General features: G+C 58.9%; 40 protein-coding genes. 26 read left to right on the top strand and 14 right to left on the bottom strand.

What is annotated here, in order from left to right:
* The 10 genes from ACIOWA_RS16795 to ACIOWA_RS16750 all read left to right on the top strand — a co-directional run.
* Window positions 1–304: electron transfer flavoprotein subunit beta/FixA family protein (locus tag ACIOWA_RS16795; protein ID WP_401160809.1), on the top strand; the 304-nt coding region annotated here is incomplete at its 5' end.
* A gap of 2 nt (window positions 305–306) precedes the next feature.
* Window positions 307–1,236, top strand: a complete 930-nt coding sequence (locus ACIOWA_RS16790; protein ID WP_311997938.1) for an FAD-binding protein — start codon at window positions 307–309, stop codon at window positions 1,234–1,236.
* 80 nt (window positions 1,237–1,316) lie between these two features.
* Window positions 1,317–2,150, top strand: a complete 834-nt coding sequence (locus tag ACIOWA_RS16785; RefSeq protein ID WP_339431116.1) for a transporter substrate-binding domain-containing protein — start codon at window positions 1,317–1,319, stop codon at window positions 2,148–2,150.
* Window positions 2,151–2,159: 9 nt separating this feature from the next.
* On the top strand, window positions 2,160–2,516 hold the full coding sequence (locus ACIOWA_RS16780) for a DUF4398 domain-containing protein (protein ID WP_339431117.1): 357 nt from the start codon (window positions 2,160–2,162) through the stop codon (window positions 2,514–2,516).
* Entirely contained in the window at window positions 2,513–3,325 is an 813-nt protein-coding gene (locus tag ACIOWA_RS16775; RefSeq protein ID WP_339464914.1) for an OmpA family protein, read from the top strand. The genes ACIOWA_RS16780 and ACIOWA_RS16775 overlap by 4 nt, the downstream gene beginning before the upstream one ends.
* Before the next feature lie 201 nt (window positions 3,326–3,526).
* Complete coding sequence (locus ACIOWA_RS16770; protein WP_221729294.1) at window positions 3,527–4,966, top strand: PLP-dependent aminotransferase family protein; 1,440 nt, start codon at window positions 3,527–3,529, stop codon at window positions 4,964–4,966.
* A gap of 78 nt (window positions 4,967–5,044) precedes the next feature.
* Window positions 5,045–5,515: a translation initiation factor 2 gene (locus ACIOWA_RS16765; RefSeq protein WP_401160806.1), complete on the top strand. Its 471-nt coding sequence runs from the start codon at window positions 5,045–5,047 to the stop codon at window positions 5,513–5,515.
* Window positions 5,516–5,680: 165 nt separating this feature from the next.
* The gene (locus ACIOWA_RS16760; RefSeq protein ID WP_339431120.1) at window positions 5,681–5,935 is read left to right on the top strand and encodes a YkgJ family cysteine cluster protein; all 255 of its coding nucleotides are present in this window, start codon (window positions 5,681–5,683) and stop codon (window positions 5,933–5,935) included.
* A gap of 41 nt (window positions 5,936–5,976) precedes the next feature.
* Window positions 5,977–6,582 (top strand): START domain-containing protein, encoded by a 606-nt coding sequence (locus ACIOWA_RS16755; protein ID WP_401160804.1) that lies wholly within the window; start codon window positions 5,977–5,979, stop codon window positions 6,580–6,582.
* 314 nt (window positions 6,583–6,896) lie between these two features.
* Window positions 6,897–8,990: an LTA synthase family protein gene (locus ACIOWA_RS16750; RefSeq protein WP_339431121.1), complete on the top strand. Its 2,094-nt coding sequence runs from the start codon at window positions 6,897–6,899 to the stop codon at window positions 8,988–8,990.
* 73 nt (window positions 8,991–9,063) lie between these two features.
* Here ACIOWA_RS16750 and ACIOWA_RS16745 read toward each other — a convergent pair whose 3' ends face one another.
* Complete coding sequence (locus tag ACIOWA_RS16745) at window positions 9,064–9,222, bottom strand: DUF3309 family protein (protein ID WP_339431268.1); 159 nt, start codon at window positions 9,220–9,222, stop codon at window positions 9,064–9,066.
* Window positions 9,223–9,521: 299 nt separating this feature from the next.
* On the opposite strand from ACIOWA_RS16745, the gene ACIOWA_RS16740 reads away from it, so the two are divergent.
* The 3 genes from ACIOWA_RS16740 (at window position 9,522) to csrA (ending at window position 11,059) form a co-directional block, all read left to right on the top strand.
* A complete protein-coding gene (locus ACIOWA_RS16740; protein ID WP_401160802.1) occupies window positions 9,522–10,337 on the top strand; it encodes an SDR family oxidoreductase in 816 nt (271 codons plus the stop codon).
* A 65-nt stretch (window positions 10,338–10,402) separates the two neighbouring features.
* A complete protein-coding gene (locus tag ACIOWA_RS16735; protein ID WP_339431123.1) occupies window positions 10,403–10,735 on the top strand; it encodes a YnfA family protein in 333 nt (110 codons plus the stop codon).
* A gap of 138 nt (window positions 10,736–10,873) precedes the next feature.
* Window positions 10,874–11,059, top strand: a complete 186-nt coding sequence (gene csrA / locus ACIOWA_RS16730; protein ID WP_221729287.1) for a carbon storage regulator CsrA — start codon at window positions 10,874–10,876, stop codon at window positions 11,057–11,059.
* A gap of 5 nt (window positions 11,060–11,064) precedes the next feature.
* On the opposite strand, the gene ACIOWA_RS16725 is transcribed toward csrA, so the two are convergent.
* The 5 genes from ACIOWA_RS16725 to ACIOWA_RS16705 all read right to left on the bottom strand — a co-directional run bounded on the left by ACIOWA_RS16725 (window position 11,065) and on the right by ACIOWA_RS16705 (window position 17,930).
* Window positions 11,065–11,292, bottom strand: coding sequence for a YheU family protein (locus ACIOWA_RS16725; RefSeq protein ID WP_401160800.1), 228 nt, complete (start codon window positions 11,290–11,292; stop codon window positions 11,065–11,067).
* A 148-nt stretch (window positions 11,293–11,440) separates the two neighbouring features.
* Window positions 11,441–12,631, bottom strand: a complete 1,191-nt coding sequence (locus ACIOWA_RS16720) for an osmoprotectant NAGGN system M42 family peptidase (RefSeq protein WP_339431124.1) — start codon at window positions 12,629–12,631, stop codon at window positions 11,441–11,443.
* A 165-nt stretch (window positions 12,632–12,796) separates the two neighbouring features.
* A complete protein-coding gene (ngg, locus tag ACIOWA_RS16715) occupies window positions 12,797–14,545 on the bottom strand; it encodes an N-acetylglutaminylglutamine synthetase (RefSeq protein ID WP_339464835.1) in 1,749 nt (582 codons plus the stop codon).
* Window positions 14,546–14,548: 3 nt separating this feature from the next.
* Window positions 14,549–16,321: an N-acetylglutaminylglutamine amidotransferase gene (locus ACIOWA_RS16710; RefSeq protein WP_339431126.1), complete on the bottom strand. Its 1,773-nt coding sequence runs from the start codon at window positions 16,319–16,321 to the stop codon at window positions 14,549–14,551.
* A 217-nt stretch (window positions 16,322–16,538) separates the two neighbouring features.
* On the bottom strand, window positions 16,539–17,930 hold the full coding sequence (locus tag ACIOWA_RS16705) for a dermonecrotic toxin domain-containing protein (protein ID WP_401160798.1): 1,392 nt from the start codon (window positions 17,928–17,930) through the stop codon (window positions 16,539–16,541).
* Window positions 17,931–18,181: 251 nt separating this feature from the next.
* Here ACIOWA_RS16705 and ACIOWA_RS16700 point away from each other — a divergent pair, with 251 nt between their 5' ends.
* Window positions 18,182–23,017 carry an NEL-type E3 ubiquitin ligase domain-containing protein gene (locus tag ACIOWA_RS16700; protein ID WP_401160796.1) on the top strand — a complete coding sequence of 1,612 codons (4,836 nt, stop codon included), beginning with the start codon at window positions 18,182–18,184 and terminating at the stop codon, window positions 23,015–23,017.
* Between the two features lie 3 nt (window positions 23,018–23,020).
* On the opposite strand, the gene mnmC is transcribed toward ACIOWA_RS16700, so the two are convergent.
* Complete coding sequence (gene mnmC, locus ACIOWA_RS16695; RefSeq protein ID WP_401160794.1) at window positions 23,021–25,000, bottom strand: bifunctional tRNA (5-methylaminomethyl-2-thiouridine)(34)-methyltransferase MnmD/FAD-dependent 5-carboxymethylaminomethyl-2-thiouridine(34) oxidoreductase MnmC; 1,980 nt, start codon at window positions 24,998–25,000, stop codon at window positions 23,021–23,023.
* Window positions 25,001–25,172: 172 nt separating this feature from the next.
* Here mnmC and pap point away from each other — a divergent pair, with 172 nt between their 5' ends.
* Both pap and ACIOWA_RS16685 read left to right on the top strand, forming a co-directional pair.
* The gene (pap, locus tag ACIOWA_RS16690; RefSeq protein WP_339431130.1) at window positions 25,173–26,687 is read left to right on the top strand and encodes a polyphosphate:AMP phosphotransferase; all 1,515 of its coding nucleotides are present in this window, start codon (window positions 25,173–25,175) and stop codon (window positions 26,685–26,687) included.
* Window positions 26,688–26,790: 103 nt separating this feature from the next.
* Window positions 26,791–27,975 (top strand): thiolase family protein, encoded by a 1,185-nt coding sequence (locus tag ACIOWA_RS16685; RefSeq protein WP_339431131.1) that lies wholly within the window; start codon window positions 26,791–26,793, stop codon window positions 27,973–27,975.
* 65 nt (window positions 27,976–28,040) lie between these two features.
* Here the strand turns inward: ACIOWA_RS16685 and ACIOWA_RS16680 are convergent, their stop codons facing one another.
* Window positions 28,041–28,235 (bottom strand): DUF6316 family protein, encoded by a 195-nt coding sequence (locus ACIOWA_RS16680; RefSeq protein WP_339464831.1) that lies wholly within the window; start codon window positions 28,233–28,235, stop codon window positions 28,041–28,043.
* 213 nt (window positions 28,236–28,448) lie between these two features.
* Here ACIOWA_RS16680 and ACIOWA_RS16675 point away from each other — a divergent pair, with 213 nt between their 5' ends.
* The gene (locus ACIOWA_RS16675) at window positions 28,449–29,408 is read left to right on the top strand and encodes a DMT family transporter (protein ID WP_339538261.1); all 960 of its coding nucleotides are present in this window, start codon (window positions 28,449–28,451) and stop codon (window positions 29,406–29,408) included.
* Between the two features lie 104 nt (window positions 29,409–29,512).
* On the opposite strand, the gene ACIOWA_RS16670 is transcribed toward ACIOWA_RS16675, so the two are convergent.
* On the bottom strand, window positions 29,513–30,907 hold the full coding sequence (locus ACIOWA_RS16670) for a class II fumarate hydratase (RefSeq protein ID WP_339431134.1): 1,395 nt from the start codon (window positions 30,905–30,907) through the stop codon (window positions 29,513–29,515).
* Window positions 30,908–31,101: 194 nt separating this feature from the next.
* On the opposite strand from ACIOWA_RS16670, the gene ACIOWA_RS16665 reads away from it, so the two are divergent.
* From ACIOWA_RS16665 to ACIOWA_RS16635, 7 genes are all read left to right on the top strand, one after another.
* The gene (locus tag ACIOWA_RS16665) at window positions 31,102–31,623 is read left to right on the top strand and encodes a DUF2059 domain-containing protein (RefSeq protein ID WP_339431135.1); all 522 of its coding nucleotides are present in this window, start codon (window positions 31,102–31,104) and stop codon (window positions 31,621–31,623) included.
* Window positions 31,624–31,635: 12 nt separating this feature from the next.
* Complete coding sequence (locus ACIOWA_RS16660) at window positions 31,636–31,929, top strand: BolA family protein (RefSeq protein ID WP_339431136.1); 294 nt, start codon at window positions 31,636–31,638, stop codon at window positions 31,927–31,929.
* Between the two features lie 176 nt (window positions 31,930–32,105).
* Window positions 32,106–33,047, top strand: coding sequence for a rhodanese-related sulfurtransferase (locus tag ACIOWA_RS16655; protein ID WP_339464827.1), 942 nt, complete (start codon window positions 32,106–32,108; stop codon window positions 33,045–33,047).
* Between the two features lie 35 nt (window positions 33,048–33,082).
* A complete protein-coding gene (locus tag ACIOWA_RS16650) occupies window positions 33,083–33,685 on the top strand; it encodes a DsbA family protein (protein WP_221729421.1) in 603 nt (200 codons plus the stop codon).
* Window positions 33,678–35,495: an ABC transporter ATP-binding protein gene (locus ACIOWA_RS16645; protein ID WP_401160790.1), complete on the top strand. Its 1,818-nt coding sequence runs from the start codon at window positions 33,678–33,680 to the stop codon at window positions 35,493–35,495. Before ACIOWA_RS16650 ends, ACIOWA_RS16645 begins: the two co-directional genes overlap by 8 nt.
* A gap of 209 nt (window positions 35,496–35,704) precedes the next feature.
* On the top strand, window positions 35,705–38,164 hold the full coding sequence (locus ACIOWA_RS16640; protein ID WP_401160788.1) for an EAL domain-containing protein: 2,460 nt from the start codon (window positions 35,705–35,707) through the stop codon (window positions 38,162–38,164).
* Window positions 38,165–38,243: 79 nt separating this feature from the next.
* Entirely contained in the window at window positions 38,244–39,002 is a 759-nt protein-coding gene (locus ACIOWA_RS16635; RefSeq protein WP_260455454.1) for an iron-containing redox enzyme family protein, read from the top strand.
* A 116-nt stretch (window positions 39,003–39,118) separates the two neighbouring features.
* Here ACIOWA_RS16635 and ACIOWA_RS16630 read toward each other — a convergent pair whose 3' ends face one another.
* The 5 genes from ACIOWA_RS16630 to ACIOWA_RS16610 all read right to left on the bottom strand — a co-directional run bounded on the left by ACIOWA_RS16630 (window position 39,119) and on the right by ACIOWA_RS16610 (window position 43,988).
* Window positions 39,119–40,045: a GGDEF domain-containing protein gene (locus ACIOWA_RS16630; protein ID WP_339431140.1), complete on the bottom strand. Its 927-nt coding sequence runs from the start codon at window positions 40,043–40,045 to the stop codon at window positions 39,119–39,121.
* Between the two features lie 361 nt (window positions 40,046–40,406).
* Window positions 40,407–41,147 carry a YciK family oxidoreductase gene (locus tag ACIOWA_RS16625; protein WP_339431141.1) on the bottom strand — a complete coding sequence of 247 codons (741 nt, stop codon included), beginning with the start codon at window positions 41,145–41,147 and terminating at the stop codon, window positions 40,407–40,409.
* A gap of 75 nt (window positions 41,148–41,222) precedes the next feature.
* Complete coding sequence (gene mupP, locus ACIOWA_RS16620; RefSeq protein WP_339464823.1) at window positions 41,223–41,894, bottom strand: N-acetylmuramic acid 6-phosphate phosphatase MupP; 672 nt, start codon at window positions 41,892–41,894, stop codon at window positions 41,223–41,225.
* A gap of 4 nt (window positions 41,895–41,898) precedes the next feature.
* Window positions 41,899–42,597 carry a bifunctional 2-polyprenyl-6-hydroxyphenol methylase/3-demethylubiquinol 3-O-methyltransferase UbiG gene (ubiG, locus tag ACIOWA_RS16615; protein ID WP_339431143.1) on the bottom strand — a complete coding sequence of 233 codons (699 nt, stop codon included), beginning with the start codon at window positions 42,595–42,597 and terminating at the stop codon, window positions 41,899–41,901.
* A gap of 56 nt (window positions 42,598–42,653) precedes the next feature.
* Entirely contained in the window at window positions 42,654–43,988 is a 1,335-nt protein-coding gene (locus ACIOWA_RS16610) for a TRZ/ATZ family hydrolase (protein ID WP_401160785.1), read from the bottom strand.
* A gap of 108 nt (window positions 43,989–44,096) precedes the next feature.
* On the opposite strand from ACIOWA_RS16610, the gene mtnA reads away from it, so the two are divergent.
* Together mtnA and ACIOWA_RS16600 are read left to right on the top strand one after the other, a co-directional pair.
* Entirely contained in the window at window positions 44,097–45,173 is a 1,077-nt protein-coding gene (gene mtnA / locus ACIOWA_RS16605) for an S-methyl-5-thioribose-1-phosphate isomerase (protein ID WP_339431145.1), read from the top strand.
* A gap of 373 nt (window positions 45,174–45,546) precedes the next feature.
* A partial coding sequence (locus ACIOWA_RS16600; RefSeq protein WP_401160783.1) for a DNA gyrase subunit A occupies window positions 45,547–46,438 on the top strand: 892 nt, incomplete at its 3' end.

The following is a 46,438-nucleotide window of genomic DNA, read 5'->3' as shown; positions in this document are numbered from 1 at the left end:
TGGCGACAGCGTTGCCGTGACCCGCGAAATCGACGGCGGCGCGCAGACCGTTTCCCTGAAACTGCCAGCGATCGTCACCACTGACCTGCGTTTGAACGAGCCGCGTTATGCGTCCCTGCCAAACATCATGAAAGCCAAGAAGAAGCCTCTCGAAGTGCTGACTCCGGACGCTTTGGGCGTTTCCACCGCCTCCACCAACAAGACTCTGAAAGTCGAAGCGCCGGCTGCACGCAGCGCGGGCATCAAGGTCAAGTCGGTGGCTGAACTGGTCGAGAAACTGAAAAACGAAGCGAAGGTAATCTGATCATGACTATCTTGGTAATCGCCGAACACGACAACAAAGTGCTGGCCCCGGCCACACTGAACACCGTGGCTGCCGCTGCCAAAATCGGTGGCGACATCCACGTATTGGTCGCAGGCCAAGGCGCTGGCGCCGTGGCTGAAGCCGCTGCGAAAATCGCAGGTGTGAGCAAAGTCCTGAACGCTGACAATGCCGCTTACGCGCATCAGCTGCCGGAAAACGTCGCGCCACTGGTTGCCGAGCTTGGCGCTGGCTACAGCCATATCCTGGCTGCTGCCACCTCCAACGGCAAAAACATCCTGCCGCGCGTTGCCGCGCAGTTGGATGTTGATCAGATCTCCGAAATCATCTCGGTAGAAAGCGCTGACACCTTCAAGCGTCCGATCTACGCCGGTAACGCCATCGCTACCGTACAGTCGACCGCTGCGATCAAAGTGATCACCGTGCGTGCGACCGGTTTCGATCCGGTGGCTGCTGAAGGTGGTTCTGCGGCTGTTGAAGCCGTGGCTGCCGCGCACAACGCCGGTACTTCCAGCTTCGTCAACGAAGAACTGGCCAAGTCCGATCGTCCCGAACTGACCGCTGCCAAGATCGTCGTTTCCGGCGGCCGCGGCATGCAGAACGGCGACAACTTCAAACACCTGTACGCCCTGGCCGACAAGCTGGGCGCTGCCGTCGGTGCTTCGCGCGCTGCGGTCGACGCAGGTTTCGTACCGAACGATATGCAGGTCGGTCAGACCGGCAAGATCGTTGCGCCACAGCTGTACATTGCCGTCGGTATTTCCGGCGCGATCCAGCACCTGGCCGGCATGAAAGATTCCAAAGTGATCGTTGCGATCAACAAGGACGAGGAAGCGCCGATCTTCCAGGTGGCCGATTATGGTCTCGTGGCGGATCTGTTCGAAGCGGTGCCTGAGCTGGAGAAGCTGGTCTAATCCGGCAGCTTCACTTATAAAGAGCCCGACCTTTTGGTCGGGCTTTTTTTTGTCTCGCAATTGAGTGGGAGTGTTTTGCCATGGAACTGCGCCGCAGGTTGCACTGCTCGCTATTGTTGGGACTGGCGCTGTTGCCGGGATTGGTGGCGGCCGCCGGCAAGTGCGAACGTCTCGTCGTCACCGGCAGCCCGGATGCGCCGCCGTACCTGTGGCAAGACCCGCAGAACCCCAAGCAATTGATGGGGGCCAGTGCTGATCTTTTGCAGCAAGTGGCCAAAGAGCTGGGCATCAAAGTCCAATTGCTCTACGCCGGCAAGCGCTCGCAAGCCCTGGATGAAGTGCGCAGCGGTCGTATGGACCTGCTCGCGGATGCTCCGCTGACCTTCAATGAGCTCGAAAACCTCGACTACATCTATCCGCCGCTGCTGGAAAACGACTATCTGGTGTGGACGCGCAAAGGCTCGACCTTGTTTTACAACGCAGCGCAGGACCTGCACGGGCATACCGGTGGCTTGTCGGAAAAGTCTCGAATGAGCGAGGCATTCGTTACTTTCGCCGAGCAGCAATTGACCCTGACCCGGACAGCAAACCTCACCCAGGCCTTTCAGAAATTGCTTCTGGGTGAAGTCGAATATGTACTCGCCGGTCGCTACTCGGGCATGGCAGCCGCACAGGCATTGGGCATGGCCAATGACCTGTTGGCCTTCGAGCAACCGATCGATCGACCGGGGCTGTTCCTCGCGGTTTCCCACAACTCGGCGTGCAACGATCCGTGGTTGCGCGGACAGTTGGCCAAAAAGATGACAGAATTGCCCGCGTCCGGACTGACGGAAGCTGCGCTGCAACGCAATATCGAGCGTTGGAAGGCGCAGCAGCAACAGCCGCAACAACCTGTCAGTACCCCAAAACAGTAGGGATTCTTAGTGAGTATTCGACCTCTTTTCGCGGCTGTGGCCGTTCTGGCCATGGCCGGTTGCGCGACCGATCCGGCACCCAATGAACAAATGCGCCTGACCGAGCAGGCCATCACTCAAGCCAAGGCTGTCGGTGCCACCGGCGATGACGTGCCGGAAATGAAACTGGCCGAAACCAAATACAACCGGGCAAAGGGCAACATGGCTGATGAGTCCTACCGGAACGCGCGCATGCGTGCCGAGCAGGCCGAACTGGATGCTCGCCTGGCGGAAGCCAAAGTGCTGACCCAGAAGAGTGAAGAACAGTTGAATGTGCTCAACACCCGCATCGTCCGTCTGCGCAAGCAACTGGGAGATGCCCAATGAGCCTCAACTCCAGAGTTCTCGGCGGTTTCATTCTTGCCGGTTGCGCCAGTCTTTACGGTTGTGCGGGTCAACATAGCGAATCCGCTCTGCAAGGGGCCAGCGCCGACTTCCAGAAGGTCAAGGAAGATTCCAACGTGCTGCGCATCGCGCCGAAAGACGTGATCCGCGCCGGTGAATCGCTGGCCCGCGCCGATCGCCTGTCGACCTATTGGGGCAGCGGGGCGGATGTGGTTCATTACGCCTATCTCAGCCAGCGCTACAGTGAAATCGCCCGCGAGCACACCAATCAGGTGCTCAACGAGGAGCGTGCGGCCAAGCTCGAACTGGAGCGTCAGCGCCTGCAACTGGCCTTGCGCGAATCCAAACTGCTCAGCGTGCAGCAGCAGGGCAAGTGGCTTGAAGAACAAATAGTCGCGCTGGCGACCACGCAGACCGACCGTGGTCTGGTGATGACGCTCGGTGATGTGCTGTTCGACACTGGGGAAGCCGAGCTGAAAAACTCGGCCAACCGTGTTGTGTTGAAAATTGTCCAGTTCCTGCAACTCAACCCGAAACGCGTGGTGCGCATCGAGGGTTATGCCGACAGCACCGGTGGTAAGCAGGAAAACCTCAAACTGTCCCGCGACCGTGCGCAGTCCGTTGCCGATGTGCTGACGGATCTGGGCATCGACGAAAAACGCATTCAGGTCGAAGGTTACGGCGACGAATACCCTGTAGACGCCAACGCTTCCGAGCGTGGGCGGGCACAGAACCGTCGTGTGGAAATTGTTTTCTCCGACGAAACAGGCCAGCTCGGCGCTGCCCGCTGAGGGCGGCGTCACTGGAAAGCCCGGGCTGTCAGGCAGCACCGGGCTTTTTTACGTCTGTCGAATAGCTCGCAAATCAATACAGTTGTGGCAGACACTGCACTGTATGGTCGACTAGAGTGACAACTGTCCCAGTACACTTCTAAACTGTTCCGGTATTGTTTCACACAAGAATAAAATGCCCGTGAAATCGAGTGCTGCGTCATGACCAATCTCTTGCTCTACCAACGTATTGCTCAGCAACTGGCCGAAGACATCCGCCGTGGGGTCTATCAACCGGGGGAGCGCGTGCCTTCGGTGCGCAAGATGAGTTCGCAACTCAACGTCAGCCATGCGACGGTGTTGCAGGCGTACGCCAACCTTGAAGATCAGGGGCTGATTCGCGCACGGCCACAGTCCGGATATTACGTGCACCAGACCCCGGCGCTGACGGCCCCGACGCCCGACATCGCCCGCGTCGAACGGCCAGGTCTGGTGACTCGCAGCAGCATCATTCAACAAGTTCTGGTCGAGTCCCGCCGTGAAGGCGTATTCCCGTTGGGTGCCGCGGTGCCCAGTGTCGATTACTTGCCGGTGCGCGCACTTCATCAGCAATTGGCCAAGGTCACCCGGTTTCACAGTCCACGGGCGTTCAGCTACATGTTCAGCCCCGGTTTCGAACCGCTGCGCCGGCAGGTAGCGATCCGCATGCGCGATGCCGGTGTGGTGGTTGATCCCTCTGAAGTGGTGATCACCCATGGTTGTGTCGATGCCCTGCAGATGTCGTTGCGGGTGCTGACCCGACCAGGCGATCTGATCGCCGCCGAGTCGCCGACTTACTACGGCCTGCTGCAGTTGGCTGACCTGCTGGGTCTGAAGGTCATCGAAATTCCCAGCGATCCAGCCACTGGCATGAGCCTGGAGGCCCTGCAGTTGGCGGCCAACCAATGGTCGATCAAGGCGTTGGTGCTGACCACACGTCTGAGCAATCCGTTGGGCGGCACCATGCCTGAAGAGCGGCAGAAACAACTGCTGCGTCTGGCTTCGGATTTCGATATCCAGATCGTCGAAGACGATATTTATGGCGAGTTGATGTTCGAACAGGGTCGCACCAAGGCGCTCAAGGCTTATGACCGATTGGATCGGGTGATTTACTGCTCGAGTTTCTCCAAGACCTTGTCGCCCGGAGTACGCATCGGTTGGATGATCGCTGGCAAGTATCAGCAGGAAATTCAGCGTTTGCAGACCTTCAGTACCCATTCGGCGTGCAGTGTCACGCAGATGGGGATTGCGGCTTATCTGGAGAATGGCGGTTATGACCGGCATTTACGGTACATCCGCCAGGAATACCGAAAAAATCTCAGTGCTTTTCAACTGGCGGTGCAGCAGTACTTCCCCGAAGGTACGCAAATGAGCCGGCCCACGGGCGGTTTCATTCTGTGGGTGAGCCTGCCTGGCAGGGTCAATACTCAGGAGTTGCATGTTCGTGCGCTGCAACAGGGCATCAGCATCGCCCCCGGGCTGATCTTCAGTAATACCGAGCAGTTCAACCACTGCATCCGCCTGAACTGTGGCACCCCGTGGAACCGCGAGGCGGAGAGGGCGTTGATGACGCTGGGACTGCTGGCGACCCAACTGTGTCAGGAAACGGCTGGCGGATTTTGAGCCAGTGGCGGGTCAAACTTGTCTTGTGACGTCCAACAAGCGAGCATATGGCCCTCTGCCGTTAGCGTCGTTGGGTCCATGAAAGCGTTTCTTCCTGCCATGTGGGTTTTGCTGTGTTTGCTGATGATCGGTCATGCACCTGGTGTCTTGGCGGGCGCAGCTTCAGAAAAACCAGCGGCTAGGAGCACAGTGAAAAAGCCGCCAGTAGTGAAAAAGGCAGTGCCTGCCGAGCACTCCCGGCAGAAAACCGTGAAAAAACGCACACCTGTGGCTTCCAGGTCGAAATCCTCCAGTGAGGTGGTGAAAACCAAGCTGCCGCCGGCAACACTGGACTTGAGCTTGCCCAAGGAGATGGTCCAGGAATTGAAGCCGAAGGGAACCGTTTCGCTGCCGAAGCACGAGGGCATCCTGCCGCAGTTTTTTGGCGAGAAAACCAGCGGCTTCCAGCTCAATGGCCGTTTGCTCAGCAACGAAATGCAGTTGCAACTGCGTAACGAAGAGCGCCGGGATATTGATGGTGCGGCGCTGGATTTCGAATTCAAGCAGTAAATACAACCCGTCTGTGACCCGCGAAGCAGACGCTTTGTCGCAGACTGGTCAGTCACACTCACTTATCCGTAAAAACCCCGGTTCAGGGAATTTGAAACAGCCGTTTTAGCGGTTACTCTGTCCGCGTCCCTTTTACACATTGCCCGTCGCGAGGACTTGTTCGTCATGAAATGCCGTGAAGGCTGTGGCGCTTGCTGCATTGCCCCCTCCATCAGTTCGGCGATTCCCGGCATGCCTGATGGCAAACCTGCCGGCGAACGTTGCGTGCAACTCTCGGTCGAAAACCTGTGCAACATTTTCGGCCGTCCAGAGCGTCCGGCGGTCTGTTCCGGTTTCGCCGCCGATATCGAAGTCTGTGGCCGCAGCCAGGAAGAAGCGATCAGGTTGATCGGTTGGTGGGAGCAAATGACGGCGGCTTGATGTGTCAAACGAACGGAACTTCAACAATAAGGAATAAGACTATGGGTTCGCTGCATCGTATCGCTGTGTTGTGTGGTTTGACTGCCGTGCTGGTGACGTCGGTCGCGCAGGCTGAAGACTGGAAGGTCGCCAAGAACGAGGATGGCATCAAGGTTTCCCTGAGCGAAGTGCCGGGTTCGGACTACAAGTCCTATCAGGGCGTTGCTCTGATGAAGACCACCGTTGCCAAACTGCGTGCATTGCAGGAGGACGTTTCCGGCGCCTGCGCCTGGATTCATGAATGCAAGACCCAGAAACTGCTCAAGCACGAAGGTGATCAGAGCTGGACTTACACCCAGTTCAATACGCCTTGGCCGGTCACTCCGCGTGATTCGGTGCTGCACATCACGACCGTTGAAGGCGCCGACGGCAGCCTGACCCGTAACATGGAAGGTGTGCCGAAGTATGTTCCGGAGGAAAAAGGTTTTGTCCGGGTGGCTCAGGTCAAAGGCTTCTGGAAGTTTGTGCCAAAAGGCGATCAGGTCGAAGTGACCTATCAAGTGCACACCGAGCCAGGCGGCAGCGTGCCGGCGATGGTTGCCAACAAGTTTGTCGTTGATGCTCCGCTCAAGACCCTGAAAGCCCTGAAAGAGCTCGCCGAGAAGTAAACGCCCCGGATTCAGCAAAACGCCCCGATTGATTCGGGGCGTTTTGTTTTATGACTTTTTGTGTTTCCAGATAGGCGTTGAACGAAATTTTCACAAAGCGTTCAAGACAATTCGCCCGCGCTGTTTCCACGCAGTCCCTGTCTGCCGTCGCTTTGAATGAAAGTGTCTGGTGGCGGGGCACTAATCAATGGCAATGGTGCCGGTGATCGTGCAACATTTGCGCACCGCGCACGCCCCGGGGTCTGGAATGACCAATAGAGGGCATGGCGCCGCTGTATTTTGCAACTTCAACTTCCAATGGGTCCTAAAACGACATGGCAATCCCGGACGCCCTGAATCAGCAGCGAGCTTCTGCTCGTCTACTGCAACCGACCGTCAAATCGCATCTGGCCTACACGCTGCTTTGTGCGCTGGTCATGATGGTGATGTTTTCCGTGCTGCGCCTCGCGCTGCTGGTCTACAACCGCGAAATGATCCTCGATACCCCGGTTTCGACGTTCCTTGAAGCTTTCGTCAATGGGTTGCGTTTCGACTTGCGCCTGGTGGTCTACGTTTGCGTTCCGCTGGTACTGGCGCTGTTCAGTGCCCGGGCCATGGCGGCTCGCGGATTTTTCCGTCTGTGGCTGACCCTCGCTTCGAGCATCGCCCTGTTCCTCGGTCTGATGGAGATGGACTTCTACCGTGAGTTTCACCAGCGCCTTAACGGTCTGGTGTTCCAATACGTGAAAGAAGACCCGAAAACCGTGATGAGCATGCTCTGGTACGGTTTTCCGGTGGTTCGCTATTTGCTGGCGTGGGGCGTCGGCACCGTGATCCTGACGCTGGCGTTCAAAGGCGCCGACCGAGCCACGCGCCCGCGCGGGCCTTTCAGTGGTGGCAGTGTCAGCACGCGTCAGGTCGCGCCGTGGTATACGCGCCTTGCGGTGTTCGTGGTCTGTCTGCTGATTTGCGTGGTGGCCGCCCGTGGCACTCTGCGTCAGGGCCCGCCGCTGCGTTGGGGTGACGTCTACACCACCAATTCGAACTTCGCCAACCAGCTCGGCCTCAACGGCACGTTGTCGCTGATCGCGGCGGCGAAGGATCGGATGGGCGAGGATCGCAACAACATCTGGAAAGCCACGCTGCCACAAGAGCAAGCGCAGAAAGTCGTGCGTGAGATGCTGGTCATGCCGGACGACAAACTGGTCGATGCCGATATCGCTGCCGTGCGCCGTGACTACATGCCGCCGGCGGACAAGACCCTGCCGATCAAAAACGTTGTCGTGATCCTGATGGAAAGCATGGCCGGTCACTCGGTCGGCGCGTTGGGCGCACCGGGCAACATCACGCCATACCTCGACAAACTGTCGAAGGAAGGTCTGCTGTTCGATCGCTTCTTCTCCAACGGCACGCACACCCATCAGGGCATGTTTGCCACCATGGCCTGCTTCCCGAACCTGCCGGGTTTCGAATACTTGATGCAGACCCCGGAAGGCAGCCACAAACTGTCCGGCCTGCCGCAGTTGCTCAGTGCACGCAAATTTGACGATGTTTACGTCTATAACGGCGACTTCGCCTGGGACAACCAGTCGGGATTCTTCAGCAACCAGGGCATGACCAACTTCGTTGGCCGTAACGACTTCGTCAACCCGGTGTTCTCCGATCCGACGTGGGGCGTGTCCGATCAGGACATGTTTGACCGTGGTCTGCAGGAGCTCAAGGCCCGCGAAAACGGCAAGCCGTTCTACGCATTGCTGCAAACCCTGTCCAACCACACGCCTTACGCCTTGCCGACACCGTTGCCGGTTGAGCGCGTCACCGATCGGGGTTCGCTGAACGAGCATTTGACCGCCATGCGTTACTCCGACTGGGCACTGGGCCAGTTCTTCGAGAAAGCGCGCAAAGAGCCGTACTTCAAGGAAACCCTGTTCGTTATCGTCGGCGACCACGGTTTCGGTAACGAGCGTCAGATTACCGAAATGGACTTGGGCCGCTTCTATGTACCGATGCTGATGATCGCCCCGGGCATCCAGGAGAAGTTTGGTACGCGTGACCACACCGTGGGTACGCAGATTGACATCGTGCCGACCATCATGGGGCGTCTGGGTGGCGAAGTGCGCCATCAGTGCTGGGGCCGTGACTTGCTCAACCTGCCGGAAGGCGACACCGGTTTTGGTGTGATCAAGCCGTCGGGCAGCGAGCAGACCACTGCCATCGTCACGGCTGACCAGGTTCTGGTGCTGCCGAAAGAGAAAGAAATGGCGCCGAAAATCTATCAGTACCATTTGGGCGCCAACCCGGGTGGGGAGATCATTGCGAATGCTCCGCGCACTGCCGAGTTGAAACTCAAACTTGAGGCGTTTCTGCAAACGGCGACCAAGAGCCTGATGGAAAACACCGCCGGTGTGGTCAGCGGCAAACCAGACTGATGCCCGCGCAATAAAACGCCACACAATAAAAAAGAGGCCCTGAAAAGGGCCTCTTTTTTTTACGCTTGAATCGTTATATCCGACCGAGTAACAACAGTACCAACAGCACGACCAGCACAACGCCGATAATGCCGGATGGACCGTAACCCCAACTTCTGGAGTGCGGGAAGACCGGCAGGCCACCGATCAGCAACAGGACCAGGATAATGATAAGAATTGTGCCCATGTCGATTTCCTTGTTGATAACGTTCGAGAAGTCTTGGTGTTCTGGTCGACTGGAGACTCAGTAATTCCAGGCGGCTTATAAATTCCGACTGGTGCGAATGAAAGAAGATTCAATGTTTTTTTAATGTATTTGGATCGCTTGCTTATTTCCTTTTCCCCTTGCGAAAGTTCAGAACTTAGTCCCTCCCAACGAATCAAACGCGCCACGGTTTTTCCCTACCATTCAGCAATCTGATGGAGCGAGGCTGGCGGCACATCCTTCGCTACACTGCGCGCATCTTCCCCGGAACAACAAGGCTGTCTGCTATGCAAAATCGCATGATGATCACTGGCGCTGGCTCGGGCTTAGGTCGCGAAATCGCGCTGCGCTGGGCGCGTGAAGGCTGGCAACTGGCCTTGTCCGATGTCAGCGAACCCGGCCTGCAAGAAACCCTGAAACAGGTGCGCGAGGCCGGCGGCGACGGTTTTATTCAGCGCTGCGATGTGCGTGATTACAGCCAGCTCACCGCGTTTGCTCAGGCGTGCGAAGAGAAACTCGGCGGCATCGACATCATCGTCAATAACGCCGGTGTGGCCTCGGGTGGGTTCTTCAGCGAATTGTCGCTGGAGGACTGGGACTGGCAGATCGCAATCAACCTGATGGGCGTGGTCAAGGGCTGCAAGGCGTTTCTGCCGTTGCTTGAGCAAAGCAAGGGCAAAATCATCAACATCGCCTCCATGGCGGCGTTGATGCAAGGCCCGGCCATGAGCAACTACAACGTGGCCAAGGCCGGCGTGGTGGCGTTGTCGGAAAGCCTGTTGATTGAACTGGCGCAACAGGAAGTCGGTGTGCATGTCGTCTGCCCGTCATTCTTCCAGACCAACTTGCTTGATTCCTTCCGTGGGCCGACCCCGGCGATGAAAGCGCAGGTTGGCAAGTTGCTGGAAAGTTCGCCGATCAGCGCAGCGGACATCGCTGACTACATCTATCAACAAGTGGCCGCAGGCGAGTTCATGATCCTGCCTCACGAACAGGGCCGGATGGCCTGGGCGATCAAGCAGAAGAACCCGCAACTGCTCTACAACGAAATGGTCACCATGGCCGACAAAATGCGCGCCAAGGCCAAGCAGAACAACGGGTGAAACTTGCCTGAAGGGGGGACGCGTCGTTAGGGTGGCGGCAATGGTCATCCTGTCGAGACGCGTCAATGCTCAATTACTTGTGGTTCTTGCTCGCGGCGCTGTTTGAAATCGCCGGTTGTTTCGCCTTCTTCATGTGGCTGCGTCAAGGCAAAAGCGCTCTGTGGGTGATCCCGGCGCTGCTCAGTCTGACGCTGTTCGCCCTGTTGTTGACCCGTGTCGAAGCGGCCTATGCCGGTCGCGCCTATGCCGCTTATGGCGGGATCTACATTGTGGCTTCGATTGGCTGGCTGGCCGTGGTGGAGCGGGTTCGTCCACTGGGTTCGGACTGGATTGGTGTGGCGTTGTGTGTGATCGGTGCGAGCGTGATTCTATTCGGGCCGCGGTTTTCTGCCGCTTGAACGGATGGTTTTGTGGGAAGTATCTGACAGCCCTGCGCTTGAGGGGGTGTAGGGCAAGACTGATTTGCCGATCATGCATTGTGGGGCGCAGGCAAGCCGCGCATCTTCAGCGTTCGCTAACCCTGAAGGACGAATCTCATGCTTGTACTCAGCCGTGTCGTTGGTGAGTTGATCTCAATCGGTGACGACATTTCCCTGCGCGTTCTGTCCGTGAACGGTTCCAGTGTGCGCTTTGGCGTCGAGGCGCCGCAGAACGTCAATGTGCATCGCGCGGAGGTCTACGAACGGATCCAGCGTCAGCAGGCCAGGCAAAAGGCCCGCTGAGGGTTTCAGTCGAACAGGTGCTTGGGCACGTCGTGCTTGAGCATCAACTGGCACTGCTCGCTTTCCGGATCGAAGACGATCAGCGCCTGGCCTTTGGTCAACGCCTGACGCACACGCAGCACACGGGTTTCCAGCGGCGTGTCGTCGCCATTGTCGGTACCGTCGCGGGTGACGAAATCCTCGATCAGGCGAGTGAGGGTGTCGACTTCAAGAGCGACGTAGGGGATGAGCATGGGCACCTCGGCTAAATCAATCTCGGGATGCTACGGCGATTGATGTTTGGCTGCCAGTTTTGTGTTGCCTGCGCCGGCCCTTCGTGAGCAAGTCCGCCCCCAGAGTGAAACGTATTCCAACGGTGGGAGCGGTCCGGGCACCATGGATTTAACTGTCCGAACGTTGCCCTACCAGACTGTCCACCGACGGCACGCGCGTATCACTCTCCATTTGCGTTTCATGCTCGATCTGATGACTGAAGCGATCAAGCGACGCATTGGCCGGCGCCGCATCGCTGGCGAACACCGGAGGACTCAGAATGTAAGCCCCCAGCAGCCGACTAAGTGCCGCCAGACTGTCGATGTGCGTGCGCTCATAACCGTGCGTCGCATCGCAGCCAAAGGCGAGCAGGGCGGTCCGGATGTCATGGCCGGCGGTCACCGCCGAATGCGCGTCGCTGAAGTAATAGCGGAACAGGTCACGGCGCACCGGCAACTCGTTTTCGCTGGCCAGACGCAGCAAATGTCGTGACAGGTGATAGTCGTAAGGCCCGCCGGAATCCTGCATCGCCACACTCACTGCGTGCTCGCTGGAGTGCTGCCCCGGCGCGACCGGCGCAATGTCGATGCCGACGAATTCGCTGACGTCCCACGGCAATGCCGCCGCTGCGCCGCTGCCGGTCTCTTCGGTAATGGTGAACAGCGGGTGACAGTCGATCATCAGTTCCTGGCCGCTGTCGACGATGGCTTTGAGTGACGCCAGCAACGCCGCAACCCCCGCTTTGTCATCCAGGTGACGAGCGCTGATATGGCCGCTTTCGGTGAATTCCGGCAGCGGATCGAACGCCACCACGTCGCCGACGCAGATGCCCAGCGATTCGCAGTCAGCCTTGGTCGCGCAATAGGCGTCCAGACGCAACTCCACATGATCCCAACTGATGGGCATCTCATCCACGGCCGTGTTGAACGCGTGCCCGGAGGCCATCAGCGGCAACACGCTGCCGCGAATCACGCCGTTGTCGGTAAACAGACTGACGCGACTGCCTTCGGCGAAACGGCTCGACCAGCAACCGACCGGGGCAAGGGTCAGGCGGCCGTTGTCTTTGACGGCGCGCACAGCGGCGCCGATGGTGTCCAGGTGCGCCGAGACCGCGCGGTCAGGGCTGTTTTTCTTGCCCTTGAGCGTCGCGCGGATGGTGCCACGACGGGTCATCTCGAAGGGAATGCCGAGTTCCTCCAGACGTTCGGCGACGTACCGCACGATAGTGTCGGTGAAGCCGGTGGGGCTGGGAATGGCAAGCATTTCCAGCAGGACTTTTTGCAGGTAGTTGAGGTCTGGTTCGGGAATTTGGAGGGTCATGGAAACTCCTGATGGGTTGAGCACATCGATGGTTTCGATGAGGAGAATTTGGGCTGCCTGATCTGGCCTGATCGCTGGCAGGCCAGATCCCACAGGTTGTGAGATGACCACAAAACCTGCGGGGGCGGGCTTGCTCGCGAACGCGTCAGTCGAGGCGCCGTATCATTACGAGTTGGCCGGCTGACTGTGCGGAAACAGCAAATCGACAAACCGCTCGGCTGTCGGTTGCGGCTCATGGTTGGCCAATCCGGCACGCTCGTTGGCTTCGATAAACACGTACTCCGGCTGATCCGCCGCCGGCACCATCAGATCGAGGCCGACCATCGGAATGTCCAGTGCCCGCGCTGCGCGTACCGCTGCATCGACCAGCGTCGGATGCAGAATCGCCGTGACGTCTTCCAGCGTGCCACCGGTGTGCAGATTGGCCGTACGCCGCACAAACAGCGACTCGCTCGCCGCCAGGATGCTGCTGTAGTCATAACCGGCCGCGTGCAAGGTGCGCTGGGTTTCGTGGTCCAGCGGGATTTTGCTTTCGCCGCTGGTGGCCGCCTGCCGGCGCCGACTCTGGGCTTCGATCAGCGCGCCAATCGAGTGATGGCCATCACCGACCACCTCGGCCGGACGACGAATCGCCGCCGCGACGACTTCAAAACCGATCACCACAATCCGCAGATCCAACCCTTCGTGAAAGCTTTCCAGAAGCACCCGGCTATCAAACTGTTTCGCCGCTTCGATGGCCTGCTGCACCTCTTCAATGCTCTGCAAATCCACCGCCACACCTTGGCCCTGTTCACCATCAAGCGGCTTGACCACTACCCGCTGGTGCTCATCGAGAAACGCCAGGTTGTCGTCGGCGTTGCCCGCCAATTGTTGCGAAGGCAGGTTGAGCCCCGCCGCCTTCAACACTTTGTGGGTCAGGCTTTTGTCCTGGCACAGGCTCATGCTGATGGCGCTGGTCAGGTCGCTCAACGATTCGCGACAACGCACGCGCCGCCCGCCGTGACTGAGGGTGAACAGTCCGGCATCGGCGTCGTCCACCTGCACATCGATGCCGCGACGGTGCGCCTCCTCGACAATAATCCGCGCATACGGATTGAACTGCGCTTCAGGCCCAGGTCCCAGGAACAGTGGCTGATTGATGCCGTTCTTGCGCTTGATGGCGAAGGTGGAGAGATTGCGAAAACCGAGTTTGGCGTAGAGGCTTTTTGCCTGACGGTTGTCATGCAGCACCGACAGGTCCAGATAGCTCAGGCCGCGACTCATGAAGTGTTCGATCAAGTGCCGCACCAGCACTTCGCCGACGCCGGGGCGCGAGCATTGCGGATCCACCGCCAGGCACCACAGGCTGCTACCGTTTTCCGGGTCCTTGAACGCTTTGTGATGGTTCAGGCCCATGACGCTGCCGATCACGGCGCCGCTGTCTTCATCCTCGGCCAGCCAGTAAACCGGGCCGCCCTGATGATGCGGGGTTAGCCGTTGGGCATCGATCGGCAACATGCCGCGCGCCTGGTATAGCTGATTGATCGCCTGCCAGTCTGCCTCGCTTTGCGCGCGACGAATGCGGAAACCACGAAACACGCGGGTCGCTTGGCGGTAGTCGCTGAACCATAGGCGCAAGGTGTCGGAAGGGTCGAGAAACAACTGCGTCGGTTCGAGGCCGAGGATCTGTTGCGGTGCGGCAACATACAGCGCGATATCTCGCTCGCCTTGTTGCTCGTTGAGCAGCTCCTGAGCCAGCGTTGCCGAGTCAGGAAAGGTGTGGCCGATCAGCAACCGGCCCCAGCCGCAATGCACCGCAATCGGATCGGCGGCCAGTTCGCTGCCGTCCTCGGCCAGCCGCGCCTGCAAACGTTCATAGGACGGAGTCTGACCGCGCAACAGGCGCTGGCTGTAAGCCGTGGCGTGGGGTTTCATCGATCAGATTCCTTGTTCACTGAGCCACAGGTTCAGGGCCGCCAGTTGCCACAGCTTCGAGCCACGCAACGGCGTCAGTTGGCCTTGTGGGTCAGTCAGCAATTTGTCGAGCATGGCCGGGTTGAACAGACCGCGATCCTGACTCGGATCAAGTAACAGTTCACGCACCCAGTTCAACGTGTCGCCTTGCAAATGCTTGAGACCCGGCACCGGGAAGTAGCCTTTTTTGCGGTCGATCACTTCACTCGGGATGACCCGGCGTGCCGCTTCCTTGAGCACTTGTTTGCCACCGTCAGGCAGCTTGAACTGGCCGGGAACCCGCGCCGACAGTTCGACCAGTCGATAATCGAGAAACGGCGTTCGCGCCTCCAGACCCCAGGCCATGGTCATGTTGTCGACGCGTTTGACCGGGTCGTCCACCAGCATCACCGTGCTGTCCAGACGCAGGGCTTTGTCCACGGCGGCATCGGCACCGGGTTGTGCAAAATGTTCTTTCACGAAGTCACCGGCAGCGTCGTTGGCGGTCAGCCATTTCGGTTGCACGGTGGCGGCGTAGTCGTCATAGCTGCGGTCGAAAAACGCCTCGCGATAGGCCGCGTAAGGATCGGCCGCACCGTCCACTTGCGGGTACCAGTGATAACCGGCGAACAACTCGTCGGCACCCTGGCCGCTCTGCACAACCTTGCAGTGCTTGGCCACTTCACGCGACAGCAGATAGAACGCGATGCAGTCGTGGCTGACCATCGGTTCGCTCATGGCGCGAAACGCCGCAGGCAATTGTTCGATGATCTCTTTTTCGTCGATACGCAACTGATGGTGCTGAGTGCCGTAGTGTCTGGCGATCAGATCCGAATACTGAAACTCATCCCCGCGCTCGCCACCGGCATCCTGAAAACCGATGGAGAAGGTCGACAGGTTCTCCACGCCCACTTCACGCAACAGACCGACGAGCATGCTCGAATCAACGCCGCCGGACAGCAGCACGCCGACATCCACCGCCGCACGTTGGCGGATCGCCACGGCGTCGCGGGTGCTGTCGAGTACGCGATCGGTCCAGTCTTCGAGGGTGAGGTTTTTCTCGTCCTCGTGTGGGCCGTAGGGCAGGGTCCACCAGGTTTTCTGTTCGGTGCTGCCATCGGCTTCAACGCGCATCCAGGTGGCGGGCGGCAGTTTTTCGATGCCGGCCAGCAGGGTACGTGGGGCCGGTACCACGGCGTGGAAATTCAGGTAGTGGTTGAGCGCCACCGGATCGAGGATCGGGTTGATGTCGCCGCCCTTGAGTAGCGCCGGCAAGGCCGAGGCAAAGCGCAGGCGCTGACCGGTGCGCGACAGGTACAACGGCTTTACGCCGAGACGGTCACGGGCGATGAACAAGCGCTGTGCATCGCGCTCCCAAATGGCGAAGGCAAACATGCCGTTGAGTTTGGGCAGCAGCGCTTCTCCCCAGGCGTGATAGCCCTTGAGCAGCACTTCGGTGTCGCCACCGGAATAGAAGGCATAGCCCAGCGCTTCGAGTTCGGCCCGCAGTTCGGGGAAGTTGTAGATTGCGCCGTTGAAGGCCAGAGACAGGCCTAATTGGCTGTCGATCATCGGCTGCGCCGAGCCGTCCGACAGGTCCATGATTTTCAGGCGACGATGGCCCAGGGCAATCGGCCCTTGTGCGTGGAAGCCCCACGCGTCGGGGCCACGAGGGGCCAGGTGATGGGTGATTCGCTCAATGGCTGCAAGGTCTGCAGGTTGATGATCAAAGCGTAACTCGCCAGCTAATCCGCACATAAAGTCCTTACCGGTTTTTCCGTTGGGGAGGGGTCAAGCAGTACTACTCAATAAAACAGGGTACTCGGAAACTGACCCCCCTCGTTAAGTGGAGTTTTAGAACGATAAGTTATAAGGCTGATTTTGACGCTATCGCTGCCGCGTAATAGGCGGGCGTTGATTCTTCGCCGCTTGCGGATAATTGGACGGATTTTCGACAATTTTTTTTGAATAATTGTCAGTCGGCGTCCACCGGCAAGCCGTGTTGTTCGGCATCAGGCGGGGACAATCGCTTTTTCAGATCCAGCAGCCGTGACAGGGCGTTGTACTTCTCGATGGCGGTCCAGCTTCCCAGACCGGCGAACACGGAGGCCAGCAATTCATCCGTGGCGTAAGTGCGCAAGCGCTTGCTGAAATCATGGGTTGGGCTGACGGATAGTCGTCCTTTCTCAGGCAGGGTATGCGCTTTGCGCCTATTGGCGTAGGCGGGTTCGTTGACATTGGCGAGCGGCACCGCAATGTCCCTTGCATCCGCGGACAATTTATCCAGATAGCGATCAAAGAAATGTTTGTACAGCCCTTTCTTTAGCGGGATAAACGTTATGTCGTTGACAAACGAAATGCTATTCAGGTCCATTGCCTCTATTTCATTTTTTTCGGTATTGGTTAGTTGAGAGACGAGGCGTGTCCGGAATTCTTTATTGGTCAGGAAGTTGACGGAGAATCGGTATTTTGTCTGGTCTTCGTTGTCGTCCTGGTAAAAGCCGTCACCCGGGTCGTTGGGTATGTATACGATGTTATGGTCTATTGGTGATTGATCGGTCCGACGGCAGGTGATCAGAACGGCATCTGTGGTGTACTTGCCAAATAACTGTATCGAATGCAGTTTTATTTTACCGTTATTGATGTTGTCGCCAGTGTAAATATCCCTGTTGCCTTTTGTCAGACTCAGCACGGTGAGAAGCCGGTTCAAAGGGAAGTCGGTTTTTTTAAAGTATTTCTCATAGGCGCTGAGTTTCATGTTGAATTTGTGCAGGCGTGTGCCGATCAGCTCAATGTTTGAAACTTTAAACGTTCTGGCGATATGTTTCTGGTATTGGCCTCCCAGATCCAGATTGCGACTTAGAGCCGCAAACTCTTGTGCCGATACCCTGATCGCGTCAGGGTCGTCAACGGTTGACTGGCCAAGGATGTCCAAAATCTCGCTGTCATTCGAGAAGTAACCGGGAGCCGCTTCTTCGTCGGTGAAGTTCAGCATCGCCGCCTGCAGCAGGGTACAGGTATATGACTCACCGTCCGCAGAGTTTGCAGGCGTGAGTCTGATGTTGTCGTTGATGCCGAATCGTGTCCCATGGGTTTGTAGCAGTTCACTGCGAAGTTCGCGTCTGCAGAAACTTTCCGGTGTCTCCAGCTTGCCTGCCAATTCATCAATATAAGTTTGGTAGGGCAGCGCTTCATCGAGCGTTGCGCGCAAGGCGGCCAGCCTCGTGGGATCTTCTTTTGCCATACCGTGGGTAATGAAACGTTGCACGGCAGTTGCCTTGTCCTCAATCTGGACGGCATCGGAAATGTTTGCGCTGGCATCAACGTCCGATACTGTGGTGGGCGAGTTGTTTGTTGGTAAAGTCATGCGGGAAGTCCCTTTCGTAAATGAGATGTCATGTTAGGTGTGTTTGTCGTGATGAAAACAGTTTTATTATTGAATGGTTTTGGGTGTGTTTTCGGTTGGTATTTGAATGTTTGATATACATATGTATTGCACGATTTTGTGTGGTCTGTGTTTGCTGTAATGTGATTAACCTGCGTCGGAGTCTTCTGTTTTAATTCCAAGTGGATGTGGATAAGGTTAACGCTCAAGCCTGCAATAAAGGACTATTGCCGATGACCACCACACAGAATAAATCCGCACCGCGTGCGCCGACTCAGAATGAAGTGCTCAGCGTTTTGCTGGAAGCCACAGGAGACCTGGACAACGCCGAGGCGCTGCACAAGAGCCTGCCCGCAATGCTGCTTAACAGTGCGACCAGCACGCTGGTCGCGCTCGATCAAACCGCGCGGGACCTGCTCACGATCCAACTCAAGGTCGAGAAGGATCTGCTCAAGCTCAAACCTCTGAATGCCTTTTGTATTGCTGAGTTGACCCGCGCGCTGAAAGCCAAGTGGCCGGCGGTCTTCGATGTTGAAAAAGATCTGCTGAGTTTGCCGGGGGTTGAGTGTGGTTGCTCGCCAGCCTCGACCGACCCAGAGGGCATTCAAACCTTTCCACATGCCACGCAGACATTGCTGCAAGCGGCGATGCAGAATTTCACCGAAGACGAGGAAACCGACAACTACCCCGAAGGCAGTCAGGTGCGGGTGAGCAGCGTACCGTCGGGCGTGGCCGGATTGACGCCGGCGTCGTTCGCCAAATTCTGTCGCGAACTGGACCTGGGCAAGCGCTATCAGGCGCATTTTCAGCAGGTGTTCGGCCTGGTGGACGACGCCGGTAAAGTGACGGCCACCCGTCCGATGACCCGCGACATCGCTGCGATGAAGAAACTTCTGCTGCAACTGGACATGTATTTGGCCGCAATCAGCCAGCACATCACACCGGCTAGCCTGCAGATCGTGCAGAGGCTGATCGCCGCTGACGGCGTGGTCTCGGCGAAAACCCTGCACTACAGCAATCGTCCATTAATGATGCACGGCATCGAGGTGCTCGACAGTTGCATCTGGGGGGTTGTGGTGTTTGCAGTCCGGTCGATCGAGTTATACCCGAACGAATGGTGTCTGGTGTACATGGCTAACGAGCCCGAGAGGCCGCTGTATGAGTACTCGAGTTTCACTGCGTTCAAGCAATACCTCACGCAAAAGCTGAGTGACAAGCGCTACCAGGACTACTTCGCCAACAGCATTGATGAAGATGACAAGGCAGACTTCTTCAAGACCTTCGCCGACACCGCCGATTTGGGCCACATCAGGCAGTTGCCCATTGCAGTGCCGCTGTTCGAGTTCATGGTGCAAAGCCATGTCGGCAAGATGCAGATCGACGCCCGCAAACTCGCCGTACCGACGGCCGATATTGATGAGGATGTGCGACGCAAGCGCTTGCTGGGTTTTCTGGAACTGGGTGTGAGCATTGCGACGGTGGCGGGTTTCTTCGTGCCGGTTGTCGGTCAGTTGATGATGGGTGTCGCGGTTGGCCAACTTCTGGCGCAAGTGTATGAGGGGGTCGAGGACTGGCAGCGGGGCGACCAGCAGGAGGCGCTGTCGCATCTGCTCAGCGTGGCGCAAGACATTGCGCTGATGGGCGTGTTCGCGGGTGGACAGAAGGCGGTGGGCACGCTGGGACGCAAGCTGGTTCGGGCCCATCCGGAGTTTTTCGGGCAGTTCACCGCGATTCTGGATTCGGCCGGTAAACCGCGCCTTTGGAAGCCAGATCTCACCCCGTATGAACATCGGCTTCCAGCCGGTATCACGATGGCCGATGACTCCGTCGAGTTGCATCCGCTCAAGGAAAAAACCGTCGGCCGGGTCGACTATGGGATGTTCTCCGGGTCACTCGATCCGGACACGAAGGTCTGGCATCTGGATCATCCCGAGCGCCCGAAAGCCTATGCTCCCGGGCTTGAGCAACACGTCGAGGGCGGCTGGCGTCTGGCGGCTGAGGATGCCGAAACGTGGAATAGCGCTCCCTACACCCTCAAGCGTATCGATCCGCGTCTGAGTGAGTTCCCGGATACGGATCTGGACATGATTCGCCGAATCAGCGAGATCTCCCACGATCAATTGCACCGGGTTTTTAACGATAATCTGGCCTTGCCTGCCCGGTTACGCGACACCGTGGAACGCCTGCGGATCGAGCGCCAGTCAAGCCAACTCACCACTGAGCTTGAGCGTGGGGAAGTTCACGCAGGTCAACCTTCGCAGGAACAACTGCACGGCTTGCCGCAGTTGCCAGGCTGGCCGACAGGCCGCTACATCGAGGTCAGCGATAGCGAAGGAGACGTCACGGCAACCTATCCCGCGACCAACACCCGCGTCCCTGCGCTCAGTGTGCAGGTCACGCAAGAGCAACTGGCCGCAGGGCAGTTGTTGCAGTCGGTGATCGATGGCCTGTCCCTGCGCGAGGTTGAAGCCATGCTGGGGGGCAAGGTCAGTGCCGGCTCGCAAAAGCCAGCGTTGGCGAAGAAACTGGGAGCCTTGTTCAGGGCTGAGCGTCGATCGGTTTTCGATCGTATGTATCAACGCTACGACCAGAGTGAGGCTGACGAGGTCAAGACATTACGCAGCGTGTTCGCCGACATTCCTGCGCGTTATGCTCAGCGCCTGATTGACCAGGCGCCGAGTGTCGAGCGTCTGCATTTGCGCTCAACCGGGCGCGTGCCTTTGCGCCTGGCGCAGAGAGTCCGCAAGGCCTCTGCCGCCGTGCGCCTTGACCGTGCCCTGAGCGGTTTGCTCGTGCCGCAGGTCGCCAATGCCGATAGTGAAAAACTGGCGATCCAGTTACTGCCCCGTTTGAGTGGCTGGGACCCGAATCTGCGCCTGACGTTGCGGGACAAGACGCTGAACGGGCCGGTACTGGAAGCCATCGGTAACGAAGCGGCGACGCCTTTGAAGACCTGCACACTGGTCAAGTCCAGTGGCGGCTACGAAGCCTTCACTGGCGACGGTAAATCCCTGGGGCGTGTGGCGTCGGAGCCAGACAACCTGTATGCCGCGATACTCAAGGCACTGCCGTCGGCTCAGCGTACAACCGCAGGTTTTGCTGACCCGGTGATCGCCGACAGTGCCCGATTGCGCAGCCAGTTACTGAACATTGCTCTGGACGAACGTGAGGCCAGTGCCCGGGTATTGACCACCGGCAAGTTCGAGCCGCTGGTCTCCGACCCCCCCTGCATTCAGGGCGATCATGCAATGCCTGAATCACCTCATCCACGCGCGTTATTACGTAAGGTGAGAAGGCTCTATCCCGGCTTTACCGAGGCGCAGGCCAGTGAGTTCATTGATCGGTCGGGCAATGATCCGCTGACCCGCGCTACACGGGTGAAAGGTTTGCGCCGTGATCTGGAGCAACTGCGCAAGGTGCTCGAAGTCTGGACGCAGGATCAGGCAGGCATGACGTTGATGGGGGAGGATTTGCGTGAAGTGCGGCACAGCCGCAAGACGGCGGCAGAGATGATCGAGGATGGGTTTCGGCGGCTTTTTCTGGCCACCGATGAAAGCGGAAAATCGATCTGTGTATTGAATCTTGACGGGATGCGGGTGGGGACGTTGCCCACGCTCCCGCCGGGGTTGAACTTCGATCATATCCAGCAGTTGTCGCTCAAGAACATGGAGCAGGGCGACGACCTGGTTTATTTCCTCAAGTCATTCAAGCACGCCGAGTCTGTGGACCTCGACGGCAACGCACTCACGCGCCTGCCTGAGGTGTTGTCGCACATGCCTGATCTGACCCGGGTGAGTCTGGCGGGTAACCGAATCAAACTGACCGAACATACACTGGTGAAGCTTGCCAACCTGCGCACACTGCACTCCTTGAATCTGAACAGTAACCCGCTGGGGGCGACCCCGGAGGTGGGCAAGATGTTTGATTTGCGTTCCCTGTGTCTGCGCGACACCCGCGTCACCGAGTTGCCCAAAGGTCTTGAACGCCTGCCACATCTGGATTGGGTCGATCTGCGTGAAAATCAGATCAAGCAGCTACCGGATTGGTTATTCAAGACCTCGCGACGTTTCAGCGAGGCGCTGGACCTGCGCGGTAATCCCTTGTCGTTAGCCAGCAGGACTCATCTGGCGGACTATCGAAACAATGTGGGTGTCGGTATGGGCTATCTGGAGAACGATAACGCGCGTCTCGATGAACAGAAGGCGCGCTCGCTGTGGTTCGAGGGCGGCGCCGGAGGGGACTGGGCCCAGCGTGACCGGATCTGGACCTTATTCAAGGAGGATCCCCGGGCCGAGGGCCTGTTTCATTTACTGGCGGAGCTGGGCAATACCGCCGACTCCGAAAAAGTCGCCAAAGACACCTGTCGACGTGTCTGGGCAGTGCTTGAAGCCGCCGAAACCGATGCAATCCTGAGTGAGCAAGTGTTCGACCTGGCCGCCAACCCGATCAATTGCACGGACAGCGCAGCCGTCAACTTCAGCCAGCTCGAACTCGCTGTGGAAGTCAACAAGATCACCAGGCTTGCCGGTGGCCGAGTGACCTCTGTACACCCGTTGCTCAAACTTGGTCGAGGCCTGTTTCGGCTGGACAAGCTGGATCAGATTGCCCGTGAGCATGCGCTTAACGATACCAGTGCTGATCCGCTGGAGGTGAACCTGGCTTATCGCATCGGACTGGCCGAAGAGTTCGATCTGCCGGGACAGCCGCGTCATATGCGTTTTGCCATCCTGGGCGGGGTGACCGAAGCCAATCTGGAGACTGCCAGGAACAGGATCAGTGTCGCTGAGCTGTCGTCCGAATGGCTGACGTTCCTGCTGCGTCAGCCGTTCTGGTGCGAGTACTTGAAGCGCACGTATCCCAGGCAATTCGCGAGCCTGGAGGAAACCTTTCCGGCGCGGCTGGACGCGGTGTTCGAACAGGCGAGCAAGCTCTCCACGGCCGATTACCTGAACCAGATGGACGTCATCAGGCTCGAACGGGAGCAGGCCGAAGAGGCTGTGCTCAAGCGCCTGACGGGAGAGGCCATTCGCTTGGGGGATCTGGGCCTCTGCGCAATGCCCGATGCTTGAGGTCTATTTGCCGCGAATCAGTTGGCGCAATACGAAACGGTTGGGGTGACAGGCCTCGGCCACGCTTCTTGGCAAGGGCAACGGTTCGTCGTTCAGCCAGGCGGCGAGCAGTTCGCCAGACAGCGGCGCGGTGATCAGACCGCGTGAACCGTGGCCGCTGTTGACGTATAGACCGTCGAGCCACGGGCAGGCGATGTCCGGTACTTGCCGGGCATCCTTGCTCAGCGCCGCGTACGCGTGAATGAACGCCGCGCGGTCGGCGAGCGGGCCGACAATCGGCAGGTAGTCGGGACTGGTGCAGCGCAAGGCGGCGCGGCCTTGAAGGGTTTCGACCGCCTGTTCGCTGATGTGCAGGCGAGAGACCAGATCGCTGGAAATCTCTTCTAGCATCGCCAGATTGCCTTGGTGTTCGGCGGTGGTCGGGGTCAGGTCGTCGCTGTTGAAATCGAAGCTGGCACCGAGGGTGTGTTCACCCCGTCGCGCGGGGGCGACGTAGCCTTCGGCACACACCACCGTCGTCAACGCCTGGCTTTGTTCAGTCTGCGCCAGGCGGGTGATCTGCCCGCGAATGCGCTTGAGTGGCAGCTCGGCGCTTTGCGCAAAACGCTTGATCTCGGCAGCACCGGCCAATACCACGACAGGCGCGCTGGCAAGCAAGCGGTCGCCGTCGAAGGCTTGCCACTGATCATCGACCTTGCGCAGTTCCAGCGCCTCACGGTGGCTGAGCAGTTCGATGTTCGGTTGTGTGGCCTGCGCCTGGCACAGCGCGGGCGGATGCACCCAGCCACCCTCGGGGTAGTACAAACCGCCGTGGTCCAGACCGACACCGGCGCGGGCCTGCGCCTCGGGCTGATCGAGCCACTGCAACAGATCCTCCGGGAACGCCGCGGCCAGCTGCGCGTGGCGCTCGGCTTCCTTGGCATTGAACGCCAGTTGCAGCACGCCGCAATCGTCCCAATCGGTGCCCCGTTGCAGGCTTTCGAGCAGGCGTCGGGTGTAACCGAAGCCGCTGATGATCAGTTGCGATAACGCCGTGCCATGGGCCGACAGTTTCAGATACAGCACGCCTTGCGGATTGCCCGAGGCTTCTTGTGCCACGGCCTCGTGGCGCTCCAGCAAACTCACTTTCCAGCCGCGTGACGCGAGGCTCGCCGCGGTGGCACAACCGGCAAGGCCTGCGCCGATCACCAGTGCCCGACGTTCACCGGACGTGGGGGCGGGGCGCGCGAACCAGGGTTTTTCCGGTGCAGGCGGGGCCACCTCCGACGGCCAGCCGAGGAACTCGCCGCGCAGGATTTCCCATTTGTGCCCGATGCCCGGCGTGCGCTTCATTTTGAAGCCGGCGGCGTTGAGCAAACGCCGCACCCAACCGGTGCTGGTGAACGTGCTGATGGTCGAGCCTGGCGCCGCCAGCCGAGCCAGTTCAGCGAACAGTTCGGCGGTCCACATCTGCGGGTTTTTCGCCGGGGCGAATCCGTCGAGAAACCACGCATCGATCCGAGCGTCCAGTTGCGGCAATTGCTCCAGCGCATCGCCGATCAGCAGCGTCAATGTCACTCGGCCATTGGCCAGTGTGATGCGCTGGAAGCCCTGATGGATCGCCACGTAATGGGTCAGCAATTGATCAGCCAGCGGCTTGAGTTCTGGCCACAACGCCAGGGCGCGTTTCAGATCGGCCGGGCTCAACGGGTATTTTTCGACGCTGACAAATTGCAGTCGGGCACCGACAGGGGCGTGTTGCTCGAACAACTGCCAGGCGCAGAGAAAATTCAGCCCGGTGCCGAAGCCCGTTTCACCGATGGCCAGGTGTCCATGTGCTGGCAACGCAGTAAAACGTTCGGCCAGACGGTTCTGTTCGAGGAACACATAACGGGTTTCATCCAGACCTGACTGGTCGGAAAAATACACGTCATCAAACACTCGCGAACGCGGGCGTCCCTGTTCATCCCAGTCGAGTTGGGCGTGGGGCAATACGGCTTTCATGGCAGGCTCGGCAACGACAAGGTCGCCATTCTAGCCGATCGCGCGCAGGGTGCTTGATCCGTGGCAAGGCTTGGCGCCGACGACTCGATGACAATCCGCCGCCCGCGGGAATTTCTGCGCCGTCCTTGTGCCCAATCCGCTAGTCTTGCTCAATCCTGGAAGGAGCTGTCCTATGTTCGAATCCGCTGAAATCGGTCACGCCGTCGACAAAGAAACCTATGAGGCCGCCGTCCCGGCGCTGCGCGAAGCGTTGCTCGATGCCCAGTTCGAGTTGCAGCAGCAAAAGCGTTTCCCGGTGATTGTCTTGATCAACGGCATCGAAGGCGCGGGCAAGGGCGAGACGGTCAAGTTGCTCAACGAATGGATGGATCCACGGCTGATCGAGGTGCGTACGTTCGATCAGCAGACCGATGAAGAGCTGGCCCGACCTCCGGCGTGGCGTTACTGGCGGATGCTGCCGGCCAAGGGGCGGATGGGGATTTTCTTCGGTAACTGGTACAGCCAGATGTTGCAGGGACGGGTGCATGGCCTGTTCAAGAACCCGCGTCTGGATCAGGCGATCGGCGCCGCCGAGCGTCTGGAAAAAATGCTCTGCGATGAAGGCGCGCTGATCTTCAAGTTCTGGTTTCACCTGTCCAAGAAGCAGATGAAGGCGCGGCTCAAAGCCTTGGCCGACGACCCGTTGCACAGTTGGCGGATCAGCCCGCTGGACTGGCAGCAATCGCAAACCTACGACAAGTTCGTCAAATACGGCGAGCGCATATTGCGCCGTACCAGTCGCGACTACGCGCCATGGCATGTCATCGAAGGCATGGACGCCAACTATCGCAGTCTGGCGGTTGGCAATATTCTGCTTGAGGGGCTGCAAAACGCGTTGAAGCGTTCGCAGATTCATGCCCAGGAGGTCAACGCAGCGCCGCTGGGCGCCCCCGTCGATCATAAGGGTTTGCTCGACAGCCTCGATCTTACCCAGCGTCTGGAAAAGGAAGATTACGAGGAGCAACTGATCACCGAGCAGGCGCGGCTGTCCGGGCTGATGCGTGACAAGCGTATGCGCCGCCATGCGCTGGTGGCCGTGTTCGAAGGCAACGATGCCGCGGGCAAGGGCGGGGCGATTCGGCGGGTCGCGGCAGCGCTTGATCCACGCCAGTACAACATCGTGCCGATTGCCGCACCGAGCGAAGAGGAGCGGGCGCAACCTTATTTGTGGCGTTTCTGGCGGCATTTGCCGGCGCGCGGCAAGTTCACCGTGTTCGACCGTTCCTGGTACGGCCGGGTGCTGGTGGAGCGCATCGAAGGTTTTTGTACCCCGGCCGACTGGCTGCGTGCTTACGGTGAAATCAATGACTTTGAAGAGCAGATCGCCGATGCCGGGGTGATCGTGGTCAAGTTCTGGCTGGCCATCGACAAGGACACGCAAATGGAGCGTTTCCAGGCGCGGGAAGCGATCCCGTTCAAGCGCTTCAAAATCACCGAAGACGACTGGCGCAACCGCGACAAGTGGGACGAGTACCGCACCGCAGTCGGTGACATGGTTGATCGCACCAGTACCGAGATCTCCCCATGGACGCTGGTCGAGGCCAACGACAAGCGTTGGGCGCGGATCAAAGTATTGCGCACGATCAACCGTGCGCTTGAAGAGGCGTTCGAGAAATCCGACAAACACGCGAAAAAGCACAAGGACTGAGCCAATAGATCCGCATACGCGAGGTGAATGATTGTCGCGGTCGTTGATGCGGTGGACTTATGCTCAGGTCCACTCTCAACCGACCACAACAATGAGGTATGCCATGCGTGAAGTGGTGATCGTCGACAGCGTCCGGACTGGCCTGGCCAAATCCTTTCGCGGCAAGTTCAACCAGACCCGCCCCGATGACATGGCGGCCCATTGCGTCAACGCATTGCTGACGCGTAACGACGTCGACCCGGCCAGTGTCGAGGATTGCATCGTCGGCGCCGGCTCCAACGAAGGTGCCCAGGGTTACAACATCGGCCGCAACGTAGCGGTGCTCTCGCGTCTGGGCACTGGCACCGCCGGCATGACCCTCAATCGTTTCTGCTCCTCCGGGTTGCAGGCGATTGCAATGGCTGCCAACCAGATCGCTTCAGGTTGCAGCGACATCATCGTTGCCGGCGGCGTCGAGTCGATCAGCCTGACGATGAAAAGCGTCAACACCGATCACCTGATCAACCCGTTGCTCAAGCAACAAACGCCGGGCATCTATTACACGATGGGTCAGACCGCTGAGGTGGTGGCACGGCGGTATGGTGTCAGCCGTGAAGCGCAGGATCGCTATGCCCTGCAAAGCCAGTTGCGCACCGCGCAGGCTCAGGCGGCCGGGCTGTTCGACGATGAAATCGTACCGATGTCGGTCAAGTATCGCGTCGAAGACAAGAACAGCGGTGATGTGCAGATCCTCGATGGCATCGTGGATCGTGACGATTGCAACCGCCCCGACACCACCTATGAAAGCCTCGCAGGCCTCAAGCCTGTGTTTGCCGAAGACGGTTCGGTGACGGCGGGCAATTCGTCGCAACTGTCCGACGGTGCCTCGATGACGCTGGTGATGAGTCTGGAAAAAGCCCTGCAACTGGGGCTCAAGCCGAAAGCGTTTTTCCGTGGCTTCACCGTGGCCGGTTGCGAGCCCGACGAGATGGGCATTGGCCCGGTGTTCTCGGTGCCCAAACTGCTCAAAGCCAAGGGCTTGCAGGTGGCTGATATCGATTTGTGGGAACTCAACGAGGCGTTTGCGTCGCAATGCCTGTACAGCCGTGACCGGCTGGAAATCGACAACGAGAAATACAACGTCAATGGCGGCTCGATTTCCATTGGTCACCCGTTCGGCATGACCGGGTCGCGGCAGGTCGGCCACCTGGTGCGTGAGTTGCAGCGGCGTGACCTGCGTTACGGCATCGTCACCATGTGCGTGGGCGGCGGGATGGGCGCGACGGGGTTGTTTGAGGCGGTGCGTTAAGACAGTTAGAGGGTGTTCACCACACAACCCTGTGGCAGGCTTGCTCGCGAATGACGTGACTCGGTTTATGTGTCGCAGCTCATAAGCTGCATTCGCGCAATGTAAGCCTGTATTTCTTTGTCTATCTGTTCAGTGCTCTCGAACGGCCCCTCAAGGGTATTTTCCCGAGTGCTGAAGAACAGTTCACCGTTGACCCGACACACCCGGTCGCTGCGAAAGTGTGTGGCAGGGGCGGGGTCTTGCCTACGCATGCCTAACATGACGGGGCTCCTTGAGGGTTCTTGTCGGCGAAGTGATTCAAAAAGCTTATGCCTGAATCACTTGGGCCGCCCGCTCAGCCGATCAACGGGGTCGCGTCAATTTAATACGGCGACCTGCACAGTTTTATTCGCGCCCAGGCCCCAACTGTCCCTGTGTCGCCGTCGGTGGCGCGCCTAGAATGAGGACTCTCGTCAGCAGGCCTTGAGGTTCGCATGCACATTTCATCCGGTCGCTGGGTTTACGGTTTATGCCTGGCGCTGCTGACTGCGTTTCTGTGGGGCATCCTGCCGATCAAACTCAAACAGGTGTTGCAGGTGATGGATCCGATCACCGTGACCTGGTTTCGCTTGCTGGTGTCCGGCGGGTGTCTGTTCATTTATCTGGCCTCGGTCAAGCGGCTGCCGAGCCGCAAGGTGCTGGGCCCCAAGGGTGGCTGGTTGGTGCTCATGGCGGTACTGGGGCTGGTGGGTAACTACGTGTTGTACCTGACGGGGCTGAATCTGCTCAGTCCCGGCACGGCGCAACTGGTGGTGCAGATGGGGCCGATCATGCTGCTGATCGCCAGTCTGTTTGTGTTCAAGGAACGCTTCAGCATCGGCCAGGGGATGGGGCTGGCGGTGTTGCTGATCGGTTTTGTGTTGTTCTTCAATCAGCGATTGGCCGAACTGCTGACCTCGCTATCTGACTACACCGCTGGCGTATTGCTGGTGTTGCTGGCGTCGACCGTCTGGACTTTTTACGCGTTGGGCCAGAAGCAATTGCTGACGGTGTGGAATTCGCTGCAGGTCATGATGGTGATTTATCTGTTCTGCGCGTTGCTGCTCACCCCTTGGGTGCATCCGCTCGAGGCGCTGCAACTGAGCCCGGTGCAGCGCTGGTTATTGCTGGCGTGCTGCATGAACACGCTGATCGCTTATGGCGCGTTCGCTGAAGCGCTGGCGCACTGGGAGGCGTCGCGGGTCAGTGCGACGTTGGCGATTACACCGCTGGTGACGTTCGGGGCGGTCGCGATAGCGGCCGGGATATGGCCGCAGTATGTGCATGCCGAGCAGATCAATGCCCTGGGCTATGGCGGGGCGGTGCTGGTCGTGCTCGGTTCGGCGCTGGTGGCGTTGGGGCCTTCATTGATTGCCGGGTTCAAGGCACGGCGGATGAAGATGGCAGCCAGCTAAACGGCGTCATCGTTCTTCGCGAGCCAGCCGGCTCCCACAAGGAAATGCATTCCAATGTGGGAGTGGGCTGGCTCGCGAAGCGTATTTTTCAAACGCTACAAGGCTTAGCCCTTGGCCCCCGCCTCGATCATGTTTTCCGGCCGCACCCACGCATCGAACTCTTCATCCGTCAGATAACCCAGCGCCAGCGCCGCTTCACGCAGGGTCAGTCCCTCGTTGTAGGCCTTCTTGGCGATTTCCGCCGACTTGTCGTAACCGATGTGCGGGTTAAGCGCGGTCACCAGCATCAGCCCCCGTTCCAGATGTCTGGCCATGACCTCGGCATCCGGCTCGAGCCCGGCAATGCAATGCTGCTGGAAGTTGCTGCAGCCATCGCCCAGCAGGCGGATCGATTGCAGCAGGTTGTGGATGATCACCGGTTTGAACACGTTCAGTTGCAAGTGGCCCTGGCTGGCGGCAATGCCGATCGTCACGTCGTTGCCCAATACCTGACAGGCGAGCATCGACAACGCCTCGCACTGGGTCGGGTTAACTTTGCCGGGCATGATCGAACTGCCCGGTTCGTTGGCAGGCAAGCGCACTTCAGCCAAACCGGCACGCGGCCCTGAGCCCAGCAGACGCAGGTCATTGGCGATTTTCATCAGCGCCACGGCGAGGGTTTTCAGCGCGCCGGAAAGGCTGGTCAGTGGTTCGTGGCCAGCAAGGGCGGCAAACTTGTTTGGCGCGGTGACGAAAGGCAGACCGGACAGCGCCGCCAGTTCTGCCGCAATCGCCTCGCCAAAACCATGGGGTGAGTTGAGCCCGGTACCCACCGCAGTGCCGCCTTGCGCCAGCTCGCACACTGCCGGCAGCGCGGCGCGGATCGCCCGTTCGGCGTAATCCAATTGCGCGATAAAACCGGACAACTCCTGGCCGAAGGTGATCGGCGTGGCATCCATCATGTGCGTGCGGCCGGTTTTCACCAGTTTCATGTGCCGCGCCGACAGTTCCGCAAGGCCGCCGGACAGCTCGGCAATCGCCGGCAGCAATTGCTCCTGCACGGCCTTCACCGTGGCGATGCTCATGGCGGTGGGGAAGCAGTCGTTGGAGCTTTGCGAGCGATTGACGTGATCGTTGGGGTGCACCGGCGTTTTGCCGCCGCGCGGGTTGCCAGCCAGTTCGTTGGCGCGACCGGCGATCACCTCGTTGACGTTCATGTTGCTCTGGGTGCCGCTGCCGGTCTGCCAGACCACCAAAGGAAACTGGTCATCATGCTGGCCGTCGAGCACTTCGTCGGCGGCTTGCTCAATCAAACGGGCGATGTCGGCGGGCAGGTCGCCGTTGCGGTCGTTGACGCGGGCGGCGGCTTTCTTGATCAGGGCCAGAGCGTGCAGCACTGGTAGCGGCATGCGTTCCTGACCGATGGCGAAGTTGATCAGCGAGCGTTGCGTTTGAGCACCCCAGTAGGCGTCGTCCGGGACTTCGATCTGGCCCAGGCTGTCGGTTTCGATACGGCTCATCATGCACACTCCTGTTGGTCTGTTTGCGCAGTTTAGGCTGGCTTGGGCTCCGGTGGTTCCCTCTAACCGATTGTTGACCGGTAAAACCCGGTCAATCCAGTGTGGCAAGGGCCGGGGGGTTGAGCCGCAGCGATTGTTAGGCGCAGAATGAGCGCCCTTGGGGTTTTACCTCGCTTAGCTGAAAAGGAAACTCGATGACTCGTCTTCGTGCCATCTGTACCGCGGTAGCACTGGTTTGCGCCAGCGGCCAGGTGCTTGCCGATACCGCCAGCCACAACGCCAGTGCCGAAGCTTTCCTGACCCTGGCGCACGCTGACAAACTGGGCACTCCGGTTTACATGCAGGTTCAGCAGATGTTCGCCCAGCGTTTTGAACAGACCAAGGCCCCGGAATCCAAGAAAGCCACGCTGGAAACCTACCAGGCCAAGGCCAACGCCGCCCTGGATCAAGCCATTGGCTGGAAAAAGCTCAAGCCGGACATGGTCAAGCTCTACACCAGCAACTTCAGCGAATCCGAGCTCAAAGACCTGGTAGCGTTCTATCAGTCGCCGCTGGGCAAGAAAGTCCTGGAAAAAATGCCGCAACTGACCCAGCAATCGGCCCAGATGACTCAGGCCAAACTGGAAAGCGCAGTGCCTGTCGTCAACAAACTGCTGGAAGACATGACCAGCGAGCTGGCACCGAAAGGCGCTGCTCCGGCCAAGAAAAAGCCGTAAGCGGAGTTCGCGATGACCATGCAACAACGCATCGAATCAACGCTGGGCCTGTTACAGCCTGAGCATCTGCAAGTACTGGATGAAAGCCACATGCACAGTCGCGGGTTGCAGACCCACTTCAAGGCTGTGGTGGTCAGTGCGCAGTTCGAAGGCCTGAACCGGGTCAAGCGCCACCAGAAAATCTACGGCACGCTCGGCGAGTTGATGGGCGAGTTCCATGCGTTGGCGCTGCACACCTATACCCCACAGGAATGGGCAGAGATTGGCGCCGCCCCGGCGTCGCCGACCTGTGCTGGAGGAGGGTAGCTATACGCTTCAAGCAGCAAGCTGCAAGTTAACGGCGCCTTGTTCATGGCTGGCCGCTTGAAGCTAGCCGCTCGAAGCTGCTTTTTTGCTAGAATCCGCAACGCGCCGCTCACCCGGCGCGTTTTTTTTCGCATCCGGTTCACCCTTTGCGAGGGTAGCCACCTGGAGAAATACCCATGACACAACCGATTGTCGTGGCGGCACTGTATAAGTTCGTCACCCTCGAAGATTACGTCAACCTGCGCGAGCCACTGCTGCAAGCGATGGTCGACAACGGCATCAAAGGCACACTGTTGATTGCCGAAGAAGGCATCAACGGCACGGTTTCCGGTACTCGCGAAGGCATCGACGGCCTGCTCGCCTGGCTCAAGAATGACCCGCGCATGATCGACATCGATCATAAAGAATCGTACTGCGACGAGCAGCCGTTCTACCGTACCAAGGTCAAGCTCAAGAAAGAGATCGTCACCCTCGGTGTCGAAGGCGTCGACCCGAACAAAAAAGTCGGTACTTACGTTGATCCGCAAGACTGGAACGCGTTGATCAGCGACCCTGAAGTGCTGTTGATCGACACGCGCAACGATTACGAAGTGTCGATCGGCACCTTCGAAGGTGCCATCGATCCGAAAACCACCAGTTTTCGCGAATTCCCCGACTACATCAAAGAACACTTCGATCCGGCCGTACACAAGAAGGTCGCGATGTTCTGCACCGGCGGTATCCGCTGCGAGAAAGCCTCGAGCTACATGCTCGGCGAAGGTTTCGAAGAGGTTTACCACCTCAAGGGCGGCATTTTGAAGTACCTCGAAGAGGTGCCGCAGGAAGAAACCAAGTGGCAGGGCGACTGCTTTGTATTCGACAACCGTGTGACCGTGCGTCACGACCTCAGCGAAGGCGACTACGATCAATGTCATGCCTGCCGCACCCCGGTCAGCGTTGAAGATCGCGCCAGCGAGCATTACGTCGCCGGCGTCAGTTGCCCGCATTGCTGGGACACGCTGAGCGAGAAAACCCGCCGCAGCGCCATCGATCGGCAGAAGCAGATCGAACTGGCCAAGGCCCGCAACCAGCCGCACCCGATCGGCTACAACTACAAGCAAGCATCCACCGAGGCTTAACCATGTCTGCGCGCCTGCTCTACGTGATGGATCCGATGTGTTCCTGGTGCTGGGGGTTTGCCCCGGTGGCCAAGGCTCTGGTCGAGCAGGCCCAGGCGGCCGGGGTGGAGTTGCACCTTGTCGTTGGCGGGTTGCGTACCGGCAGCGGTTCGGCGCTGGAGCCGACCACTCGACGCTACATTCTCGAGCATTGGCAGGCAGTGACCGAGGCCACCGGCCAGCCATTCAAGTTTGAAGGCGCGTTGCCCGATGGTTTTGTCTACGACACCGAGCCTGCCTGCCGTGCGATCGTCACCGCACGCAGCCTGGCGCCGGATTGTGCGTGGACTCTGTTGGGGCTGATTCAGCAGGCGTTTTACACCGAAGGCCGCGACGTCACCCAAGCCAGCGTGCTGGTGGAACTGGCCGAGCAGGCCGGCGTGCCACGGATCGAATTTGCCGCACTGTTTGATCGCGCCGATCAGCACGAAGCCACGGCGGCGGATTTCAATTGGGTGCAGGATCTGGGCATCGCCGGGTTCCCGACGTTGCTGGCCGAACGCAACGGCCAACTGGCGCTGCTGACCAATGGCTATCAACCGCTCAGCGAGCTGTCGCCGTTGCTCGGTCGCTGGCTGGAGCGCGCAGCCTGTGCCTGACCTGGCCGATGACACGCCAGCCGTAAAGCGTGTCGACCGGCTGAGCTGGGCAGAAGTCCGGCGCTTGGCACTGCATCATAAAAAATCCCTGTGGATCGCCAACGGCGTGGCCGTGCTGGCGACGCTGTGCAGCGTGCCGATTCCATTATTGCTGCCCTTGCTGGTGGACGAAGTGCTGCTCGGCCACGGCGACGCCGCGCTGAAAGTCATGAATCAGGTGCTGCCGTCGATGTGGCAGCAAGCGGCGGGCTACATCGGCCTGATGCTGGTGGTCACGCTGACCCTGCGCTGCAGCGCCCTGTGTTTTGGCGTGTTGCAGGCGCGACTCTTCGCGCGTCTGGCCAAAGACATCGTCTACCGCATCCGTGTGCGGCTGATCGAACGCCTCAAACGCATTTCCCTCGGCGAATACGAAAGCCTGGGCAGCGGGACCGTGACCACGCACCTGGTCACCGATCTGGACACCCTCGACAAGTTTGTGGGCGAAACCCTCAGCCGTTTTCTGGTGGCGATGCTGACTCTGGTTGGCACAGCAAGCATTCTGATGTGGATGCACTGGAAACTGGCGCTGCTGATTCTGCTGTTCAACCCGCTGGTGATCTACGCCACGGTGCAGTTGGGCAAGCGGGTCAAACACCTGAAAAAACTCGAGAATGACAGCACCGCGCGCTTCACTCAGGCGCTGAGCGAAACCCTCGATTCGATCCAGGAAGTGCGAGCGGGTAACCGTCAGGGCTATTTCCTCGGGCGGTTGGGGCTGCGGGCACAGGAAGTGCGTAACTACGCGGTCAATTCGCAGTGGAAAACCGACGCGTCCAACCGCGCCAGTGGCTTGCTGTTCCAGTTCGGCATCGACATCTTCCGCGCGGCGGCGATGCTCACCGTGTTGTTTTCCGATCTGTCGATTGGCCAGATGCTCGCGGTGTTCAGTTACCTGTGGTTCATGATTGGCCCGGTCGAACAGTTGTTGAATCTGCAATACGCCTACTACGCGGCGGGCGGTGCGCTGGCGCGGGTCAACGAATTGCTGGCGCGTGCCGATGAGCCACAATATCCGGGGGGTGTCGACCCGTTCAAAGGGCGCGAAACCGTCGGTATTGAAGTGCAGGGCCTGTGTTTCGGTTACGGCGATGAGCTGGTGCTGGATCAGATGAACCTGTCTATCGCGCCCGGCGAAAAAGTCGCGATTGTTGGCGCCAGTGGCGGTGGCAAAAGTACCTTGGTGCAATTGCTGTTGGGGTTGTACACGCCGCTCGCGGGCTCCGTCCGTTTCGGTGGGTCGACCCAGCAGGAAATCGGTCTGGAGATCGTTCGGGAAAACGTTGCGGTGGTGTTGCAGCATCCGGCGCTGTTCAACGACACCGTGCGCGCCAACCTGACCATGGGGCGCACACGCAGTGACGAAGCCTGTTGGCAGGCGCTGGAAATCGCCCAGCTCGAACCCGTTATCCGTGCCTTGCCGGACGGCCTCGACAGCATCGTCGGGCGCTCCGGCGTGCGCCTGTCCGGCGGGCAGCGTCAGCGTCTGGCGATTGCGCGGATGATCCTGGCCGAGCCCAAAGTGGTGATCCTCGACGAAGCCACCTCGGCCCTCGATGCCGCCACCGAATACAACCTGCATGAAGCCATGGCGCGGTTCCTCAATGGTCGCACCACACTGATCATTGCCCACCGCTTGTCGGCGGTAAAACAGGCGGATCGGGTGGTGGTGTTCGATGGCGGACAAGTGGCCGAAGACGGCGATCATCAGCAGTTAATTGCCGATGGCGGGCTGTACGCCAAACTGTATGGCCATTTGCAGCAGATATAGTGCTCTTGAGTTTTTTGCGCGTTTGTGTGCTTAGTGTTTGAATTGCTTAAAATAAAAAACTCCGAAACGCGTTGACAGGCAGCAGGTTGCGCAATCGGCAGTGAAGACGGCCTAGCAGTCGCTTCGACATGCCGAAAATTAGCCTAGGCTGAGCTGTCAGGAGCGGTATTTCCCGGTGTATATCTGGCAGTGCTTGCGCAAGGGACCTCATGAATCAGAAGCGGACTCTCGGAACGCCACGGTTGTTGGGCATCGTCTGGCCATTCATTGCTGTCGTGTTGTTTCAGGCTTTATTGGGAGGGATGAGTCTTTACGTGCTGTCGGCCGTTCGCGGTTATGTCGCGGGTGAGAGCCTCTGGTCCAAGGGGCAGAAAGACGCCATTTACTACCTCAATCTGTACGCCGACAGTCGTGACGAAACGATTTTTCTCAAGTACAAAAAGGCGATTGCCGTTCCTCAGGGCGGCCATGAGCTGCGCCTGGCACTGGATCACCAACCGCCGGACCTGACCGCTGCACGCGAAGGCATTCTCAAGGGCGGCAACCACCCGGACGACGTCCCCAGCCTGATCTGGCTGTACCTCAACTTCCGCCATTTCAGTTATCTGGAAACCGCAATCGACCGCTGGACGGTGGGTGACGCTTATCTGGTCGAACTCAATGACGTGGCGCGCGAAATGCACCAGAGCATCTTGCAGAACACTGCCAGCAGTGCCGATATCCTGCGCTGGAAGACGCGGATTCTGGCGATCAACGATGGCGTGACCCCGGCGGCGAAAGCGTTCAGTGATGCCCTGGGTGAAGGCTCGCGGATGATCTTGCGCCTGCTCTTGTTCACCAACCTGGCCACGGCGCTGGGGCTTATCGTGCTGGCTTTATGGCGCACGCACAAACTGCTCAAACAACGCCATGCTTTTGCCCAGGCCCTTCAGTTGGAGAAGGATCGGGCGCATGTCACGCTGCAGTCGATTGGCGATGGCGTCATCACCACCGACGTTTCCGGCGCCATCGATTACATGAACCCCGCCGCCGAAGCCATGACCCACTGGAAGGCCGAGCAGGCAGCCGGCCTGCCGCTGGCGGCGCTGTTCAACTTGCTCGACGACAATGCCCAGGCCGAAGGCCTGACCCTGATCGAACATATTCTTAGTGGCCATCTCAGTGGCGGCAGTGAACACTCCAAACTGATTCAGCGCCTGGATGGCAGCACGCTGTCGGTGACGCTGGTCGGTGCGCCGATTCGCAATGCCGGGAACGTCAGCGGTACCGTGCTGGTGCTGCACGACATGACCCAGGAACGGCAATACATCGCCAATCTTTCGTGGCAGGCCACCCATGATGCGCTGACCGGGCTGGCGAACCGCCGTGAGTTCGAATATCGCTTGGAGCAAGCGCTGCATAACCTTTCGCGCCAGTCCGGGCGGCATGCGCTGATGTTCCTCGATCTGGATCAGTTCAAGTTGGTCAACGACACCTGCGGCCATGCCGCGGGTGATGAACTGCTGCGGCACATTTGCACCTTGCTGCAGTCGGGGCTGCGTGAGGGCGACACCCTGGCGCGGCTCGGAGGTGACGAGTTCGGCATTCTGTTGGAAAACTGCGCGCCGCAAGCGGCGGAGAAAATTGCCGAGGCGCTGCGCCAGACCGTGCAGAACCTGCATTTTGTCTGGAAAGGGCGGCCATTCCTGACCACGGTGAGTATCGGCCTGGTGCATGTCGTGCAAACCCCGGCGACGCTGGAAGCTTCGCTGCGTGCTGCTGATATGGCCTGTTACATGGCCAAGGAAAAGGGCCGCAACCGTGTGCAGGTCTACCACGCCGACGATTCCGAACTGTCGCTGCGCTTTGGTGAAATGGCCTGGGTCCAGCGTCTGCACATGGCGCTGGAAGAGAACCGTTTTTGTCTTTACGCCCAGGAAATCTCACCGCTCAAGCCGAGTGACGGCAAGGGTGGGCACATTGAAATCCTGCTGCGTCTGCATGACGAGGCCGGACGGATGATTCTGCCGGACAGTTTCATTCCCGCCGCCGAACGTTATGGCTTGATGAGCCAGTTGGATCGCTGGGTCGTGCAAAACGTATTTAAGGTAATTGCTCAATGTATTGCACAAGAGCATAAAGGCCCATTAGCGATGTGTGCGATTAATCTGTCAGGTATTACTATAGGAGATGACGCGTTTTTGCACTTTCTGCGCGAACAGTTTGTTAACTATTCGATACCGCCTGAAATGATTTGTTTTGAAATTACTGAAACCAGTGCAATTTCAAACTTGGGCAGTGCAATTAGATTTATTAATGAACTCAAAGGCTTGGGTTGTTATTTCTCGTTGGATGACTTTTGTGCCGGAATGTCTTCATTCGCTTATCTGAAACATTTGCCTGTAGACTTCCTGAAGATCGACGGGAGTTTCGTAAAAGATATGCTGGACGACCCGATTAACCGAGCAATGGTCGAAGTGATCAATCACATCGGGCATGTCATGGGTAAGCAGACAATTGCCGAGTTTGTTGAAACAACCCAGATCGAGCAGGCATTGCTTGAAATTGGAGTGGATTACGCTCAGGGTTATGTCATCGAACGACCGCAATTGTTTACCTGTGACAGTTTGCAAAGTCGGCCCGCCAGACCGCAGCCGTTGTTGTTCAAAGCGCCTGGCACGTTCCGTTGAAGTCTCTCGCCGATCCTTACAATCACAAATCAAAAGGAGCCGAACAGTGATCGACACATTCAACCGAGCCGGACCGCTCATGGAAGCTGCAAGTTATCCAGGCTGGGCACAACAGCTGATTGAGGATTGCAGCGAGAGCAAGCGCCGGGTTGTCGAACATGAGTTGTACCTGCGCATGCGTGATAACAAGCTCAGCGCCAAAACCATGCGCCAGTACCTGATCGGGGGTTGGCCGGTGGTTGAGCAATTCGCTCTTTACATGGCGCAGAACCTGACCAAGACCAAATTCGCCCGTCACCCCGGTGAAGACATGGCGCGGCGCTGGCTGATGCGCAATATCCGCGTCGAGCTGAATCACGCCGATTACTGGGTGCACTGGAGTCGTGCGCACGGTGTGAGCCTGGAAGATCTGCAGGCCCAGCATGTGCCGCCCGAGCTGCACGCCTTGAGTCATTGGTGCTGGCACACCAGTTCGGCGGACTCGCTGATCGTGGCTATCGCGGCCACCAACTATGCAATCGAGGGCGCGACCGGGGAGTGGTCGGCACTGGTTTGTTCTACTGGCGTGTATGCCGCTGCATTCCCGGAGGAAGATCGAAAGCGGGCGATGAAGTGGTTGAAGATGCACGCGCAGTATGACGATGCCCACCCTTGGGAGGCGTTGGAAATCATTTGCACCCTGGCCGGCATGAATCCGAGCAAGGCCCTGCAGGTCGAGTTGCGTCAGGCGATCTGCAAGAGCTACGACTACATGTATCTGTTTTTGGAGCGTTGCATGCAGCTCGAAACATCCGAGCGTTTGTTGGTGCGCGAACGCAGGGCAGTAGTCGAAAGCTGATGTAACTGTGGGCGCGGGCTTGCTCGCGAAAGCGGTGTCGCAGTCTAGCAACTGCTGACTGACACACCCTGTTCGCGAGCAAGCCCGCTCCCACACTGTTTGGTCGTTCGGTAGAACTAACCCGCCATTGCCAATCGATTCCGGCCTTCACGCTTGGCCACATACAACGCACTGTCAGCGCGACGCAGCAGGCTTTCTGCCGATTCACCCGGCAGCAGGGTCGAGCAACCCAGGCTCACCGTCAGCTCGATCAACTGGCCGTCAGCGTAATATTCATTAGCCTGTGCGGCGTAGCGCAAACGCTCACCGACCAGAGCAGCCGCTTCCCGGCTGGTGTTGGACAGCAGGATCAGGAACTCTTCCCCGCCATAACGAAACACCATGTCGACGTTGCGCAATTGACCTTTGATTGAGGCGGCAACGGCTTTGAGTACGTCATCGCCAGCGCTATGCCCGTGACTGTCGTTGACCCGCTTGAAATGGTCGATATCCAGCATCAATACCGACAATGGTTGCAGATGGCGACGTGACATCTCGATTTCGCGTTGCAGGGTCTGGTCCATCGCAATACGGTTGCCGGCACCGGTGAGGGAGTCGCGCAGTGCGCTCTGGGTCGCCGCGCGGTATAACAGGGCGTTGCGCATCGGATACAGCAGCGACGACAGCAGCGATTCAAGATGCCCCTGCTCCTGATCGTTGAAGCGCTGATTACGGCGGAATACCAGTTCACCCATGTGCTCGCCTTCGTGGCTGAGGCTGTAGCTGACCGAGTGATGGCCTCGGGCGCCGAACTCCAGGCGCAGGTCACTGCCCTGATGCGTGTAGCTCAAGGCATCCAGTGGTACAAGGCGCTGAGCCTCGCGAAAAAACAGACCGAGAATGCGTTGCGGTTCAAGACTGGTTTGCAGTTGCAGGCTCAGTTGCTGGCGCAATTGCGCAAGACTGGCGGGCCGCTCCAGAAGAGGCGGCTGCTGACCGAAACCCAGGCGCTGCAATTTGGCACTGTCGAAGTCAATTGCATTGGTCTGGGAAGGTGATTTCATATGGCGTGAGCCCCTAAGCAGTAAGTCTGTCTTACAGGCTGGGTGAGAGCGGCTATGGGCTGCGTGTCGTACTGATCCATCAGTCCCGTAGGACATTTGGTGTAAGTCTAGTCTGCCTGATGACGATTAGTGAGCTATCGAATCAGGTCTTGCCCCATTGCCTTCACACGGCATGCTTTGAGGAAAATTAGAGCGAAAGTCGTGCCATTCAGTTCGGTTTTATTTAAAGCTATACGAATCAATAGCTTGGCTTTTCGGAAGACTAAGGTGTGCTGGATATTTGACTGTATTGTGACGGCCAATAACGGTTAATGCATGCCGCGACGGAAATCCGCCACGGCTACAAATGCGACGTATGGCATTACTGCGCGTTGAATGCCTGACCATTGATGCCGGTGCTGTCCGGGCCCATCAGGTACAGGTAGACCGGCATGATTTCCTCGGGCGTCGGATTGTTCAGCGGATTTTCCCCCGGATAGGCTTGCGCGCGCATGCTGGTGCGAGTGCCGCCCGGGTTGATGCTGTTGGAGCGCACTGGCGCCACGCCGTCGACTTCATCGGCCAGGGTTTGCATCAGGCCTTCGGTGGCGAATTTCGAAACGCCATAGGCCCCCCAATAAGCACGGCCCTTGCGTCCGACGCTGCTCGAAGTGAACACCACCGAAGCATCCTGCGACAGCTTGAGCAGCGGCAGCAATGTGCTGGTCAACATGAACATGGCGTTGACGTTGACCTGCATGACACGCATGAAGTTTTCGCCGGACAACTGCTCGATGGGCGTGCGCGGGCCGATGATCGAGGCGTTATGCAGCAGGCCGTCGAGGTGGCCGAATTCAGCCTCGATCATTGCGGCCAGTTCATCGTACTGATGCGGCAGGGCGGTCTCGAGATTGAACGGAATCACCGCCGGCTGGGGGTGCCCGGCGGCTTCGATTTCGTCGTAGACCTGTGTCAGATGGGCTTCAGTCTTGCCCAGCAGCAAAACGGTTGCGCCATGGGCAGCGTAGGTTTTCGCGGCAGCCGCGCCGATGCCACGACCGGCACCGGTGACCAGAATGACCCGGTCCTTGAGCAATTCGGGACGAGCTGTGTAATCAAACATAAAAAACCTCATCAAGAGTCAGATCATTCCCACGCTCCGCATGGGAAAGCAGCCAATGACGCTCTGCGTCAAGTCTCAGCAACTGCAGAGCGCGCTATCGAGCACCTTGCGCAACTCCAGAGGATGATCCACCACCACATCCGCGCCCCAATGCCGCGGGTTGTCGTCGGGATGGATGTAGCCAAACGTCACCGCGCAAGTCTTGGTGCCAGCGTCGCGCCCGGATTCGATATCGCGCAGATCATCGCCCACAAACAAAACCGTCGACGGATCCAGATCAAGCATCTTGCACGCCAGGATCAGCGGCTCCGGATCCGGCTTGCTGTTTTTGACATGATCCGGGCAGATCAGCAGCGCCGAACGCTCGGCCAGTCCCAACTGCTGCATGATCGGCTCGGCGAAGCGCAGCGGCTTGTTGGTCACCACGCCCCAGATCAAGTTGGCCTTTTCGATATCAGCCAGCAGTTCAGCCATGCCGTCGAACAGCTTGCTGTGCACCGCGCAGCCGACGAGGTAGCGCTCGAGGAATTCCAGGCGCAACTCTTCAAACCCCGGCGATTCCGGGTCCATCGAAAACGTCACCGCAACCATGGCTTTGGCGCCGCCGGAGATCTCGTCGCGAATGTGCTTGTCGTTGATTGGCGGCAAGCCACGATCCGCGCGCATCGCCTGGCAGATGGCGATGAAGTCCGGTGCGGTGTCGAGCAGGGTGCCGTCCATGTCGAAAAGGACTGCTCTGATGGCCATCGGCTTATTCCTCGCGCAGGGTCTGGATCATGTAGTTGACGTCAACGTCGTTGGCCAGCTTGTAGTGCTTGGTCAGCGGGTTGTAAGTCAGGCCGATGATGTCCTTGACGGTCAGGCCGGCCATGCGGCTCCAGGCGCCAAGCTCGGACGGGCGGATGAATTTCTTGAAGTCGTGGGTGCCACGCGGCAGCAACTTCATGATGTATTCGGCGCCGATGATGGCGAACAGGTAGGCCTTCGGGTTGCGGTTGATGGTCGAGAAGAACACCTGACCGCCGGGCTTGACCATGCGGAAGCAGGCGCGAATGACCGACGATGGATCCGGCACATGTTCGAGCATTTCCAGGCAGGTGACCACGTCGAACTGCTCGGGCATTTCTTCGGCCAGAGCTTCGGCGGTGATCTGGCGGTAATCGACGCTGACGCCGGATTCCAGTTGATGCAATTGCGCGACCGCCAGAGGCGCTTCGCCCATGTCGATGCCCATTACGGTGGCACCGCGTTGGGCCATGGCTTCGCTGAGGATGCCGCCGCCGCAACCGACGTCGAGCACTTTCTTGCCGGCCAGGTTGACCCGTTCGTCAATCCAGTTGACCCGCAGCGGGTTGATGTCGTGCAGCGGTTTGAATTCGCTTTCACGGTCCCACCAGCGATGGGCCAGGGCTTCGAATTTGGCGATTTCGGCGTGGTCGACGTTGCTCATGTTCCATTCCTCTAAAACTTGAAAAAGGTTGTAGCTGCGCAGGTTATGCGCAGTGTTTACGATTCGGTGTGGCCGCTGATGCGTTGGCCCCAGGCACGGGCGGTGGCGCCCAGTTGTGTCTCATCCAGGCGTGTCAGGCGCCGGTCGTCGAGCAGTTGCTTGCCGTCAACCCACAGGTGTTTCACGCAGTCGCGGCCGGTGGCATATATAAGCTGCGAAACCGGGTCATAGACTGGTTGCTGCGCCAGGCCCGACAGGTCGAAGGCGACGATGTCGGCGGCTTTGCCGATTTCCAGCGAGCCGACTTGCGCTTCGATCCCCAGCGCTCGGGCGCCATTGAGCGTGGCCATGCGCAGGGCGCGGTGGGCGTCCAGCGCGGTGGCAGAGCCGGCGACGGCCTTGGCCAGCAGCGCGGCAGTGCGGGTTTCACCCAGCAGGTCGAGATCATTGTTGCTCGCCGCACCGTCAGTGCCGACAGCCACATTCACACCCGCCTGCCACAATCGCTCGATCGGGCAAAAACCGCTGGCCAGTTTGAGGTTCGATTCGGGGCAGTGGATCACGCTGGTGTTGCTTTCTACCAGTAACGCCAGATCGTCATCGCTGATCTGGGTCATGTGTACGGCCTGGAAGCGCGGGCCAAGCAGGCCCAGGCGGCCGAGGCGGGCCAGTGGCCGCTCGCCGCGTTGTTCGACAGCTTGCTGCACTTCGAAGGCGGTTTCGTGGACGTGCATGTGGATCGATGCATCCAGTTCCTCGGCAATCACGCGGATCTTCTCGAGGTTCTCATCGCTGACGGTATAGGGTGCATGGGGGCCGAAGGTGATCTTGATCCGTTCGTGGTGCTTCAGATCACCGAACAACTCGACGCCCTGACGAATGGCTTCATCAGCGTTGCTGGCGCCGGGTATCGGGAAGTCGAGGACAGGAATCGCGATCTGCGCGCGAATGCCGCTGTTGTGCACGCACTCGCTGGCAACTTTCGGGAAAAAATACATGTCCGAGAAACAGGTGATGCCGCCCTTGATCTGTTCGGCGATGGCCAGATCAGTACCGTCTCGGACAAAATCTTCATCGACCCATTTGGCTTCGGCTGGCCAGATGTGATTTTCCAGCCAGGTCATCAGCGGCAAGTCATCGGCCAGACCGCGGAACAGTGTCATTGCGGCGTGGCCGTGAGCATTGATCAGACCGGGGCTGAGCAGCATGTCCGGCAATTCGCGGATTTGTGTGGCGTTACACTTCAATGCTTCGGCGCGCGGGCCGATAAACACGATGCGACCGTCGCGGATGCCCAGACCGTGCTCCTTGAGCACAACGCCTGCAGGTTCGACGGGTACCAGCCAGGTCGGCAGCAATAGTAAGTCGAGCGCAATGGCAGGTTTCGGCATCGAGGGTCGGTTCCAGTGCTTTTGTAAAGGATGGCGAAGTATACCCGAGCGTCTTCGCGGGGGGATCGCTATAATCGGCGGCTTTTGTTCATGAGTGCGGGGTTAGGGATGCGCGATCGACTGTTGGCTGCGGAGAAAGTGAAGGCCATCGATTGGCGAGACGGCGCGCTCCACCTGCTGGATCAGCGTATTTTACCGTTCGAGGAAACCTGGATCGCCTGCACCAGCGCCGCCGGCGTGTCCGAGGCGATTCGCTCAATGGTGGTGCGTGGCGCGCCAGCCATCGGCATCAGTGCCGCCTATGGCATCGTGCTCGCGGCTCGTGCGCGGATTGTCGAGGGTGGCGATTGGCGTGCGGTGCTGGAAGAGGACTTCGCGCTGTTGGCCGGCTCTCGTCCGACCGCGGTCAACCTGTTCTGGGCGCTGGGCCGCATGCGTGATCGGCTTGAGCGCCTGAAAGACAATGCCGATCCGCTGGCGGCACTGGAAGCCGAGGCGATCTCAATTCATGAAAGTGACCGCGAAGCCAACCTGACCATGGCGCAACTGGGTGTCGACCTGATTCGCAAGCATCAGGGCAATGCTCAGGCGATTCTCACCCACTGCAACACTGGCGCGCTGGCGACGGGCGGATTCGGTACAGCGCTGGGTGTCATTCGTGCGGCGTTCCTTGAAGGTATGGTTGAGCGCGTTTACGCCGACGAAACCCGCCCGTGGCTGCAAGGCTCGCGCCTGACGGCCTGGGAGTTGGTCAATGAAGGTATCCCGGTGACCCTTAATGCCGACTCTGCCGCCGCACACATCATGAAAACCAAAGGTGTGACCTGGGTAATCGTCGGTGCTGACCGGATCACCGCCAACGGCGACGTGGCGAACAAGATCGGCACCTATCAACTGGCGGTCAATGCGATGCATCACGGCGTGCGTTTCATGGTCGTGGCGCCGAGTTCGACCATCGACATGAACCTGGCCAGTGGTGATGACATCCCGATTGAGGAACGTGACGGCGCCGAGTTGCTGGAGGTGGGCGGCAAGCGTGTCGGCGCAGATGTCGAGGCGTTCAATCCGGTGTTTGACGTGACGCCGGCGGATCTGATCGACGCGATCGTTACCGAGAAGGGCATCGTCGAGCGTCCGGATACCGCGAAAATGGCCCAGTTGATGTGTCGCAAACGCCTGCATTAACGGGCTGTTGTGCCTCAAAGGGCCCCATCGCTGGCTTGTCAGCGATGGGGCCTTAAAAGTCAATAAACATACGTAAACAAGCCTCCGATTCTGCATTCGAAGAGGCTCTAAGCGTCTCTCGTCCCCCTTTCAGGCGATTACCGGCCAACTAACTATGCTCCATGCGCTTGTGGGGGATAGGTGCGTGGCGGCGATTGTGGTAGCATCCGGCGTTTTCCGAGGCAGTCCCACGGGGTTGTCTTCACTGCGCAAATCCAGGGTCCAACTTGTTGATTTGTCGTAAGTCGGCGCATGGCACTCAGCCTGCATCGACGAGCTTCGTGATCCCTATGGATATGACGAGGTTTCACCAGAAAAAGGAATCAGGCTTCTCATGGGCGAACTGGCCAAAGAAATCCTCCCGGTCAATATCGAAGACGAGCTGAAACAGTCCTACCTCGATTACGCGATGAGCGTGATCGTCGGCCGTGCACTGCCGGATGCGCGCGATGTCTTGAAGCCCGTGCACCGTCGCGTGCTGTTCGCGATGAGCGAGCTGGGCAACGACTTCAACAAGCCGTACAAGAAATCTGCCCGTGTTGTCGGTGACGTGATCGGTAAGTATCACCCGCACGGTGATACAGCGGTCTACGACACCATCGTCCGTATGGCGCAGCCATTCTCGCTGCGTTATCTGCTGGTCGACGGTCAGGGCAACTTCGGTTCGGTGGACGGCGACAACGCCGCGGCCATGCGATACACCGAAGTGCGCATGACCAAGCTGGCGCACGAGCTGCTGGCTGACCTGCACAAGGAAACCGTCGACTGGGTGCCGAACTACGACGGCACCGAAATGATCCCGGCGGTCATGCCGACCCGTATTCCCAACCTGCTGGTCAACGGTGCCAGCGGTATTGCCGTGGGCATGGCGACCAACATCCCGCCGCACAACCTCGGTGAAGTCATCGACGGTTGCCTGGCACTCATCGACAATCCCGAGCTGACTGTCGACGAGCTGATGCAATACATTCCCGGTCCGGACTTCCCGACCGCCGCGATCATCAACGGTCGCGCCGGTATCATCGAAGCCTACCGCACCGGTCGCGGGCGCATTTACATGCGTGCGCGTTCGATCGTTGAAGACATCGACAAGGTCGGTGGCCGTCAGCAGATCGTCATCACCGAACTCCCTTACCAGTTGAACAAGGCGCGTCTGATCGAGAAGATCGCCGAGCTGGTAAAAGAGAAGAAACTCGAAGGCATCACCGAACTTACGGCGACCACCG

Origin of the sequence: Pseudomonas sp. NPDC087614 (genome assembly GCF_044743485.1) — a bacterium.
Taxonomy (GTDB): domain Bacteria; phylum Pseudomonadota; class Gammaproteobacteria; order Pseudomonadales; family Pseudomonadaceae; genus Aquipseudomonas; species Aquipseudomonas baetica_A.
This window is presented reverse-complemented; position numbering and strand designations above follow the sequence as displayed.

Coding starts and splice junctions, on each gene's coding strand:
- ACIOWA_RS16775 (WP_339464914.1), top strand. CDS start 2,513: ATGAGCCTCAACTCCAGAGTTCTCGGCGGTTTCATTCTTGCCGGTTGC.
- ACIOWA_RS16790 (WP_311997938.1), top strand. CDS start 307: ATGACTATCTTGGTAATCGCCGAACACGACAACAAAGTGCTGGCCCCG.
- mnmC (WP_401160794.1), bottom strand. CDS start 25,000: ATGAAAGCCGTATTGCCCCACGCCCAACTCGACTGGGATGAACAGGGA.
- ACIOWA_RS16735 (WP_339431123.1), top strand. CDS start 10,403: ATGCTCAATTACTTGTGGTTCTTGCTCGCGGCGCTGTTTGAAATCGCC.
- ACIOWA_RS16665 (WP_339431135.1), top strand. CDS start 31,102: ATGACTCGTCTTCGTGCCATCTGTACCGCGGTAGCACTGGTTTGCGCC.
- mtnA (WP_339431145.1), top strand. CDS start 44,097: ATGCGCGATCGACTGTTGGCTGCGGAGAAAGTGAAGGCCATCGATTGG.
- ACIOWA_RS16670 (WP_339431134.1), bottom strand. CDS start 30,907: ATGAGCCGTATCGAAACCGACAGCCTGGGCCAGATCGAAGTCCCGGAC.
- ACIOWA_RS16700 (WP_401160796.1), top strand. CDS start 18,182: ATGACCACCACACAGAATAAATCCGCACCGCGTGCGCCGACTCAGAAT.
- ACIOWA_RS16650 (WP_221729421.1), top strand. CDS start 33,083: ATGTGTTCCTGGTGCTGGGGGTTTGCCCCGGTGGCCAAGGCTCTGGTC.
- ACIOWA_RS16710 (WP_339431126.1), bottom strand. CDS start 16,321: ATGTGCGGATTAGCTGGCGAGTTACGCTTTGATCATCAACCTGCAGAC.
- ACIOWA_RS16675 (WP_339538261.1), top strand. CDS start 28,449: ATGCACATTTCATCCGGTCGCTGGGTTTACGGTTTATGCCTGGCGCTG.
- ACIOWA_RS16655 (WP_339464827.1), top strand. CDS start 32,106: ATGACACAACCGATTGTCGTGGCGGCACTGTATAAGTTCGTCACCCTC.
- ACIOWA_RS16630 (WP_339431140.1), bottom strand. CDS start 40,045: ATGAAATCACCTTCCCAGACCAATGCAATTGACTTCGACAGTGCCAAA.
- ACIOWA_RS16750 (WP_339431121.1), top strand. CDS start 6,897: ATGGCAATCCCGGACGCCCTGAATCAGCAGCGAGCTTCTGCTCGTCTA.
- ngg (WP_339464835.1), bottom strand. CDS start 14,545: ATGAAACCCCACGCCACGGCTTACAGCCAGCGCCTGTTGCGCGGTCAG.
- ACIOWA_RS16705 (WP_401160798.1), bottom strand. CDS start 17,930: ATGACTTTACCAACAAACAACTCGCCCACCACAGTATCGGACGTTGAT.
- ACIOWA_RS16720 (WP_339431124.1), bottom strand. CDS start 12,631: ATGACCCTCCAAATTCCCGAACCAGACCTCAACTACCTGCAAAAAGTC.
- ACIOWA_RS16755 (WP_401160804.1), top strand. CDS start 5,977: ATGGGTTCGCTGCATCGTATCGCTGTGTTGTGTGGTTTGACTGCCGTG.
- ACIOWA_RS16610 (WP_401160785.1), bottom strand. CDS start 43,988: ATGCCGAAACCTGCCATTGCGCTCGACTTACTATTGCTGCCGACCTGG.
- ACIOWA_RS16760 (WP_339431120.1), top strand. CDS start 5,681: ATGAAATGCCGTGAAGGCTGTGGCGCTTGCTGCATTGCCCCCTCCATC.
- ACIOWA_RS16625 (WP_339431141.1), bottom strand. CDS start 41,147: ATGTTTGATTACACAGCTCGTCCCGAATTGCTCAAGGACCGGGTCATT.
- mupP (WP_339464823.1), bottom strand. CDS start 41,894: ATGGCCATCAGAGCAGTCCTTTTCGACATGGACGGCACCCTGCTCGAC.
- csrA (WP_221729287.1), top strand. CDS start 10,874: ATGCTTGTACTCAGCCGTGTCGTTGGTGAGTTGATCTCAATCGGTGAC.
- ACIOWA_RS16765 (WP_401160806.1), top strand. CDS start 5,045: ATGAAAGCGTTTCTTCCTGCCATGTGGGTTTTGCTGTGTTTGCTGATG.
- ACIOWA_RS16685 (WP_339431131.1), top strand. CDS start 26,791: ATGCGTGAAGTGGTGATCGTCGACAGCGTCCGGACTGGCCTGGCCAAA.
- ACIOWA_RS16660 (WP_339431136.1), top strand. CDS start 31,636: ATGACCATGCAACAACGCATCGAATCAACGCTGGGCCTGTTACAGCCT.
- ACIOWA_RS16725 (WP_401160800.1), bottom strand. CDS start 11,292: ATGCTCATCCCCTACGTCGCTCTTGAAGTCGACACCCTCACTCGCCTG.
- ACIOWA_RS16785 (WP_339431116.1), top strand. CDS start 1,317: ATGGAACTGCGCCGCAGGTTGCACTGCTCGCTATTGTTGGGACTGGCG.
- pap (WP_339431130.1), top strand. CDS start 25,173: ATGTTCGAATCCGCTGAAATCGGTCACGCCGTCGACAAAGAAACCTAT.
- ACIOWA_RS16740 (WP_401160802.1), top strand. CDS start 9,522: ATGCAAAATCGCATGATGATCACTGGCGCTGGCTCGGGCTTAGGTCGC.
- ACIOWA_RS16680 (WP_339464831.1), bottom strand. CDS start 28,235: ATGTTAGGCATGCGTAGGCAAGACCCCGCCCCTGCCACACACTTTCGC.
- ubiG (WP_339431143.1), bottom strand. CDS start 42,597: ATGAGCAACGTCGACCACGCCGAAATCGCCAAATTCGAAGCCCTGGCC.
- ACIOWA_RS16640 (WP_401160788.1), top strand. CDS start 35,705: ATGAATCAGAAGCGGACTCTCGGAACGCCACGGTTGTTGGGCATCGTC.
- ACIOWA_RS16635 (WP_260455454.1), top strand. CDS start 38,244: ATGGAAGCTGCAAGTTATCCAGGCTGGGCACAACAGCTGATTGAGGAT.
- ACIOWA_RS16770 (WP_221729294.1), top strand. CDS start 3,527: ATGACCAATCTCTTGCTCTACCAACGTATTGCTCAGCAACTGGCCGAA.